This is a genomic window from Idiomarina sp. 28-8 (assembly GCF_000320945.2).
Classification (GTDB): domain Bacteria; phylum Pseudomonadota; class Gammaproteobacteria; order Enterobacterales; family Alteromonadaceae; genus Idiomarina; species Idiomarina loihiensis.
The window spans coordinates 536,191-590,828 of sequence record NZ_DF266789.1; the positions used below are offsets into that span (position 1 = coordinate 536,191).

General features: G+C 48.1%; 60 protein-coding genes and 1 pseudogene (1 of these 61 running past the window's edge). 33 read left to right on the forward strand and 28 right to left on the reverse strand.

The genetic code is table 11. From position 1 onward, the window contains the following. The 5 genes and pseudogenes from RJ32_RS14860 to RJ32_RS02710 all read right to left on the reverse strand — a co-directional run. Positions 1-196 (reverse strand): annotated as a pseudogene (locus tag RJ32_RS14860) (DUF1801 domain-containing protein); the annotation flags it as partial. A gap of 67 nt (positions 197-263) precedes the next feature. Further along, positions 264-467: a hypothetical protein gene (locus RJ32_RS14460; RefSeq protein WP_227016364.1), complete on the reverse strand. Its 204-nt coding sequence runs from the start codon at positions 465-467 to the stop codon at positions 264-266. A gap of 131 nt (positions 468-598) precedes the next feature. Beyond that, entirely contained in the window at positions 599-1,015 is a 417-nt protein-coding gene (locus tag RJ32_RS02700) for a GFA family protein (protein ID WP_034818878.1), read from the reverse strand. A 49-nt stretch (positions 1,016-1,064) separates the two neighbouring features. Then, a complete protein-coding gene (locus RJ32_RS02705) occupies positions 1,065-1,496 on the reverse strand; it encodes an acetyltransferase (RefSeq protein WP_034819122.1) in 432 nt (143 codons plus the stop codon). 110 nt (positions 1,497-1,606) lie between these two features. Continuing rightward, positions 1,607-2,257, reverse strand: a complete 651-nt coding sequence (locus RJ32_RS02710) for a putative quinol monooxygenase (protein ID WP_051018717.1) — start codon at positions 2,255-2,257, stop codon at positions 1,607-1,609. A 232-nt stretch (positions 2,258-2,489) separates the two neighbouring features. On the opposite strand from RJ32_RS02710, the gene RJ32_RS02715 reads away from it, so the two are divergent. Further along, positions 2,490-3,482 (forward strand): GlxA family transcriptional regulator, encoded by a 993-nt coding sequence (locus RJ32_RS02715; RefSeq protein WP_034818881.1) that lies wholly within the window; start codon positions 2,490-2,492, stop codon positions 3,480-3,482. 98 nt (positions 3,483-3,580) lie between these two features. Here RJ32_RS02715 and RJ32_RS02720 read toward each other — a convergent pair whose 3' ends face one another. Beyond that, positions 3,581-4,027: a hypothetical protein gene (locus RJ32_RS02720; protein ID WP_034818883.1), complete on the reverse strand. Its 447-nt coding sequence runs from the start codon at positions 4,025-4,027 to the stop codon at positions 3,581-3,583. Positions 4,028-4,350: 323 nt separating this feature from the next. On the opposite strand from RJ32_RS02720, the gene RJ32_RS02725 reads away from it, so the two are divergent. From RJ32_RS02725 to RJ32_RS02735, 3 genes are all read left to right on the forward strand, one after another. Then, positions 4,351-5,337: an integron integrase gene (locus RJ32_RS02725; protein ID WP_051018718.1), complete on the forward strand. Its 987-nt coding sequence runs from the start codon at positions 4,351-4,353 to the stop codon at positions 5,335-5,337. Between the two features lie 51 nt (positions 5,338-5,388). After that, positions 5,389-5,868, forward strand: coding sequence for a transcription elongation factor GreB (greB, locus tag RJ32_RS02730; protein WP_034818884.1), 480 nt, complete (start codon positions 5,389-5,391; stop codon positions 5,866-5,868). Between the two features lie 63 nt (positions 5,869-5,931). Next, a complete protein-coding gene (locus RJ32_RS02735; protein WP_034818885.1) occupies positions 5,932-8,262 on the forward strand; it encodes a Tex family protein in 2,331 nt (776 codons plus the stop codon). Between the two features lie 10 nt (positions 8,263-8,272). Here RJ32_RS02735 and RJ32_RS02740 read toward each other — a convergent pair whose 3' ends face one another. The 3 genes from RJ32_RS02740 to RJ32_RS02750 all read right to left on the reverse strand — a co-directional run bounded on the left by RJ32_RS02740 (position 8,273) and on the right by RJ32_RS02750 (position 10,693). Continuing rightward, entirely contained in the window at positions 8,273-9,052 is a 780-nt protein-coding gene (locus tag RJ32_RS02740) for a putative metalloprotease CJM1_0395 family protein (protein WP_011233542.1), read from the reverse strand. 69 nt (positions 9,053-9,121) lie between these two features. Next, positions 9,122-9,439: a hypothetical protein gene (locus RJ32_RS02745; protein ID WP_034818886.1), complete on the reverse strand. Its 318-nt coding sequence runs from the start codon at positions 9,437-9,439 to the stop codon at positions 9,122-9,124. A 114-nt stretch (positions 9,440-9,553) separates the two neighbouring features. Next, the gene (locus RJ32_RS02750) at positions 9,554-10,693 is read right to left on the reverse strand and encodes a fatty acid desaturase (protein WP_011233540.1); all 1,140 of its coding nucleotides are present in this window, start codon (positions 10,691-10,693) and stop codon (positions 9,554-9,556) included. A 153-nt stretch (positions 10,694-10,846) separates the two neighbouring features. Between RJ32_RS02750 and fabR the strand changes: the two genes are divergently transcribed. Together fabR and RJ32_RS02760 are read left to right on the forward strand one after the other, a co-directional pair. Beyond that, positions 10,847-11,467 (forward strand): HTH-type transcriptional repressor FabR, encoded by a 621-nt coding sequence (gene fabR, locus RJ32_RS02755; protein ID WP_011233539.1) that lies wholly within the window; start codon positions 10,847-10,849, stop codon positions 11,465-11,467. Between the two features lie 39 nt (positions 11,468-11,506). Next, complete coding sequence (locus RJ32_RS02760; protein WP_034818887.1) at positions 11,507-13,525, forward strand: S9 family peptidase; 2,019 nt, start codon at positions 11,507-11,509, stop codon at positions 13,523-13,525. A gap of 70 nt (positions 13,526-13,595) precedes the next feature. Here RJ32_RS02760 and RJ32_RS02765 read toward each other — a convergent pair whose 3' ends face one another. From RJ32_RS02765 to pckA, 3 genes are all read right to left on the reverse strand, one after another. Further along, positions 13,596-14,801 (reverse strand): ABC transporter permease, encoded by a 1,206-nt coding sequence (locus tag RJ32_RS02765; RefSeq protein ID WP_034818888.1) that lies wholly within the window; start codon positions 14,799-14,801, stop codon positions 13,596-13,598. Continuing rightward, positions 14,798-15,742: an ABC transporter ATP-binding protein gene (locus RJ32_RS02770; RefSeq protein WP_034818889.1), complete on the reverse strand. Its 945-nt coding sequence runs from the start codon at positions 15,740-15,742 to the stop codon at positions 14,798-14,800. The genes RJ32_RS02765 and RJ32_RS02770 overlap by 4 nt, the downstream gene beginning before the upstream one ends. 99 nt (positions 15,743-15,841) lie before the next feature. Beyond that, positions 15,842-17,443, reverse strand: coding sequence for a phosphoenolpyruvate carboxykinase (ATP) (pckA, locus tag RJ32_RS02775; protein WP_034818891.1), 1,602 nt, complete (start codon positions 17,441-17,443; stop codon positions 15,842-15,844). A 207-nt stretch (positions 17,444-17,650) separates the two neighbouring features. Here pckA and RJ32_RS02780 point away from each other — a divergent pair, with 207 nt between their 5' ends. Then, entirely contained in the window at positions 17,651-18,970 is a 1,320-nt protein-coding gene (locus RJ32_RS02780) for a sodium-dependent transporter (RefSeq protein ID WP_011233534.1), read from the forward strand. A 6-nt stretch (positions 18,971-18,976) separates the two neighbouring features. Here RJ32_RS02780 and coaD read toward each other — a convergent pair whose 3' ends face one another. Then, the gene (coaD, locus tag RJ32_RS02785; protein WP_011233533.1) at positions 18,977-19,477 is read right to left on the reverse strand and encodes a pantetheine-phosphate adenylyltransferase; all 501 of its coding nucleotides are present in this window, start codon (positions 19,475-19,477) and stop codon (positions 18,977-18,979) included. A gap of 177 nt (positions 19,478-19,654) precedes the next feature. Between coaD and RJ32_RS02790 the strand changes: the two genes are divergently transcribed. The 4 genes from RJ32_RS02790 to RJ32_RS02805 are packed head-to-tail and all read left to right on the forward strand — an operon-like array spanning position 19,655 to position 23,040. Beyond that, positions 19,655-20,845: a glycine C-acetyltransferase gene (locus RJ32_RS02790; protein WP_011233532.1), complete on the forward strand. Its 1,191-nt coding sequence runs from the start codon at positions 19,655-19,657 to the stop codon at positions 20,843-20,845. A gap of 10 nt (positions 20,846-20,855) precedes the next feature. Continuing rightward, positions 20,856-21,881, forward strand: a complete 1,026-nt coding sequence (tdh, locus tag RJ32_RS02795; protein WP_034818892.1) for an L-threonine 3-dehydrogenase — start codon at positions 20,856-20,858, stop codon at positions 21,879-21,881. A 7-nt stretch (positions 21,882-21,888) separates the two neighbouring features. Beyond that, positions 21,889-22,212: a thiosulfate sulfurtransferase GlpE gene (glpE, locus tag RJ32_RS02800; protein ID WP_034818893.1), complete on the forward strand. Its 324-nt coding sequence runs from the start codon at positions 21,889-21,891 to the stop codon at positions 22,210-22,212. A gap of 3 nt (positions 22,213-22,215) precedes the next feature. Further along, positions 22,216-23,040, forward strand: coding sequence for a rhomboid family intramembrane serine protease (locus RJ32_RS02805; protein WP_011233529.1), 825 nt, complete (start codon positions 22,216-22,218; stop codon positions 23,038-23,040). Here the strand turns inward: RJ32_RS02805 and RJ32_RS02810 are convergent. After that, entirely contained in the window at positions 23,034-23,432 is a 399-nt protein-coding gene (locus RJ32_RS02810) for a flagellar basal body-associated protein FliL (protein ID WP_011233528.1), read from the reverse strand. The two genes, RJ32_RS02805 and RJ32_RS02810, sit on opposite strands and share 7 nt — an antisense overlap. A gap of 78 nt (positions 23,433-23,510) precedes the next feature. Between RJ32_RS02810 and RJ32_RS02815 the strand changes: the two genes are divergently transcribed. Both RJ32_RS02815 and ubiA read left to right on the forward strand, forming a co-directional pair. Further along, entirely contained in the window at positions 23,511-24,092 is a 582-nt protein-coding gene (locus tag RJ32_RS02815; protein ID WP_034818895.1) for a chorismate lyase, read from the forward strand. A 1-nt stretch (position 24,093) separates the two neighbouring features. Continuing rightward, positions 24,094-24,945, forward strand: coding sequence for a 4-hydroxybenzoate octaprenyltransferase (gene ubiA / locus RJ32_RS02820; protein ID WP_011233526.1), 852 nt, complete (start codon positions 24,094-24,096; stop codon positions 24,943-24,945). On the opposite strand, the gene plsB is transcribed toward ubiA, so the two are convergent. Beyond that, a complete protein-coding gene (gene plsB / locus RJ32_RS02825) occupies positions 24,933-27,455 on the reverse strand; it encodes a glycerol-3-phosphate 1-O-acyltransferase PlsB (RefSeq protein WP_034818898.1) in 2,523 nt (840 codons plus the stop codon). The two genes, ubiA and plsB, sit on opposite strands and share 13 nt — an antisense overlap. Positions 27,456-27,586: 131 nt before the next feature. Here plsB and lexA point away from each other — a divergent pair, with 131 nt between their 5' ends. The 6 genes from lexA to RJ32_RS02855 all read left to right on the forward strand — a co-directional run bounded on the left by lexA (position 27,587) and on the right by RJ32_RS02855 (position 33,123). Continuing rightward, on the forward strand, positions 27,587-28,204 hold the full coding sequence (lexA, locus tag RJ32_RS02830; protein WP_011233524.1) for a transcriptional repressor LexA: 618 nt from the start codon (positions 27,587-27,589) through the stop codon (positions 28,202-28,204). After that, complete coding sequence (locus RJ32_RS02835; protein WP_011233523.1) at positions 28,201-28,638, forward strand: hypothetical protein; 438 nt, start codon at positions 28,201-28,203, stop codon at positions 28,636-28,638. The genes lexA and RJ32_RS02835 overlap by 4 nt, the downstream gene beginning before the upstream one ends. Positions 28,639-28,943: 305 nt before the next feature. Further along, positions 28,944-30,065 (forward strand): cytochrome c oxidase subunit II, encoded by a 1,122-nt coding sequence (coxB, locus tag RJ32_RS02840; protein ID WP_011233522.1) that lies wholly within the window; start codon positions 28,944-28,946, stop codon positions 30,063-30,065. A 10-nt stretch (positions 30,066-30,075) separates the two neighbouring features. Next, positions 30,076-31,662, forward strand: coding sequence for a cytochrome c oxidase subunit I (gene ctaD / locus RJ32_RS02845; RefSeq protein ID WP_034818900.1), 1,587 nt, complete (start codon positions 30,076-30,078; stop codon positions 31,660-31,662). A 6-nt stretch (positions 31,663-31,668) separates the two neighbouring features. Then, positions 31,669-32,235: a cytochrome c oxidase assembly protein gene (locus RJ32_RS02850; protein ID WP_034818902.1), complete on the forward strand. Its 567-nt coding sequence runs from the start codon at positions 31,669-31,671 to the stop codon at positions 32,233-32,235. 12 nt (positions 32,236-32,247) lie between these two features. After that, on the forward strand, positions 32,248-33,123 hold the full coding sequence (locus RJ32_RS02855) for a cytochrome c oxidase subunit 3 (protein ID WP_011233519.1): 876 nt from the start codon (positions 32,248-32,250) through the stop codon (positions 33,121-33,123). 13 nt (positions 33,124-33,136) lie between these two features. On the opposite strand, the gene RJ32_RS02860 is transcribed toward RJ32_RS02855, so the two are convergent. After that, a complete protein-coding gene (locus tag RJ32_RS02860) occupies positions 33,137-33,352 on the reverse strand; it encodes a DUF2909 domain-containing protein (RefSeq protein ID WP_034818905.1) in 216 nt (71 codons plus the stop codon). On the opposite strand from RJ32_RS02860, the gene RJ32_RS02865 reads away from it, so the two are divergent. From RJ32_RS02865 to RJ32_RS02885, 5 genes are read left to right on the forward strand one after another with little or no spacing between them, the layout of a single operon-like run. Next, a complete protein-coding gene (locus RJ32_RS02865; protein ID WP_034818907.1) occupies positions 33,330-34,085 on the forward strand; it encodes an SURF1 family protein in 756 nt (251 codons plus the stop codon). The two genes, RJ32_RS02860 and RJ32_RS02865, sit on opposite strands and share 23 nt — an antisense overlap. Continuing rightward, a complete protein-coding gene (locus RJ32_RS02870; protein WP_034818910.1) occupies positions 34,082-34,627 on the forward strand; it encodes a hypothetical protein in 546 nt (181 codons plus the stop codon). Before RJ32_RS02865 ends, RJ32_RS02870 begins: the two co-directional genes overlap by 4 nt. A 9-nt stretch (positions 34,628-34,636) precedes the next feature. Further along, complete coding sequence (locus RJ32_RS02875) at positions 34,637-35,626, forward strand: heme A synthase (RefSeq protein WP_034818911.1); 990 nt, start codon at positions 34,637-34,639, stop codon at positions 35,624-35,626. A gap of 13 nt (positions 35,627-35,639) precedes the next feature. Next, positions 35,640-36,536, forward strand: coding sequence for a heme o synthase (gene cyoE / locus RJ32_RS02880; RefSeq protein WP_011233515.1), 897 nt, complete (start codon positions 35,640-35,642; stop codon positions 36,534-36,536). Between the two features lie 12 nt (positions 36,537-36,548). Further along, positions 36,549-37,163, forward strand: coding sequence for an SCO family protein (locus RJ32_RS02885; RefSeq protein WP_034818912.1), 615 nt, complete (start codon positions 36,549-36,551; stop codon positions 37,161-37,163). Here the strand turns inward: RJ32_RS02885 and RJ32_RS02890 are convergent. Then, positions 37,160-38,245 (reverse strand): polysaccharide deacetylase family protein, encoded by a 1,086-nt coding sequence (locus RJ32_RS02890; RefSeq protein WP_051018719.1) that lies wholly within the window; start codon positions 38,243-38,245, stop codon positions 37,160-37,162. The two genes, RJ32_RS02885 and RJ32_RS02890, sit on opposite strands and share 4 nt — an antisense overlap. Positions 38,246-38,302: 57 nt before the next feature. Here RJ32_RS02890 and RJ32_RS02895 point away from each other — a divergent pair, with 57 nt between their 5' ends. Beyond that, positions 38,303-39,625 (forward strand): MATE family efflux transporter, encoded by a 1,323-nt coding sequence (locus tag RJ32_RS02895; RefSeq protein WP_034818915.1) that lies wholly within the window; start codon positions 38,303-38,305, stop codon positions 39,623-39,625. Here RJ32_RS02895 and RJ32_RS02900 read toward each other — a convergent pair. From RJ32_RS02900 to RJ32_RS02910, 3 genes are all read right to left on the reverse strand, one after another. After that, the gene (locus RJ32_RS02900; RefSeq protein ID WP_034818918.1) at positions 39,597-40,982 is read right to left on the reverse strand and encodes a DUF4397 domain-containing protein; all 1,386 of its coding nucleotides are present in this window, start codon (positions 40,980-40,982) and stop codon (positions 39,597-39,599) included. The two genes, RJ32_RS02895 and RJ32_RS02900, sit on opposite strands and share 29 nt — an antisense overlap. Before the next feature lie 115 nt (positions 40,983-41,097). Next, complete coding sequence (gene nfuA / locus RJ32_RS02905) at positions 41,098-41,676, reverse strand: Fe-S biogenesis protein NfuA (RefSeq protein ID WP_011233510.1); 579 nt, start codon at positions 41,674-41,676, stop codon at positions 41,098-41,100. A 71-nt stretch (positions 41,677-41,747) separates the two neighbouring features. Next, positions 41,748-42,437, reverse strand: a complete 690-nt coding sequence (locus tag RJ32_RS02910) for a ComF family protein (protein ID WP_034818921.1) — start codon at positions 42,435-42,437, stop codon at positions 41,748-41,750. A gap of 36 nt (positions 42,438-42,473) precedes the next feature. Here RJ32_RS02910 and bioH point away from each other — a divergent pair, with 36 nt between their 5' ends. Beyond that, the gene (gene bioH / locus RJ32_RS02915; protein ID WP_082815433.1) at positions 42,474-43,241 is read left to right on the forward strand and encodes a pimeloyl-ACP methyl ester esterase BioH; all 768 of its coding nucleotides are present in this window, start codon (positions 42,474-42,476) and stop codon (positions 43,239-43,241) included. 15 nt (positions 43,242-43,256) lie between these two features. On the opposite strand, the gene mutM is transcribed toward bioH, so the two are convergent. After that, on the reverse strand, positions 43,257-44,069 hold the full coding sequence (gene mutM / locus RJ32_RS02920; RefSeq protein ID WP_034818925.1) for a bifunctional DNA-formamidopyrimidine glycosylase/DNA-(apurinic or apyrimidinic site) lyase: 813 nt from the start codon (positions 44,067-44,069) through the stop codon (positions 43,257-43,259). 15 nt (positions 44,070-44,084) lie between these two features. Next, on the reverse strand, positions 44,085-44,591 hold the full coding sequence (locus tag RJ32_RS02925) for a hypothetical protein (protein WP_034818927.1): 507 nt from the start codon (positions 44,589-44,591) through the stop codon (positions 44,085-44,087). 118 nt (positions 44,592-44,709) lie between these two features. Between RJ32_RS02925 and RJ32_RS02930 the strand changes: the two genes are divergently transcribed. Beyond that, positions 44,710-45,327, forward strand: coding sequence for a 2OG-Fe(II) oxygenase (locus RJ32_RS02930; RefSeq protein WP_034818930.1), 618 nt, complete (start codon positions 44,710-44,712; stop codon positions 45,325-45,327). 63 nt (positions 45,328-45,390) lie between these two features. Here the strand turns inward: RJ32_RS02930 and rpmG are convergent, their stop codons facing one another. From rpmG to radC, 3 genes are all read right to left on the reverse strand, one after another. Continuing rightward, positions 45,391-45,546 carry a 50S ribosomal protein L33 gene (rpmG, locus tag RJ32_RS02935; protein WP_006953863.1) on the reverse strand — a complete coding sequence of 52 codons (156 nt, stop codon included), beginning with the start codon at positions 45,544-45,546 and terminating at the stop codon, positions 45,391-45,393. Between the two features lie 11 nt (positions 45,547-45,557). Further along, positions 45,558-45,794 (reverse strand): 50S ribosomal protein L28, encoded by a 237-nt coding sequence (gene rpmB / locus RJ32_RS02940; RefSeq protein WP_011233504.1) that lies wholly within the window; start codon positions 45,792-45,794, stop codon positions 45,558-45,560. 182 nt (positions 45,795-45,976) lie between these two features. After that, complete coding sequence (gene radC, locus RJ32_RS02945) at positions 45,977-46,651, reverse strand: DNA repair protein RadC (protein ID WP_011233503.1); 675 nt, start codon at positions 46,649-46,651, stop codon at positions 45,977-45,979. A gap of 110 nt (positions 46,652-46,761) precedes the next feature. Between radC and coaBC the strand changes: the two genes are divergently transcribed. Genes coaBC through slmA form a run of 3 tightly spaced genes read left to right on the forward strand, consistent with a single transcriptional unit; the run spans position 46,762 to position 49,095 of the window. Next, positions 46,762-47,982, forward strand: a complete 1,221-nt coding sequence (coaBC, locus tag RJ32_RS02950) for a bifunctional phosphopantothenoylcysteine decarboxylase/phosphopantothenate--cysteine ligase CoaBC (protein WP_034818934.1) — start codon at positions 46,762-46,764, stop codon at positions 47,980-47,982. 18 nt (positions 47,983-48,000) lie between these two features. After that, positions 48,001-48,456, forward strand: a complete 456-nt coding sequence (gene dut, locus RJ32_RS02955) for a dUTP diphosphatase (RefSeq protein ID WP_034818936.1) — start codon at positions 48,001-48,003, stop codon at positions 48,454-48,456. Between the two features lie 48 nt (positions 48,457-48,504). Further along, a complete protein-coding gene (slmA, locus tag RJ32_RS02960; RefSeq protein WP_011233500.1) occupies positions 48,505-49,095 on the forward strand; it encodes a nucleoid occlusion factor SlmA in 591 nt (196 codons plus the stop codon). A gap of 32 nt (positions 49,096-49,127) precedes the next feature. Here slmA and gpsA read toward each other — a convergent pair whose 3' ends face one another. The 3 genes from gpsA to RJ32_RS02975 are packed head-to-tail and all read right to left on the reverse strand — an operon-like array spanning position 49,128 to position 51,119. Further along, entirely contained in the window at positions 49,128-50,129 is a 1,002-nt protein-coding gene (gene gpsA, locus RJ32_RS02965; protein ID WP_034818938.1) for an NAD(P)H-dependent glycerol-3-phosphate dehydrogenase, read from the reverse strand. Positions 50,130-50,141: 12 nt separating this feature from the next. Continuing rightward, entirely contained in the window at positions 50,142-50,645 is a 504-nt protein-coding gene (gene secB, locus RJ32_RS02970; RefSeq protein ID WP_011233498.1) for a protein-export chaperone SecB, read from the reverse strand. Between the two features lie 42 nt (positions 50,646-50,687). Then, positions 50,688-51,119: a rhodanese-like domain-containing protein gene (locus RJ32_RS02975; RefSeq protein ID WP_011233497.1), complete on the reverse strand. Its 432-nt coding sequence runs from the start codon at positions 51,117-51,119 to the stop codon at positions 50,688-50,690. Positions 51,120-51,284: 165 nt separating this feature from the next. On the opposite strand from RJ32_RS02975, the gene gpmI reads away from it, so the two are divergent. The 3 genes in view from gpmI to RJ32_RS02990 are tightly spaced (at most 3 nt apart) and all read left to right on the forward strand, a layout consistent with a single transcriptional unit that may run on beyond the window. Further along, on the forward strand, positions 51,285-52,820 hold the full coding sequence (gene gpmI / locus RJ32_RS02980; protein ID WP_034818940.1) for a 2,3-bisphosphoglycerate-independent phosphoglycerate mutase: 1,536 nt from the start codon (positions 51,285-51,287) through the stop codon (positions 52,818-52,820). A 3-nt stretch (positions 52,821-52,823) separates the two neighbouring features. Further along, entirely contained in the window at positions 52,824-53,969 is a 1,146-nt protein-coding gene (locus RJ32_RS02985) for a murein hydrolase activator EnvC (RefSeq protein ID WP_034818942.1), read from the forward strand. After that, positions 53,969-54,638, forward strand: partial view of a divergent polysaccharide deacetylase family protein gene (locus tag RJ32_RS02990; protein ID WP_034818944.1) — the 5' portion only. 86 nt of this gene lie beyond the right edge of the window; the window shows 670 of its 756 coding nt (coding positions 1-670); it begins with the start codon at positions 53,969-53,971; its stop codon lies beyond the right edge, outside the window. Before RJ32_RS02985 ends, RJ32_RS02990 begins: the two co-directional genes overlap by 1 nt.

The window sequence follows — 54,638 nt, forward strand, 5'->3', positions numbered from 1 at the left end:
TCTTTGGCTTCCAATCCAAGCGAATCGCAGTGCCGCCTTTTACCAGGTAGCTGGCCTCGCCCCACTTAAGAGCTTCTTCAACTGTATCCAAATCGTTTTCTTCTGCGACGTCAAGAATGAGCTGACGAACGGCTATAAGCTGCTTCTTCGCCTTGTCAGGGTATGTCGAAAATTTATCCCTTATTTCAGGCTTCACGGAGCCTCCAGTTTCAATACACGTAACGCCGCGCACACGAGCGACTGGCCGCTAGTACAACACATTGTTAGGCAGTCTTACGACCTAGAATTGACCATTGCTGCCAAACACCTAAAGCAAAAAGCCCACCAATAGACAAACAGATACCTGAGCTAATTAACCAAAACGTTGGGCTATTTTCTGGGAACATTGGCATTAACCCTACAAAGAAAACACCACGCAGTAAGAATATTCCGGCAATAAGAATTAACGCTAACTTTGTAAAAGGCAAACGCTTAATGGCCCCCGCGCCCGATAAACCGTAAAACGCCTAAATTTAGCGCGGAAAGCCGCGCAGCGGGTTGATGTCGCAGCCAGCGCCTTTTGCCGGCGATAAGACTTGTTTGTTGGCACTCTTTGCTTCTACTTCTTAACTGCACGGCTTGGTTCATGCCCATTGTACCGAGGTAGTTCTGCATCAATATCATCCCAGTTTGCGCTAGAAGATACAAAATTGTGCGATATCGGCCTCTCCACAATATCAGTATCTAAAATGCCTAACCGTAAGCGTAATAGTTCTGGTGATTCGTCGTTACTGCTAAAAATTGGCGATGCACAGACGCTACAGAAATGCCGTTTCTTGCCAGGAGCAATTTCATAATAATTAATTTGCTCCTCGCCAGTTTTAATTAGGAGACCCGCTTTAGCTACAAAACCATTTGTCGCGTATGCAGTGCCACTGCTTTTTCTACACATTGAGCAATGGCAGTAAATAATTGAATCAATACCACCATGTACTTCTATTGTTACAGCACCGCACAAACAGCTACCCTGATACATTTTATTTCCTTATGTTAAATAGCCGCGCGTGCCAGGCCTTGTTAAATTTTTATAGCGCCATATGCAACAGCGGATATGGCTTACCCTGGCCATCGACTGGTGACCGATCTCTCACTTTAAAGCCAATATGCTGATAAAAACCCACCGCCTGTTCATTCTGCTCGTTTACATCGACCTTAGATGCTCCCAGCTCTTCGATAGCATGGGCCGCCAACATGGCACCAATGCCTTTCCCTCGTGCATCAGGTGAGATGAACAACATCTCAATATTACCGTCATGTACTCCACTGAATCCCTGAATTTCACCGTTACCGCTTTTAGCGCACCTTAAATCAACTGCGCCAAAATACTGCTCCAGAATTAACGGCTTTAACTCCTGTAGATCATCTTCAGCCAGAAAATCATGCGTTGCCCTGACCGACGCTTCCCAGATTTCTATCAGCTTAAGGTAATCTGCTTTTTCTACGATCTCAATATTCATCACTAAACCCGATTGAAAATTTAACACCATAATGTGGGGTGCGCGTTTAGCGCATCCCACACAATTAACTTGTTAGGCATATTGTAACTTAGCAAATTAGGGGTTAAAAATTATTTTTCTGCTTCTGCGATAACTTCAAAGTTGTGAATATTGGGTAGAACACCGTTTTCCCAGCCTCCCACAACAAGGTCGTCAGCTTGAGCGTTGAGTGCGGCAGCAACTTTGCCGGCAAAATGAGCTTCTCTGCCACTTTCATCAGTAAAGGTATCAAAAATGCCAAACGTGTTATCGTTTAATTTAAGTGCTGTCCATAACAACGTCTTTGGCTCTGTTTGCTCGATAACAGAAGCTGCCCCTGTTAATAACTCCTCTAGTGCTTGCTCTTTGCCTGCTTGTGCGTTAAGCACAATATAAGTCGCTTGAGTTGCGCTTAGCGAATTTTCACTCGGTTCTTTGTATGATAAGACAGCAGAATCAGTGATATTAGCGACAACGCCTTTATCCCAGCCTTGGGCAACTAAGATGTCTGCATTCTCATTTAATGCAGCAGCCACTTGCCCAACGAAATGCTCTTCTCTACCGGCTGCATTTGGGAAAAAATCAAAAATACCAAAACTACCGTCTGTTTTTTTAAGTGCATACCAATATAAGGTATTAGGCTCAGTTTGAGTGACGAGCTTTGCGCCTTCAGTCAGAAAATTAGCTAGGTTTTTGTCCTGCTCAGATTTAGCTGTAAATGGAATATAAGTTGCTTCTTTCATGGTTGGCTCCTGGTGTAGTGTGTTTTGAGCATGTGATAGTGATGCATTGGTTAAAATAAAAAGCGATGTTGCTAAATAAACTGTCGCGCTACGCATTAGGTTCGGTACTTTCATCTTTTTGTCCTCATGTTTGAATTGAAGCACAATTCTATGCCTTAAAATCACTTGACCCGCATAGGCAAAAAAGACACTATACGTGCAATATTTGCCAAACACAGATAAACCTTAATTTATGACGACAATTGTGATTCTAGCTATTGAAGGCGTACTACCATCAGCCCTAATGGGCATAAATGATATGATGGCATTAAGCGGTTTGAACTTTTTTCAAAAATCTGAAGATAGCGATTCTGGCAATGTAGACTGGAATCCAACCGTCAAATTGGCGAGCCATGATGGAAAGCCTATCACAGATGGACACGGACGAGCTTTTGAGGCTGACTCTGATCTTGGTTCCATTGATCACTGCGATGCTATTTTAGTACCTGGCTTCATCCCCAATGGAGAAGGCTGCCCACCACAAATTATGACCAACTCGAAGACGCAATCTTGGTTGCGCGCGCGCTACCAACAAGGCGCACTGGTATGCGGTTCATGCAGTGGCGTATTTGCGCTCGGTGAAGCAGGGGTTCTGAATGGTAAGCGATGCACCACCACATGGTGGTTACATGATGAATTAAAACAACGATTCCCTAGAGCAAGTGCAGAGTGGGCCAGCGAATTAATTGATGATAGAGGGATTATTACTGCGGGTGGCCCACTGTCTTGGGTAACGATTACACTCCATATAGTCAAAAAGCTAGCGGGTGCCGAAACCGCAAAAGTAGTCGCTGATTTTTCAGTGGTTGATGCAATACCTAAGTCTCAAAATTTGTATGTACCAGAAGGTTATCAAACTTCAAAAAACTCATTTTTAGCAAAAGCAGAATACGCCATTCGTAAGGCGCACTATCAAACGATGAATGCTAAAGACTTATCCAAAATCATGGCCGTTTCTGAGCGCACATTAAACCGGAGGCTAAAAGAGCTAACAGGTGAAACACCCAAAGCCTTTATTGATGGAGTTCGAATAAGCCATGCATGTACATTATTGGTCACTACCAACAAATCGGTAAAAGAGATCGCTTTCTCTCTAGGTTATTCAGACGATAGTGTATTTCGTCGCCTCTTCAAACAAAAAATGAAAATGACCCCTTCGAATTATCAGCAGCTAAGGAAGCAATAATTAAAACTAAGCTTTCTGCCTAACGCAAAGCACACGGGCGACGAGCCGCGCAGCGGGTTGGCGTCCCAGCGACCAACGGAAGCGAGTGATGCGTATTGTTAGGCATTTTTGCCACCTAAAACTGACCACTGCTGCCATGAACCAACAGCAAACAGGCCGCCAATAAACAAACATATACCAGAACTAATTAACCAAAACGTCAGACTGTTTTCTGGGAACATTGGCATTAAGCCGACGAAGGAAATGCCACGAAGTAAAAATATACCAGCAATGAGGATTAGCGCTAATTTTGTCAGAGGTAAACGTTTAATTGCGCCCGCGCCTGACAGGCCATAAAGCGCCCAAACCAAAAGCAACATGACAACGACAGAGGTTACAATTGTCGGATACCAAAGCCCTTGCTCTGCCATCAGAGCCATCTGTTCACCTGCACCGAAGAAACGATACCAATCGCCTCCGAATACAATACAGCCCAGATGAGCAAGTGCTGCAACGAAACAACATATCGCCGCAGTCAGAAGGTACTTATTACTAGCAGAATGCATCTTTCCTCCGTGAATGCCTAACATTTGTATATTGTGCGTGCGCACTTTGCGCGTTCATTAAATTGCTCCCTTTTTCTTTGCAACCCTTTAATAACTCGTTTTATTTTTCAAAAAAACCACCAAAAACAGACAAACTAATTCGAGCATGCTCATTTTTGATCTCACGAGTGCACAATATCCAACTTTACTTTTTTATTATGTAACTGACATTAAACGAGTTAAATACGCAATACAACAACAAACTATGCAATATTGCTGACAAAAGTGAGCCGCAAGTTAGGCTAAAGTTAATGGCTAATTTCAAAACTCAAGGATGAGAGTTTATGCCTAGCCCATTTATTGAACAAATACGCGCTGATATGCGTTTACGTGGTTACAGTTTAAGAACAGAGAAGTCCTACTTAGGCTGGATTCGTCAGTACATTTATTTTCATAAAAAACAGCACCCTAAAAAACTGGGCAGTAATGAAGTTCGAGAGTTTCTAAGTTGGCTAGCTAACGAACGCCATGTCGCCATAAATACTCAGAAAACGGCGCTTAATGCTTTGGTCTATCTCTATCATAAAGCTCTTGGCAAAAAACTCGGCGATTTAAACTTCAGTTTAGCAACCAAACAGCGACAGTTACCTGTTGTTTTATCGCCCAGCGAAGTCATCGATATTTTGAGCCAATTAACCGGACGTAATCGCTTAGTTATCGAGTTGCTTTACGGTAGCGGTCTTAGAATAAGTGAGGCACTAGGCTTACGAGTTCAGGATGTAAACCTAGAAAATCTTTCTCTTACTATTCGTGATGGAAAAGGTAAAAAAGACCGGCAAACGTTGTTGAGCGAACGCTTAGTTCCTCAGATTAAGGAGGCGATAAGTACAGCATTAAAGGTACAAGCTGATGATAACAAAAAAGGTGTCGGCCCATCCTTACCTAGTGCGCTTGATAGAAAATATCCCAACGCTTTTAAGCAACCCGGTTGGATGTTTGTCTTTCCATCAACTTCCTTGTGCGCACACCCTTACACCGGCGTTCTTTGTCGACATCATCTTCACAGTAGCGTCATTAGAAAGGCCCTTAAACCAGCAGTCGTTCAAGCAAAGGTTTATAAAAAGGTAAATTGTCATACCTTTCGTCACTCCTTCGCCACGCACTTGCTACAAGGCGGTTGCGATATTCGTACGGTTCATGAGCTGCTGGGCCATAACGATGTTAAAACCACTCAAATATATACGCATGTTATTGGTCAACATTACGCTGGTACGTCTAGCCCGCTAGACAATCTAACATTCCCCTCGCTGCCATTTCCTTCGGAGCAATAACCCAGTAAAATCATGAGTTATCTTTAAACGCAGGCAGTAACGAATAAGCGTATGAAAACCAATTTAATTACCCTTGGCGGTTATGAAAAGTTGCAGCAGGAGCTTGAACACCTTTGGCGGGTGGAGCGCCGCGAAACAGTGGAGAAGGTGTCGTGGGCGGCGAGCTTAGGCGATAGATCTGAGAACGCGGATTACAAATACAATAAGCAGAAGCTGCGTAAAATTGATGGCCGCATTCGTTACTTAACCAAGCGTCTAGAGCAGGTGAAGGTGGTGTATTACTCGCCACAACAAGACGGCAAGGTGTTTTTTGGTGCCTGGGTAGAAATTGAGGACGAGGAAGAGAATGTTCGCGCCTTTCAAATTGTCGGGCCAGATGAAATTTATGATCGCAAAGACGCGGTGTCTATTGATTCGCCTATGGCGCGTGCATTGCTGAAAAAGCAGGTGGACGACGAGGCGGAAGTTAACACGCCTCAGGGCAGTAAAGTCTGGTTTATTAATAAGATAAGTTACCAACAGCCCGCGTAGCCAATTCGTGATAGTATTCGTCCCCATTATTTGTCGTAAAGTTTCAAAACTAAGAGATGTACTATGAGCCAGATACCGCAATTACTTGCTAATGAACTGAAGGTTGATGAACGCCAGATTTCGTCTGTTATCCAGTTGCTGGATGAAGGCTCAACGGTGCCCTTTATTGCGCGCTACCGTAAGGAAGTGACCGGCGGCTTAGATGACACGCAATTGCGTCAGCTGCATCAGCGTCTTAACTACCTGCGCGAGCTGGATGACCGCCGCCAGGTGATACTCAAGTCCATTGACGAGCAAGGCAAACTGACCGACGAACTGACTCAGAGCATTAAAACCGCAGACTCGAAAACCGAGTTGGAAGATTTATACCTGCCCTACAAACCGAAGCGTCGCACCAAGGGGCAAATTGCCATTGAAGCAGGGCTTGAACCGCTGGCAGACATGCTGTGGAAAGAACCAACTCAGAACCCGGAGCTGGCCGCGGCAGAATACATTGACGCCGACAAAGGCTTTGCCGATACGAAAGCGGTACTCGACGGTGCCCGCGCTATTTTAATGGAGCGCTTTGCCGAGCAGGCGGAGTTACTAAAACGTTTGCGTTCGCACTTATGGCAGAACGCGCACCTAACCAGCACAGTTGCGGCGGGTAAAGAGAAAGAAGGCGCTAAGTTCCGCGACTATTTTGAGTTCTCTGAACTGTTTAAAACCATCCCTTCGCACCGCACGCTGGCTTTGTTGCGTGGCCGTAACGAAGGCTTTTTACAGCTTTCTATGGACGCTGCCCCGGGCAGTGAAGATAAAACCGCCGGCTCACATTGCGAAGTCATTGTGGCGGACTTCCTGAACTTTGAGCACAAAGGCCGCGCTGCCGACGACTGGTTGCGTCAGGTTATTCAATGGACCTGGCGGGTGAAATTGTCACTGCATATGGAAACAGAGCTAATGGCCCGTGTACGCGAGCGTGCTGAGGAAGCGGCCATTCAGGTATTTGCCAGCAACCTAAAAGACTTACTGATGGCGGCACCTGCCGGGGCTAAAACCACCATGGGCTTAGATCCGGGTGTTCGTACCGGTGTTAAGGTTGCGGTGGTAGACGAAACCGGTAAAGCGGTTGCCACTAACACCGTATTCCCGTTCCAGCCGCAGAACCAAATGGACAAAGCCATGCGTACGCTGGCTACCTTGTGCAAGCAGTACAAAGTGGAGCTTATCAGCATTGGTAACGGCACCCACTCGCGCGAGACCGACAAAATGGTCGGCGACATGCTGAAACAACACAGCGACATTAAAGCCACTAAGGTTATAGTGAACGAAGCCGGTGCTTCGGTTTACTCGGCGTCTGAACTGGCTGCGCAGGAATTCCCGAATATGGACGTGTCGCTACGTGGTGCAGTCTCTATTGCCCGCCGCTTGCAGGATCCGTTGGCAGAGCTGGTGAAGATTGAGCCTAAGTCTATTGGTGTAGGCCAATACCAGCACGACGTGAGTCAGTCACAACTGGCGCAAAGTCTGGATGCGGTGGTTGAAGACTGCGTAAACGCCGTGGGTGTAGATGCCAATATGGCTTCTGCCGCGTTGCTGCAGCGCGTATCCGGCTTATCGAAAACTTTGGCGAAGAACTTAGTTGAGCACCGCGATGCGCATGGTGCGTTCCGTAATCGTAAGCAATTGCTGGATGTTGCGCGCATGGGACCAAAAGCCTTTGAACAGGCAGCAGGCTTCTTACGCATTAGTAACGGCGAACAACCACTGGACGCCTCCTCGGTTCACCCCGAGGCTTATACTGTGGTTGAACGCATTGCCAAAACCAATTCAATTCCGGTACAGGAACTTATTGGTAATCAGCAATTGATTAAAACCTTGAACGCTAAAGACTACACCGATGAGCGCTTTGGTCTGCCAACGGTTACCGACATTTTGTCCGAACTGGAAAAACCCGGCCGCGACCCGCGTCCTGAATTCAAAATGGCAGAGTTTAAAGAAGGCGTTGAGAAAGTCAGTGATCTGAAGCCCGGCATGTTGCTGGAAGGTGTGGTAACTAACGTGGCGAACTTTGGTGCCTTTATTGATGTTGGCGTGCATCAGGACGGTCTGGTGCACATTTCAGCACTGGCGGACAAGTTCGTCAGCGACCCGCGCGAAGTGGTTAAAGCCGGCGACATTGTGAAGGTAAAAGTGCTGGAAGTGGACATTGAGCGTAAACGTATTGGCTTAACCATGCGCCTGAGCGATGAAGCCCCAGCCAATACCGCAGGCAGCGACAAGCCTAAAGCGAAAACCGGAAGCGGACCTAAGAAAAAACCTTCAGGCAATGGTGGTCGTGCGCCACAGCCACAAAACTCAGCAATGGGCAGTGCATTAGCAGACGCCTTTGCAAAAGCGAAGAAAGATTAAACAGGAATAGTTAAGCGGTAGCGCTGAATGAGTCCACGGAAGGACGAACGCGCTTATCGTAAAATGAAGAAATCATTTCGCCACGTTCGGACGATGAAAGCGTTTTTCTACCTTCTTCGGCAGGTGTTACAGCACCTGATGACGCGGATTGGCTACTAGAACCGCCTTTATTTTCACCTTCCAGACTTTTATTAAACGGCGCGTTAATACTGATATCGGGGTTTTGTTTCTCGCCTTCCTCACCGCTTTCGCTTGCCTCAACTTGCATTTGGGCTAATTCCGCCCGAGCCTGCGTGGCTTTATTAGCCGCTTCGGCAGCAATTGAACGGTCGGCAGCAGAAGGTTGTGCCGGCGCTAATGCCGCGCGACGTACCAACTGCATTTTTTGAATGGTCGCTTGCGGATCACCGTTAACCGGGCTGACATCTATTTGAACTTCGCCGCCCACAGCATAAGACTTACCGTCAGGCCCGCGTTCGTATTCATAGGAAGGCGAGCCAGCATGCTGGCCGCCAACTGCCGCGTGGGCTTGTTCGTGTACACGAACTTCCTGATCACGGCTTTTTAGCTCATCGACTTTTTCAACTTCTTCTTCACTGAGCTTCTGCTGATTCTTTTCAGCATTGTCAGTAACTTCTTTGCTAGCTTTGTCGGTGGCTTTTTTGCTGTCAGGCTTTCCATCAGCTTTCGCGTCAGGTTTTCTGTCGGCCTGGGTATCGGCTTTATTACTGGATTGATCAGATTTGGCAGGTTCATTCACCAGCGGTCGCTGCAAATTATCCCTGTTCATCGACTCCGCAGGTGGTGCCGACGTTACAGGAATAGGCGGTAACGCTGGTGAGATATTCATGTTAGAACATTAAGCGCTGGTATCAATCATTGTGCCCAACATCTCGTCGGCAGTTTCTACCGTACGGGTGTTTGACTCAAAGTTGGTCTGCCCTTGGTTCAATGAAACCAGAGAATCAGTTGTGTTGGCAGCCGTAACGCTTTGACTGGTTTCAGACGCAGTCTCTGTTGCGGCCTGAGCACCATTGGCATTAGCATTACCTTGCTGCTGAACATCATTACGACCCGATGTTGAAGCAGACGCAATTTCCTGACTCGCTTGTGATACCTGCTGGTTTGCACGTTGCATACCCTGCAGGCCTGAGTTCATTGCTACACCAATTTCCATCGTTTCCTCCCACACACTAGGGCGTGTTACTACGAATGTATTTGTCAGTATCGTTTATATTTTAAACATTTTCAAGTACTGACAAATGCCATTCGTCGCAATTTCAACCAATAATTACGCGTGCTGCTGAATTTGATTTAATAGCGCTTTCCAGGAGCGTTTTTGCATTTCCAGCGAAGCCTTCATTTCATCCACTTGACGCTTCAACGCATCAATATCGTGATGCACATGTTCTTTCAAGGCTTTAGCTTTAGTATCCAGAAGCTTTTTACGAGCCTGATAATAAGCCTTCAACTGCTGGCCCATCTGGTCATAATGCTCCTGAGCCCTTTCAAACAAAGATTCCGGCGCTGCCTGAGCTTTCAGCTGAGCTCGTTTTAACTGCATTTGCAGTTTCGCCCGCTCGACCTGATACGGCGAGCTGCGCTTTAAGTTTTTCGCCAGACCCAGCCATTTACTGGCTACGATCAGCCATTTAGTTGGGTCGAACTGCCACCAGCGAATACCGTTACGATAATCCGCGGCAAAAATGTGGTGGTAATTATGGTAACCCTCGCCAAACGTCAGAAACGCCAGCACGCCATTGTCGCGCGCAGTGTTTTTGTCGGTATAAGGCTGTTTACCCCAAATATGCGCCAGCGAGTTAATAAAGAAAGTGGTGTGGTGGTTTAGCACCAGGCGCAACACGCCAATAACCAACAATCCTGCCCACACGTCGCCCAGCATGAAACCGGCGGCAATTGGCCAGCCAAAGTTCACAAACAGAGTTAGCGGCAAGTAATACTTGTGCTGCCACATAACAATTGGGTCTTTCTGCAGGTCTTTAACGTTATCGTAGTCAGTATAACGGCTCGCCTGATATTCACGGATCATCCAGCCAATATGCGAGTACCAGAAGCCTCGCTTAGCTGAATACGGGTCTTTGTCGTTGTCATCAACGTGCTTGTGGTGCTCACGGTGGTCAGAAGACCAGTGAAGCGCACTGTTCTGCAGCGCAACCGCACCGCCAATGGCAAAAATAAAACGAATTACCGGGTTTGCATCGTATGTACGATGCGCCCACAGGCGATGATAGCCCGCAGTAATAGATAAGCCGGCGAAACACGCCGTGCCCAACATAACCCACCAAAACGCGGCACCAATGCCAACGCTGTATGCGTATAAAGGTACACCAACAATGGCGACAATAAAGGTAATAGAGAACACCAGGGTGTTTAACCAGATAATGGGGGGCTTTTCAGAAATCTTTTGCATGCATATAACCTAAAACATTCAAATAAAGGCAGGCGTCTAATAGCGTACACCTGTACGCTGAATTTACGTGTTTCGTGTTCAAATTACAAGCGGTAAAAGTGTAAAAAGCTGTGTTATCATTCTTAATATACACGCAAAGATGACTATACGACTATGGCCGGAATTCGCGCAAAGCAGAAAGAGAAAACCCGACAGGCGTTAATTAACGCGGCAATGAACCAATTAAGCGCCGAAAACGGTTTCTCGAGTTTGAGCCTGAGAGAGGTCGCGCGCGAAGCCGGAATTGCCCCCACGTCATTCTACAGACACTTTCGTGACATGGATGAGTTAGGACTCACTTTGGTCGACGAATGCGGCCTGGCTTTACGCCAACTATTACGCCAGGCGCGTCAGCGCATTGAATCCGGCGGCTCTATTATTCGGGTATCTATAGAAACTTTTATGCAATTTGTGGCAAACAATACTGCCACCTTCAGATTATTGCTGCAGGAGCGTTCCGGTCGTTCACGCAGTTTCCGTTTGGCGGTAGTGCGCGAAATAGATCACTTCAAGGCAGAACTGGAAGACTATTTAGTGAACGAACAGTCGTTTAGCCGAGAATTGGCCGAGTTACAGTCGGACACTATTGCCAAAATTGTATTCAGCGCCGGAGCCGACTGCTTTGACGTAGACGAAGAAGAACGCGAAATTATTACCGAAAAAACGATTCTGCAAGTTCGCTTAGTTGCCCGGGGCGCCGAAGCGACTCGCCGATTACTAAAACGAGAGTCATAAAAAAACAATCTTAATCAGAACAAGAGACTGGAGAACATTATGCTTTTACGTGCTGTAGGCGGTATGGCATTAGCGGTCTGGGCGGCAGATATTGATGCCCGCGAGATGACGCTAATGGAAACCGTAACCACCAAAGCCATTCGTTCGGCTCAACTGTCGCCGGATGGTCAATTCACTGCGGTTATCCGCTCAACACCCCGTACCCCGTACGAAGACGACGACGGCTCCAGCTACAGTGAGTTAGTGCTTATTAATGCTGAAGGCGAAGAAACGTCTTACCTGAGTAAAGACAAAAAGTTCGGCCGGGTCAGCTTTGGTCCGCAAAGCGAATACCTGTACTTTACCGCTAAAGAAGAAGGCGATGAGTATCAGGAGCTTTACCGCATGCCTGTGCACGGCGGCGGTATTCAGTCGGTGTTTGAATTTGACGGTAATATTGGCGGCTACGCGTTAAGCGATGACGGCGAGCAACTTGTCTTTTTGTCTTCAGGCGCGAAAGACAGCGATGAAGAAAAGCTTTCCAAAAAAGGTTTTAAAGCCGAAGTCTACGAAGAAGACTTAACCTATACGCAGGTTTACCACGTGTCACTGGGTGAGGAAGACGCCGAAGCTAAAGCAGTTACTGTCAACGACCAGCACGCGCTTTCGGTTAGCTTCCACCCGAATAACGAACAATTACTGGTTCGTACCGCACCAACTTCGCTTATCGATGACAATTACATGAGCAGCCAATATCAGCTTATTAGTCTGGACGGCGAAGTAGTCACTTCTTTTGACAGCGAGGGCAAGCTTGGTCGTGCAGAATTTTCACCGGACGGTCGTTATTTGGCCATGATCCGTGCTGCTGACTACAACGATCCTTCTGCTGGTTCTTTATTTGTTTACGACACTCGCGAGCAAGAACACCGCAACGTGTTGCCCGACTACAAAGGCTCTATCAAAGATTTTAGCTGGCGTACCGATGAAGAAATTATCTGGTTAGGCCACCGCGGTACCGAAACCGAAGTTCAGGCATTAACGCTTAAGTTTTTAGAAAGCCGCAGCCTGTTAGAGTTGGGTGAAGCCATTTTCACCAGTCTGGACGCTGAAGCCGGTAAATCAGAGTTTGTTTTAACAGGCCACCGCCCTAGCCACCCGAGCGAAGCGTTTAAGTACAGCAACGGCCGTCTGGAGCGTTTAACCGACTCTAACCCCTGGCTGAATGAAATTGATATGCCACGTCAGGAAACCGTGACCTATGAAGCGCGCGACGGGCTTAAGCTGGAAGGCATTGTGGTCTACCCGAAAGACTACGAAGAAGGTAAAACCTACCCAACCGTGATGGTAATTCACGGTGGCCCTGAATCGCATTACAGCAATGGCTGGTTAGACCGCTATGCATCCCCGGTTAAACATGCCGCAGCCAAGGGTTATGCCCTGTTCTTCCCTAACTACCGTGGCAGCACCGGTCGTGGTGTCGAGTTCTCTAAGCTGGGTCAGAATGACTACGCGGGTAAAGAGTTCGACGACATTGTTGATGCGAAAAAACACTTGGTTGATATTGGTTTAGCCGATGAGTCGAGCGTAGGTATTACCGGCGGGTCTTACGGTGGTTACGCTTCGGCCTGGGGCGCAACCGCACAGACCGAACACTTTGCAGCCAGCGTTATGTTTGTGGGTATCAGCGACAACTTATCTAAGTTTGGTACCACCGACATTGCCAAAGAAATGCACGCTGTTCATGCCCGCAGCTATCCGTGGGACAAGTGGGAATGGTACTTAGAGCGCAGCCCAATTTATCACGCAGAAAATGCCCGTACGCCTATTCTTATTATGCATGGTAAAGAAGACACCCGAGTACACCCTTCACAGTCTATGGAGCTTTACCGCTACCTGAAAACTCACGGCAAGGTACCGGTTCGTTTGGTGTTATACCCCGGCGAAGGCCATGGTAACCGCAAAGTGGCGGCACAGCTGGACTACAGCATGCGCTTTATGCGCTGGATGGATACCTTCCTGGTAGAAAAAGCAGAAGAGAAGCCATCGTTTGAGCTGCCGCACGCTGAACAGCTTAAGTAAAGCAGACTCCGAATAAAAAGCCGGGATACTTCATTTTGAAGCTCCCGGCTTTTTTGTCAGTGCAATTTTGTTATTTACCCGAAACTGCCCGCCAAATTTCCTTCCAGCCCGGTTCTTTTCCGTAATACTGAATCCCCATAGCGAACAAACGCCCCGCTACATTTCGCATCCAGTAGACAAAGGCCGCTAGTAACACCAGGCTCAGCAACCATTCCCATACCGCAACGTCAGTCTGCAGTAAGCGTGCGGGCATCATCGCAAAGGAGCTAATAGGCAGAATGCTCATCACCGTAGCTAAGGTCGAGTCAGGCGCACTTACCACACTAAAGCTGAGAAATATTGGCAACATAGGTACCAGCATCACCGTACTGCGGGAGGAGTGGTTAGGGTCATCGATGGTTGCGGAAAAGCCCGCTAGTAAGGCGTTAATTAGGACCGTGCCCAATAAAACAAAGATAAGACTCAACAGACCCGTGCCAACACCCCAGTCCAGACCTGAACTGCTCTTATCGGACAGTGCCGCAACCACCAGGCTTACGCCCAAAATCATTAAACCAATAAAGAGCATCGATTTCAGGCTGTGCAAGGTAATGCCGATAATTTTGCCATCCATCCACTGAGTCGGTGTCACGATAGTCAGCAACTGCTCAGTTACACGCTGTTGTTTCTCTGCCGTTATCGACATCATCATCAAACCGAAGCCGGTAAAAACGCCAACCATTATAACCACCAGTAACATGCTGGCTGAGCTGTCAGTAGCATCATCAATAGAAGCTTCTTCGCTCTCTTCAATAGAAAACGCTATATCCGGCTTTTCATCAATAACCGCTTTTTCTTCCGGAGCCAGTGGTAACTGCTGAATACGCAGATCCTGCAGTTGATCCTGTAATTCGCTACGCAATTCCTGTTGCCAGGTCTGAGACTTCTTAACCCAGACTTTTGCGGTTAATTCAGGTGTTATGACAATTAATGTATCTAGCTCTTCCGGTAATTGTGCTTTCCACTTTTCTACTTCCATGGTGCCAGCACTGCGAAGGTTTAAGTCTTTTGGGGCCTCAAACTCCCAAGACTGGGGTTTGCCTTCTTCATAGAAAATAGCTCCGTGATATTCATCTGACAAAAGTTGAGCTATTGCGCCCCAGCCAGTGCTCACGACAAAAATGGCGACCAAAATGACAATAGACAAAAGTTCCTGCTTCCATTTAAAAAAGCGCTTAAACTCCCACCACGAAATAGCTTTTAACTGCTTAAAGTAACCCGGACTCGTCTGTTTCATGACTGCGCCTCCTCGCTGCTTTTCTCATCACTCGCTTGCCGACGAATCGTATTCAGATACAAATCGTGTAATCCGGGCTGAATAGGCGCAAAGGCTTTAATCGGAACCTGCTGCGCCAGTTGTGGCCACAACTGATCTATACCGGCATCCGCCTCAAAAGTTATCTCCACTTGCTCGTCATTCACTTTACGCATGGACTCTATTTGCTCCACGCCCTGCCAGCTATCCAACGCAAGCTGAGCATTGGTTGTTACCCGGTAAACCGGCTCAGGCAGCAAGGTATTGCGAATTTCCTGCAAGCTGCCCTGAGCTACCGCCCGTCCTTTATTCATTAACAACATGGTGTCGGCTAAACGCTCAACCAGCTCCATTTGGTGTGCACTTAACACCACCGTTTTGCCGCGCTCGCGCAACTCGTTTAAAACCGTCAGCACGTGCTCCTGGTTTACCGGGTCTAAACCCGAAAAGGGTTCATCCAGAATCACCAGTTGAGGGTCGTGCAGCAGCGTGGCAATAAGTTGTACTTTTTGCTGGTTTCCCTTAGACATCTGACGCAAAGGCTCGTCTTTACGGTCAGTCAGTTCAAACCGCTCCAGCCAGCTATCAATATCGCTGCGTATATCGCTTAGCTTCAACCCGCGCAAACTGGCAATGTAATTCAGGTTATCCAGTATGGTTCGGTCCTGATACAAACCGCGGTCTTCAGGCAGGTAAGCAAAGTCGTGATAGGTCAGCTCAACACTCTCGCCGTTATTCTCAACGAGGATCTCACCCTCATCGGGCTGAGTGAGGCCAACCAGCATACGAACCAGGGACGACTTCCCGGCACCGTTAGGACCGAGTAACGCCTGAATCTTGCCGGGCTGAATATCGAGGGAGATAGCGTCTACCGCCGTTACGGTGCGGTAACGCTTAGTGACATTATTAACTGAAAGGCGCATGTTATTTTTCTGTTATTTGCTTAAGAAGCGCCTATCTTAGAAAGACAAAGGGCCCGTAACAAGTGTTACGAGCCCTTTAATTTGTTTCAAACTATGAATTTACAGCTGAGGGCCTGCGGCAACCAGCGCTTTACCGTTATCAGTATCAGTAAATTTCTCAAAGTTGGCAACAAAACGTTCGGCTAAGTCTTTCGCACGAACGTCCCACTCACCGTCATCTTCGTATGTTTTACGTGGGTCCAGAATGCTACTGTCCTCAACACCGGCCAGCTCAGTTGGCATAGCGAGGTTAAAGTGAGGCAACTGCACAAATTCAGCGTCTTCAATTGAACCATCTAAAATGGCATCAATAATAGCGCGCGTCGCTTTAATAGAAATGCGCTTGCCAGTGCCGTTCCATCCGGTGTTAACCAGGTAAGCTTCTGCGCCAGCCGCTTCCATACGCTTAACTAAAACTTCCGCGTACTGCGTTGGGTGCAGGCTTAAGAACGCCGCGCCAAAACAGCTTGAGAAGGTTGGCGTAGGCTCGGTGACACCGCGCTCAGTACCGGCTAATTTAGCAGTAAAACCGGACAAGAAATGATACTGCGCTTGCTCTTTAGTCAGCTTAGAAACCGGAGGCAATACGCCAAAGGCATCGGCTGTCAGGAAAATAACTTTCTTCGCGTGACCCGCTTTAGACACCGGCTTAACAATGTTGTCAATGTGGTAAATAGGGTAAGACACGCGAGTGTTTTCAGTTTTCGAGTTGTCGTCAAAATCAACGATTCCGTTGTCATCGACAGCAACGTTTTCTAATAGTGCGTCACGGCGAATCGCGTTGTATATGTCAGGTTCCGCTTCTTTCGACAAGTTGATGGTTTTTGCGTAGCAGCCACCTTCAAAGTTGAATACACCGTCGTCATCCCAACCGTGTTCGTCGTCACCAATAAGTGCGCGTTTCGGGTCAGTCGACAGGGTGGTTTTACCTGTGCCTGACAAGCCGAAGAAAACAGCCACGTCACCTTCTTTACCAACGTTAGCAGAGCAATGCATAGAAGCAATGCCTTTTAGCGGCAGGAAGTAGTTCATCATTGAGAACATACCTTTTTTCATTTCGCCGCCGTACCAGGTGCCGCCAATTAGCTGAATTTTTTCAGTTAAGTTAAACGCAACAAAGTTTTCTGAATTCAGTTCCTGTTCCTGCCACTTAGGATTAATGCACTTGGCACCATTCATAACAACGAAGTCTGGCTCAAAGTTTTCCAGCTCTGCTTCGCTTGGGCGAATGAACATGTTTTTTACGAAGTGCGCCTGCCATGCCACTTCGGTAATGAAGCGAACAGCAAGACGAGTGTCTTCGTTAGCACCGCAATAGGTATCCACTACAAACAAACGTTTGTGCGACAACTGCTCAGTGACCAAACCTTTCAGTTCATTCCAGGTTTCGGTCGACAGTGGTTTGTTGTCGTTTTTGCCTTGGTCAGCCCACCAGACGGTATCGCGAGTTGTGTCATCGCGGACAATGTATTTGTCTTTAGGGGAACGTCCGGTGAAAATTCCGGTATCGACAGCAACCGCACCCAGGTCCGTTACCGTTCCTTTTTCATAACCTTGCAGGTCGTCGCGAGTTTCCTCTTCGAATAGCAGGTCGTAGGACGGATTATGGACAATTTCTTCGACATCTGTGATGCCGTAGCGGCTCAGATCCAGATTAGGCATGACGTAAGGCTCCTGAGATTACGGTCGTTCGTTAACGTTAACAGCAGCAACACAGCGTAAAAAATCCTGTTTTACAGTTTGGTTACTGGCTAATTTTCAGGGCGCGAATATTAACCTGATTGTGTAAAAAAAGATAGAGCAAAATTTTGCCAGTTCGTTAGAATGCCCGCCTGACTTTTGTATGCAGCAGTGGGTTTCTGATCATTTATGCGTGACTCCTTTCACAGCCGAATTGGCTTTATATTAGCAGCCGCGGGCTCTGCCGTTGGCCTGGGAAATATTTGGGGCTTCCCTACTCAGGTTGCGAACCACGGCGGCGGCGCCTTCCTGCTGGTGTATCTTTGCGTAATCTTTATACTTGCCATACCCGCTTTATACAGCGAAATGCTGATAGGCCATAGTGCGCAGGCGAACCCGGTTCGCTCCTTAACGCAGCTGTCCGAAGGACGCGCCCGCCCTATTGGCCGCTTAATGGGTTACCTTAATGTGCTGGGCTCCTGCTTAATGCTCAGCTTTTATCATGTGGTGGCCGGCTGGATGCTAGTTCACGCTTTAGGCTTTCTGGCTCGTGGCTTTGGTATTGAAGTTGCTGCCGAATTTTTGCTGAACAGCTCACTAACCCGCGACTTAATTTTCACCGCTGTATTTTTACTCGCCACCGCTTACGTAGTGTTTCAGGGCGTGGAAAAGGGTATAGAGCGCTGGTCAAAGCGTCTGATGCCTACCTTAGTCGTTTTACTGGTAGCGCTTATTGCCTACATGCTGACCTTACCCGGCGCCGACGAAGGCCTGAAAAAATACCTTGTCCCCGACTTCAGCCTCATGACTGACACCAGCATTTTAGTGGCGGCTATGGGCCAGGCGTTCTTCTCGCTTTCCATTGGTTTGGGCGGCATGATGATATACGGCTCCTATCTAAAGCCCGGTGCTAACTTAGGTCGTTTAAGCTTGTCAGTGGCTGCACTGGATACTTTTATCGCTTTTCTGGCAGGGTTGTTAATTATTCCTGCTCTGTATGCAGGCATTCACCTGGGCGTTAATGTCGGCGAAGGCTCTAAACTCATTGGCGAAGGCCAGCTCATTTTTGCGGTACTGCCAGAGCTATTTAATAGCATGGGCATTGCCGGACCTTTTGTGGCTTTTGCATTTTTTATGTTGCTGAGTATTGCCGCTCTAACCTCGACCATTGCTCAGGCCGAAGTACCGGTGTCTTACTGCATAGAAGAACGCAAACTGAAACGACCAGTGGCAACCGCCCTGTCACTGAGCGTTATCGCGATGTTTTCATTGCTGTTGATTCTGTTCTTTGAGCCGCTGTTTGGCTGGGTTGTTACTGCGGTCACACAGTTCCAGCTGCCGCTGTCAGGGTTATTCTACTTGCTGGTGGTAGGCTGGTTATGGCACCGCAGCAATCACCTAAAAGCTATTGCTGCGGGTAGTGTCGGCTTAACCTTGTTACGCTGGCATATCCGTTATTTATGTCCGGTACTGATGAGCATCGTGTTTTATCACGTAGCCTTTGGTTAAGCGGGGTTAACTTTTACCCGGACGCTTACCGGAAAACTTCTGTTCCAGTGCTGACGCCACCCGGGCGTCAGTAAAACCGGATACGTCGCCGCCATGCAGCGCCACCTCTTTTACTAAAGAAGATGAAATAAACGAGTTTTCCTCTGCCGGCGTCAAAAACACGCTTTCCAGATTCGGCGCCAAACGTCGGTTCATATTGGCTAGCTGAAATTCGTATTCAAAATCAGACACCGCGCGTAACCCGCGAATAAGCACTGTTGCTTCGTACTCTTTGGCAAAGTTCACTAACAGCCCGGAAAAGCCAACGACAGTGACATTATCGAGGTTTTCAGTCACTTGCTGCGCCAGCAAAACCCGCTCTTCCAGACTAAACAGCGGCTTTTTACTGGGGCTTTCTGCAATACCCACAACAATTTCACTGAACAAGTTGGCGGCTCGTTCAATTAAGTCGGCATGGCCATTTGTAATAGGATCAAAGGTTCCCGGATAAATTGCTCGGCGGTGCATAGAGTCTCCTAAACCGTTATTTGTGCAAGCACTTTATTTGCACGCTTTTCATTTGCCCTAAAGAGTACACGCAAGTGCACACTAAACAAAAGCCCGATATTCAAATTAAGGATGCGAGTTGCGACTAACATCAGTAAACTAGAGGGTAACTTACGTTTTCAAATAGTGGAGTAAAAAATGAGCTCAGCCTTTTATCAGCAACTGGCCGACCAACTGGCCGAAACCAAAGCCGAAGGCTTGTACAAGAAAGAACGTATTATCAGTTCGGACCAAAGCTCTGAAATTACTGTGAATAACCGCAAGGTACTTAACTTCTGCGCTAACAACTATCTGGGTCTGGCAAACCACCCGGACTTAATAAAAGCCGCCAAGCAAGGTCTGGACGAACACGGTTTTGGTACGGCTTCAGTGCGTTTTATTTGTGGTACTCAGGATATTCACAAAACGCTGGAACAAAAACTGAGCGAGTTTTTAGGAACAGAAGACACCATTTTGTATTCGTCATGTTTTGACGCCAACGGCGGTTTGTTCGAAACCCTAATGGGCCCCGAAGACGCTATTATTAGTGACGAGCTCAACCACGCCAGCATTATTGACGGTATTCGCTTGAGTAAAGCGAAACGCTTCCGCTACAAAAACAACAATCTGGAAGACTTAGAGGCTCAACTTAAGCAAGCTGACGCAGACGGTGCGCGCCATAAATTAATTGCTACCGACGGTGTGTTCTCAATGGACGGCGTTATTGCCAACTTAAAAGGTATTTGCGACCTGGCCGACAAATACGACGCACTGGTCATGATGGATGACTGCCATGCCACCGGTTTCTTAGGCGAAAATGGTAAAGGCACACATGAATACTGCGACGTTATTGGCCGTGTTGATATTATCACCGGTACCTTAGGTAAAGCGCTGGGTGGTGCTTCTGGTGGTTACACTTCAGGTAAGAAAGAAGTTATTGACTGGTTACGCCAGCGTTCACGCCCTTACCTGTTCTCTAACTCAGTAGCACCTGCCATTGTGCAGGCATCTATTCGTGTACTGGATATGCTGGCAGAAGGCGGCAAGTTGCGCAGCCAACTGTGGGAAAACGCCAGCTACTTCCGTGAGCAAATGACGAACGCAGGCTTTACTTTGAGCGGCGCAGACCACGCCATTATTCCTGTTATGGTCGGCGACGCCAAACTCGCGTCAGAAATGTCAGATCGCCTGTTGGAAGAAGATATTTATGTGATCGGCTTTTCCTTCCCTGTCGTTCCTAAAGGCAAAGCTCGTATCCGCACGCAGATGTCTGCGGCACACACACGTGAACAACTGGATCGCACCATTGAAGCCTTTACCCGTATTGGTAAAGAGCTGGGTGTGATTTAAGGAGTAAAGAATGAAAGCTTTATCAAAACTGCACGCAAAACCCGGCATCTGGATGACCGACGTTGAGAAACCGGAGTGCGGCTACAACGATTTGCTGATTAAAATTAAGAAAACCGCCATTTGCGGTACCGATGTTCACATTTATAAATGGGACGACTGGTCGCAGAAAACCATTCCTGTTCCTATGGTGGTGGGTCACGAATATGTCGGTGAGGTTGCCGCTATGGGCGACGGTGTTCGCGGTTTTGAAATTGGCGACCGTGTTTCCGGAGAAGGCCACATTACCTGTGGTCACTGTCGTAACTGCCGCGCTGGCCGTCGTCACTTGTGCCGCAATACCTATGGTGTGGGTGTGAATCGTCCGGGTGCTTTTGCAGAATACCTGGCACTGCCAGCTGAAAACGCTTTTAAACTGCCAGATGACGTTACTGATGAAATGGCAGCCGTATTCGACCCATTTGGGAATGCTGTTCACACCGCCCTGGCTTTTGACCTGGTGGGCGAAGATGTGCTGATTACCGGTGCTGGCCCTATTGGTATTATGGCAGCAGCCGTTGCCCGGCATGTTGGCGCGCGCCACGTGGTTATTACCGACGTAAACGAATACCGCCTGGACTTAGCTCGTAAAATGGGTGTAACCCGCGCAGTGGACGTTAGCAAAGAAAAACTTTCTGACGTTATGAAAGAACTAGGCATGAAAGAAGGCTTCGATGTGGGTCTGGAAATGTCTGGTGTTCCGTCCGCGTTTTCACAAATGCTGGAAACCATGAACCACGGTGGCAAAATTGCCATGCTGGGCATTCCGCCGGAAAACATCGCTATAGACTGGAATCAGGTCATTTTTAAAGGCTTGGTCATTAAAGGCATTTACGGGCGCGAGATGTTTGAAACCTGGTACAAAATGGCCAGCTTGCTGCAGTCGGGTCTGGATATTTCTCCAATTTTGACTCACGAAATGCCTATTGATGATTTCGAGAAAGGCTTTGAAACCATGATTTCAGGCCAGTCCGGCAAAGTCATACTGAACTGGGATTAATGCGTAAATGAGCAATTATCAGCTAATGGAATTACCCATCGCCGTTGAGCATTGGCAAAATGGCGATGCGGTTTTTGTTGATATTCGTGACCCGCAGTCCTTTGCTGCGGGCCACATTCCAGGCGCTCAACACCTGGATAACAGCAACCTGCCGCAGTTCCTGAGTTCGGTTGATAAAAACCAAAAAGTAATTGTGGTTTGCTACCATGGCATTAGCAGTCAGGGTGCTGCTGATTACATAGCAGGCAACGGCTTCACTGATGTACACAGCATGGATGGCGGTTACACGGCCTGGTCCATGTCTTTTCCAGAACATACCGAAAGGGAGTAAACCATGCGACGATTGCTCAGCAGCCGCGACTCAGACTGGATGCACAAGCTGTATCAGTATTTACGTCAGCAAGGCATGCCAGTCAGCGTTACCGAACGCGGTGAGCAATTGGAATTGTGGTTACATCAGAGCAGTTATGAGGCTGCCGCTAAAACACTGATTCAACAGTTTAAAGATAACCCCGAACTTGCCGCTGAGCCCGTAAAGGAACAGCGAACTTCGGAACGAGGTTCATCATCACTGTCTTTTAGTTTGCTACAGCAAAGCGGTTGGCTAACCCGAATTGTCGCGGCTATGGCGTTGCTGGTGTTCGGGATGGTGCAAATGTACCCCGAAGCGGTGCTGGAAACACTGAGAATCAGCCAATATTTTTCGGCGCTTCCCTATGATCAACCCTGGCGCTTTATTACCCCGGTGCTGATGCACTTTACGCTGCTTCACCTGGTATTTAATATTTTCTGGTGGTGGTATCTGGGCGGTCGTATTGAACGTTCTCTGGGAATATCCTGGTTACTGGCTCTGCTGTTATTCTGCGGTATTACTGCAAACGTTATTCAGTACCTTTTCAATGGCCCTAACTTTGGTGGGCTGTCCGGTGTGGTCTATGGCTTGCTTGGCTTCTGCTGGATATACAGCTTCAACCGCCCCACGCCGCTTTATCTGCCACCGGGGCTCATTATCTTTATGCTGCTGTGGTTAGTAATTGGCTACACCGACATGCTGTGGGTTAATGTTGCTAACGAAGCCCATCTGGCCGGGCTGCTTTCTGGCTGTTTCGCAGGCTTGGTAGTGCGTTGGTTAAACCCTAAAATGCGGCAGCTTCACTGATAAATGTACTTGGTGAAAAGAACATCGCGGATAACCGGATTGCCGGTTTCCTGCTGCATCAGTTCTTTTGCTCTTTCTATACATTTTAAACGAAGTTGATCGCGTCCCGTCATGGTTCGCACCTGACGTTCGGTCGCGGTACTTAAAATTGTCACAAAGGCATTACGCAACAAAGGCGCATGGTGCTCTACCACACTAACGTAACTGGGATCCGGCACCATCACTTCAATAGCAACCCGAATAAAGCCCAAGCGGTAATCGTTGCCTTCTTTCAGGTAATTGGTGGTGATATCAGGCTCAAAACCGTAGTACGAAACGTCGTCTGCCGACGCTACCGTTACACTGCTGAACCAAAGAAAAATACTGGCGAATACTGTTATCAGAAGTTTCATAGCCCTACCCGGCCCGATTGTTGTTCAATTAAGTTCTCTCTGCTATCATAGCGACAGAGCTTAATAACGCCAACACAAATGACAACAGAGTTTTACGCTACCCCGGCTTTTCCAGTTAGCAAAGCGCTACAATGGACACCGCCTGAACAACTTGAATTAACCCCAACACAAGCCGACTGGCTGCTATACGAGGGTTCACTTACAGAACGCCTGAAGCAGATAGGTCAGCAGTTCTCCGTTAAGTTACTCGGTCAGCAGTTACTTGCCCCTAACACGGAAGAAAAGCAAAGGTTAAAAGGTAAAGACCAAGCCGTTATCCGTGAAGTTCTACTATACTGTAATGAAAAGCCTTGGGTTTTTGCGCGCAGTCTATTTTCTCCCAGCGCCGAAAACGCCAATACACTGAATTTACAACAACTGGGGAATCAGTCATTGGGCGAGTCTTTATTTGCCCGTAGCGATTTATACTGCGGAGACATAGAAGTGGCAAAAGTTGCTCTGGAACACCCGGTTGCTCGGCTTAATCAGCAGTGGTTTGGGATAAACCAGAGGCTGCTCAGCAGACGCCGAATATTTTCAACGGGCGGTGAGCAACTGTTAGTCAGTGAAGTATTTCTGCAGCCCTCGCCACTGTACTCTTCGCCGAATAACAAGAGTTAGTATGCAAAAGTTAGTCGCTTTTTGGCAGTTAATGCGTGCGGACAGACCCATTGGTACCTATCTACTTGCCTGGCCAACTATATGGGCACTCATGATAGCCGGAGCCGGCGAGCCGCCCCTGCGTATAGTTGTCATATTTTTGCTCGGTACTTTTGTCATGCGCTCTGCCGGTTGTGTTATTAACGACTTTGCCGACCGCAATTATGACGGTCACGTACGCCGCACCCGTCAGCGTCCTATCCCGGCGGGAAGAATATCGGCAACTGAAGCAATGATAGGCTTCATCGCGCTGTTAGCCATTGCCTTCGGGTTGGTTATGCAGCTGAACACTGAAACGGTCATGCTCAGCTTTTTCGCTGCCGGCGTAGCGGCACTTTACCCGTTTTGTAAACGCTGGACGCATTTGCCACAAATAGTGCTGGGCATCGCCTTTAGTTTCGGCATTCCCATGGCCTTTACCGCACTAGAGTCTGACCAATGGTTTATTGCTGGCTTACTATTTCTTGCCAATATTCTCTGGACGGTCGCCTACGATACCGAATACGCCATGGCGGACCGCGAAGACGACTTAAAGATAGGCCTGCAGAGCACGGCAATTTTGTTTGGCCGCTTCGACCGTCTGGCTATTGGCCTGTTGCAACTCGCGACTCTGGCCTTATTGGGCTGGATATTGCACTTAATTACCGTTGAACTTTGGGTGTGGCTGGCATTAGCGGCTATTTTTCTGTTGTTTGCTTACCAGCACTGGTTAATACGGCACAGAGAGCCCGGAAAGTGCTTCCAGGCTTTTCTGCATAACCATTATATTGGCATGGTATTCGCTATTGGCTTAGCCGTGCATTACTGGTTCTGATTACTCTCAGTCGGCTTTTGCTCTTCTTTGGGTGCTTCTTTTTGTTCATGTTCTGCCTGCTCTTTTAGCTGCTGAACAAACTGCTCAACCGACTGACGAATGGTTTGTAGCACAGGGCCGTCAATGAGCTCATCGACCTGATCGCTGAGCTCGCCCACCGGCTCGGCAGCAATTTGCTGGCCGTCGTCATTAATTTCTACCAGACCTTGCTGTTTTAAACTGGCAATCAGCGTCGACATAACTTTCTTATCGTAAAATTCCGGGGCGTCAATACCGTGAATTGAACTTAAGCGTTCGGCCAGGGTAATAGATTGCTTTTCGAGATCTGCCCGCATAATAGGCTGCGCCTGTTGCAGCAACTCAAGTACAATACAATAACGCTGCAAGGTTTCGCTGGCACTGTTGGCCAATAACCTCAGCCGATACCACTGCGCACTTTCCCGTTGCGCTATGGTGCAAACACCGTCTTCCAGAGTAATTAGCTTTTGTCGCGCCAACTCTTCAGCAAGAGCTTCCGTCCAGAGCGGTAAGTCTTCAACATTATGACTCAAATAGAGCTCGGCTTTTAACGACGGATAAATTGCCTGCGTCCGCGCCGCAATTTCGGCCACGCTGACTTTCTTCTTAGCCATGATAATTGACGCAACAATACCGGGAACGACCATCAAATGAAGAATGTTATTCCGGTAATACGTCATTGCTATGGCTGTCATGCGCTCCAGCGACACGACTTCACCCATGGTGTCGCTATCAACCGTAAATTTGTCGGTGCGCAGTGCCTGTTGCCAAAGCTCTTCCGGTGTCTCCTCCGGCACGCTCATCATATTGCTGTATGGCACTTCGCGCAGCACGCCCAGATAAACCTCCAGTTGAGCCAACAACTCTTCTTTCATCAGCGCGTGGTGCTCTGAACTCAGTAGCGCCAATGCGGTAAGGTTAACGCTGTTTGCCGCCGCTGAATCGTTAATGCCCTGCATAACTTGCTCGGCTAAACCACCTACCACCGGGTTCAACCAGCCCGGGCGTTCCGGTTCCTGTGCCCCTCGCGTGACCGACTCATGCCAGTTAGGCGCCACTTTGTCCAAATGGTGTTTTAAATTAATAGGCTGACCGAAAGTCACAAAGCCCTGGCCAAAATTGCGCAGCTTGGCCACGGTTTTCAGAATTTGAAAAACCGACTCTTTTTCTTTGTCCTTACCTTTAAGCTCTTTCAGGTAAGTAGCCACTTCCATAATATGCTCGTAACCAAGGTACACTGGCACCAGCGATACTGGGCGTTGCTGGTCACGCAACATGCCCTGCACTGTCATTGCCAGCATACCGGTTTTAGGCGGTAATAAGCGGCCGGTTCTGGAGCGGCCGCCTTCACTGAAGTATTCCACCGGGTAACCCTTTTGGAACAACCAGCACAAATATTCGCGAAAAACGGAGGAGTACAGTTTGTTACCCCGGAAGCTGCGGCGAATAAAGAACGCGCCGCCACGGCGGAAAATGCCACCGACAGGGAAAAAATTAAGGTTCACGCCAGCCGCAATATGCGGCGGCACAAGGCCTTCTTTATAAATAACGTAGCTAAGCAGCAAGTAGTCCATATGGCTTCGATGACAAGGCACATAGATAACTTCGTGTCCTTGTTGCGCCAGTCGTCGAATCGTATCCCCTCCTTTTACATGAATGCCGTTGTAAATCCGGTTCCACATCCAGGCCATAAAACGATCTAACACCCGGATAAGTGTTGAATTATAGTTGGCGGCTATTTCATCGATATAAGATAAAGCGCGCTTGCGGGCGGCTTCTTCACTGATTTTCTTACCTCTGGCTTCATCCGATACCGCTTTTTTTAGCGCCGGGGTATTAATGAGTGCTGACATCAACTCTTTGCGCTGACTCAGTTTAGGGCCGGCAACAGCATGGCGCATACGAACGAAATGAACTCGCGCTACCCGCGCCAATTTGTGCGCAATACGCATATCTGTTCCGTGGTCACGCGCCATAGTGCCCAGGCTCACCGAACGTGAGAAGCGCAGTAACACTTGTCGACCAGAAAAAAATACCAGCCAGAATTTACGCCAATGGCCCGGGTTATCTAAGTCACCGGTCATAGTATTACCGGCATGCGCTTCTTCTCCGGCCTGGCGGCCCCAGAATACGCCCGCAGGTATCAGTTGAACATCCAGCTCCGGCTGGTCTTTGTGCAGGGTTAATAACTGGTGAAATTCGGACACCGTTTGATCCGAGACCTCATTCGCCAATTCTTCCAGATACATGATTCGGTTATAGGTTTTACCATTAACCACAAGAGGGTCGACAGGGTCTGGCAAGCCACGCTTGTGCGCCGCCCGCTGTAAAATTGATAGATCCGCTTTAGAGGTTGAACGCATTACATAAACAATTGGCTTGCCAACAGTTGCTGAATGCTCTTCTTCAGTGCCATCCCAAATTTCCTGAAAGCGCGTTAACCAGCGTAACGGGTATTTAAAAATTGGGAAAAAGCGGCTTATTCCTTTCATATAGAGACCTCTGTTTTAAACAGAAATACAGGATACCAACTTCGTGTAAAAATGTCGTTCAAGAAATTACTTGCGAAATCAATTTACCTGTATATACTCACAGTATCACTGTACAAATAAACAGGTACATTATGCGCCCGTTAACACCAAGACAATCTGAAATTCTTGAGCTTATTAAGGATAATCTGCACGCAACCGGTATGCCGCCGACCCGTGCCGAAATTGCCCATAAGCTGGGTTTCCGCTCTGCCAACTCTGCGGAGGAGCACCTGAAAGCGCTGGCCCGTAAAGGCGTTATCGAAATACTCCCCGGCATGTCGCGCGGTATTCGCCTTGTCGGCGATGACTACGATATCGCCGATGGCCTGCCGTTAATCGGCCAGGTTGCAGCAGGTGAACCTTTATTGGCTGAACAACACGTTGAAGGCCATTACAAAATTGACGAATCACTGTTTCATCCAGCCGCCAGTTTCTTACTTAAAGTAAACGGTATGAGCATGAGAGACATTGGCATTTTAGACGGTGACTTACTGGCTGTACATAAAACCGAACAAGCACGTAACGGACAAATAGTCGTTGCACGAGTTGAAGACGAAGTCACTGTAAAGCGTTTTGAACAGCGCGGAAAAACTATTTTGCTTCATCCTGAAAATGAAGATTTCTCTACCATTACTGTCAACCTTGCCGAGCAAGTTTTTGCCATTGAAGGGCTTGCGGTGGGTGTGATCAGAAACGGAGCGACCTTATGAAAACTCAATATCAGCAAAAACTACATCACCCGGGTTTGTGGACTGCCGAAGCGCCGGTGTCGCCTTTCCCTGTAGACGCGAAACGCAGTCAGGATTCATTTGACGTCGATAGCCTGTCTCCGGTTGTACAGCGGGCTTTGCAACAAAAACCGAGCCAGTGGATAACAGTTATTGGTGGCGATAAAAACGTCATTCAGCAACTTATTGCCTGTGGCGTAGCTGAATCTCAAATCCGCTGGTTACGCAGTCATTCTGTCGAACGTTGTGAATGGGCGCTGGAACAGGCTTTACTAGCAGGTACCAGTAGTATGGTTATCGGTTATCTCGATTCGGTTTCCAGCCGTACCTGGCAGCGTGCAAAAATGGCCAGTAAATTAAGTGAAACACAATATTTCCTGTTTGATAAAAACACACTGACATCCCACCTGCACTAACCCCACCTTTGTTAGTGTGTTTTCTTCCCCAAGGCTGCTTTCGCAGCCTTTTTTTAACAGATCCGCTTATTTTTTGTTCGTTCGCGTGATTTGATCTGGATCTTTGGTTGTAAATTCGTTAATAAATGCAGTACCCGATTATAAAAATAATATAATAACGATAACTACAACAAAGAGTCAGTAGAGAAAGCGATTTCTGGGGAGAAGCTGTACCTTTTTCTGCTTACCTCTTTGTTCTTCTAATTCAGGCTAGCAAAACTTGCTTTGCTGTCTCATTGAAGAATAAGAGGAGAAGCCACGTGAAAATGAAGCCTTTGTGGGCACTATTGGCGCTAACGAGTCTACCGGCTGTTGCTCAGTCGCGTCTCAATATGACCCAAGGTGTCACTGAAGTGAGTAACCAAGTTTACGATCTCCATATGATTATCTTTTACATCTGCTGTGTCATTGGTGCGATTGTATTTGGTCTCATGTTCATTTCGATAATCCGCCATCGGAAGTCGAAAAACCCTAAACCTGCAAATTTCCACGAAAACGTCAAAGTAGAAATTGCCTGGACTATAGTGCCTCTACTTATTCTCGCAGGCATGGCTGTGCCGGCAACAACCACACTCATTGCCATGGAAGACACGGCAGATGCAGACGTGACGGTTCAGATAACTGGGTCGCAGTGGAAATGGCATTACAAATACTTTGAAAACGATGTTGAATACTTTAGTCGTTTAGCCACTCAGCAGGAGCAAATTAATAATCAGTTTGAAAAAGGCGAGAACTACTTGCTGGAGGTGGACCGTCCCCTGGTTATTCCGACTGACAGGAAGGTACGTTTTTTGGTTACATCGGACGATGTTATTCACAGCTGGTGGGTTCCTGACTTTGCCGTAAAAAAAGACGCTAACCCGGGCTTTATTAACGAAACCTGGACCAGGGTCGATGAACCGGGTATTTATCGGGGTCAGTGCGCAGAGCTTTGCGGTAAAGATCATGGTTTTATGCCCGTCGTTGTTATAGCTAAAGAACCAGCTGAATACGAAAAGTGGATTACTGAGAAAGAGGAAGAGCAACGCAAGGCACGGGAACGTGAACAAGAATTGCTTGCCATGGAAATGTCAGAAGACGAACTCATGGATCTCGGTGAAAAAATTTACAACAGTACCTGCTCTGCTTGTCACCAGGCTAACGGTCAAGGCGTTGACGGCACCTTCCCTGCACTTGCGGGTTCCGGTATCGCAGTGGATCCTGAAGCCAAAGATAAACACATCGACACCGTCGTTAACGGCGTTACCGGCACCGCAATGCAAGCCTTTGGAAGTCAACTTTCCATGCGCGAATTAGCCGCGGTTATCACCTATGAGCGTAATGCCTGGGGTAACGATACCGGAGACCTGATTCAGGCCGCCGATATTAACGAAGTCATGAATCAATAAGGAGACGGTGATGAGCACTGTAGTGGAAGAAACACATCACGATACACACCACGATCATAAGCCGTCTGGTATTGGTCGCTGGCTATTTACAACTAACCATAAAGATATTGGTTCAATGTACCTATGGCTAAGTTTCACCATGTTTTTGGTGGGCGGTGCTATGGCGATGGTCATCCGCGCCGAGCTGTTCCAACCTGGGCTGCAGCTTGTTGAGCCACAATTCTTTAATCAAATGACCACAGTACATGGTCTGGTTATGATTTTCGGCGCAGTTATGCCTGCTTTTACGGGTTTGGCTAACTGGATGATCCCCATGATGATTGGCGCACCAGATATGGCGCTGCCCCGGATGAATAACTGGAGTTTCTGGATTTTACCTTTTGCTTTCATGGTTTTATTGGGTTCTTTGTTTATGGAAGGTGGAGGCCCGGCATTTGGCTGGACAGCTTACGCACCGCTTTCAACAACTTACAGCTCGGATTCAACGGCATTGTTCGTATTTTCAGTACACATTATGGGTATTTCATCCATTATGAGCGCTATTAACGTCATCGTTACTATTATGAACATGCGCGCACCGGGCATGAATTACATGAAAATGCCATTGTTCGTCTGGACCTGGTTTATTACGGCTTTTCTGCTTATTGCCGTAATGCCAGTACTGGCGGGTGCCGTTACCATGTTGCTTACCGACAAATACTTCGGTACGAGTTTCTTTGACGCCGCTGGCGGTGGTGACCCAGTGATGTACCAGCATATATTCTGGTTCTTTGGGCATCCGGAAGTTTACATCATGATTTTACCGTCCTTCGGTATCATTTCAGCAATTATCCCGGCCTTTGCCCGCAAACGATTGTTCGGCTACTCCTCCATGGTATATGCCACGGCGGCCATTGCCTTACTGTCCTTCCTGGTCTGGGCTCACCATATGTTCACCACCGGTATGCCAGTGGCCGCAGAGCTCTTCTTTATGTACTGCACCATGCTCATAGCGGTTCCCACCGGGGTTAAAATATTTAACTGGGTGGCCACCATGTGGCGTGGCTCAATGACATTTGAGACTCCCATGCTGTTTGCTCTGGCGTTTGTCATCCTGTTTACCATCGGTGGTTTCTCCGGCTTAATGCTGGCTATTATTCCCGCTGACTTTCAGTATCACGATACCTACTTCGTCGTTGCCCACTTCCATTATGTTCTGGTAACAGGTGCCATTTTCTCCATTATGGCAGCAGCCTATTACTGGTTACCTAAATGGACTGGCCATATGTATGACACCACGCTGGCGAAAACGCACTTCTGGACATCGCTTATTTCCGTAAACGTGCTGTTCTTCCCAATGCACTTTGCAGGCTTAGCCGGTATGCCCCGCCGTATACCAGACTACGCAACACAGTTTGCAGACGTTAACCAAATAGCAAGTATTGGTGGCTTTGCCTTCGGTCTGTCGCAACTTATCTTCCTGTGGGTAGTAATAAAATGCGCCAGAGGTGGTGAAAAAGCGCCAGCTAAGCCCTGGGAAGGTGCAGAAGGTCTGGAATGGACAGTGCCGTCACCAGCGCCTTATCACACCTTCGAAAAACCACCAAAAGTGGAGTGATAAGTTATGTCTCAGCGTCCTGACAACAGCATTCTGGTTAAGCGACTGTTACTGACAGTCGCCGGGATGTTTGCTTTTGGCTTCGCGCTGGTACCACTTTACAACGCTTTTTGTGAAGTGACCGGCTTTAACGGCCGTACCAGCAATGAAGCGGCGGTCTACCAACAAAACGAAGTGGATGAGTCCCGGACCATCAGGGTGCAGTTTATAACCCGCAATGCCAAAGGTCTTCCATGGAAATTTGAACCTTCAATAAAACAAGTAGAGGTTCATCCAGGCGAGACCAGAGTTGTTAACTTCTTAGCTAGCAACCCAACTTCATCGAATATGATTACTCAGGCCATTCCGTCGGTTGCGCCGGCGGAAGCCTCTCTTTACCTGAATAAAGTCGAGTGTTTTTGTTTCAACCAGCAACCCCTGGCCGCCGGCGCTGAAACAGAAATGCCAATGCAGTTTTATCTGGACCCGGACATACCCGATCATATTACGACATTTACCCTGTCATACACGTTGTACGATATGACAGCCAATACGTCGGCTGAAGCAATTGCTCAGCTGTTAAAAACAGAATAAGGAAACGACGTTATGGCAGAACAACAAAGTTATTATGTTCCTGCTTCCAGTCCCTGGCCAATTGTTGGTGCAGTTGGGCTAGGCTTAATTGCCTGGGGCGCTGGACACACTGTTATTGATATGAGCAAAGAGCAGGATGGTTATGGCAGTACTGTATTGACCATTGGCTTAGTCGTTATAGCCGTCATGCTCTTTGGTTGGTTTCGTGACCAAATCAACGAATCCATGAGCGGTAAATACAGTAACCAACTCGGCGACTCCTACAAACAAGGTATGAGCTGGTTTATTTTCTCCGAAGTCATGTTCTTTGCTGCTTTTTTTGGTGCCCTTTTCTACGCTCGCGTTATTGCCGTTCAGTGGCTGGGAGGAGACAGTAACAATGCTATGACCAATGAGGTTCTGTGGCCAGAGTTTGTTGCGCAATGGCCGTTGGTAAAAACACCAGGCGGCACTGAAACCCAGGCTATGGGTTGGTATGGTCTGCCGGCTATCAACACGCTTATTTTGTTGGCCAGTTCAGTGACCTGTCACTTTGCTCACACAGGCCTGGAACAAAATAAACGTAAACAGCTAACCGCAATGCTGGGCGTTACCATTATTCTGGGTTGCATTTTCCTCTATCTGCAAGGCGCTGAGTATGTGCATGCCTACCAAGATTTAAATCTAACGCTTGATTCCGGTGTTTATGGCAACACCTTTTATATGCTCACCGGGTTCCACGGTATGCACGTAACCTTAGGAACCGTGATGCTTATCATCATGTTCCTGAGGGTTTTGAAGGGGCATTTTACACCAGATAACCACTTCGCTTTTCAGGCGACCAGCTGGTACTGGCACTTTGTTGATGTCGTTTGGTTATGCCTGTTCGTCGTGGTTTACATACTCTAAAAAAACGCCCCGTCTAATAGGGGCGCGGGTTTAAAGGTAAAAAGCCACTAACCGTCGCCGCTATCAGTATCACCAGAATAACAGCGGCTACTCCCACCCGTTTCCCCAGATAATGGGACATGGGTGGCTTGTTTGGGTCGTTCCGCAGCATACTGAACAGTGCGCGGAACAGATTCACCACCATATAAACCAGCAGTAGTACAATAATGATTTTAAAAAAGACCAACATACGTTTTCCTCTTATCGCTACCTTAGTTACTCTGCTGACAATTGCGCTGTTGGTCAAGTTAGGTTTTTGGCAACTAGAGCGCGCGGAAGAAAAACGTAAGCTATTTTCCGATTACGAACAGCAACAATCGAAAGGGGATGCAACGGCACTGTCTCAGCTAGGAACAATATCTTCTAAGTCTGATCGCTTTCTTTTTGCCAAAATGGAAGGCGAATTTGTTAAACAACCGGTCTTTTTTCTCGATAATAAAATGACCGATGGCATTGTCGGCTATCACGTTATTGCCTTGTTTCGCCCTGACGCCAAACCCAATAATTACATTCCTGTTAATATGGGCTGGGTACCTGCTCCTGCATCCCGGCAAGAACTGCCCGAAATAGATATTCCCGAGAGTAGACAGAATCTTACGGGCTACCTGTACTTTCCCTCGAACAACAAATTTGTCAGTAATACTTATGAAACCGAGTTAGCTGATGACCGAATACGAGTACAAGAGTTTCAGCCTAACGCCATTAGTAAGGAACTCGACATTCCGTTAACCGACTACACCTTTTTATTGAAATCACCAGACACCCTGGGTTGGCAACGTAACTGGAAACCCCAGGTAATGTCGCCGCAAAAACATCAGGGTTACGCTGTTCAGTGGTTTTCGCTGGCCATTGCGTGCTTGGTGATTTTTGTATTTGCTGTTATAAAACTGAATAAACAACCAAAAAAAGAGGAGACCCGATGAGCTCCCTGAATCGCTCTCGCCGTTCCATGATTATTGTTTTCCTTGCTTTTATAGTCCCCGTTTTGGCCGCGTGGCTTTTTTTGTCTCAAAACTGGTATGAGGCGGGAACCAATAAAGGCTTTTTATTGCAACCCACCATTACCTTAGAACAACAAGCCGAACAGCTACCAGAAGGTTGGCAAGTAGGATATATCGCCCCGCAGAACTGTGCAATCACCTGCGAAAATGCTTTATACGTTATGAACCAAATCGATGTCGCTATTGGCAAAGACACCGATAGGCTAACCCCTGTAGTGTTGCACCAAAGCGAAAGCCTTCAGGCTGGCTTTAATCATAGTGCCCCGCATATTACCCAGCTGGTAACGCCTGAACTGATCGAACAACTTTCAGCTCTGCCCGAAAACACCTTGTTTATTATCGACCCGATGCATAACGTCATGCTGTATTACCCCACCCATGAGGACAAAGAGCAAATGATAACGGAAGGTAAAAACGTGCTGGCGGATCTTCGCAAACTGCTTAAATTGTCCAGAATTGGGTAGGGAAATGACATGCGTTTACTGGTAAAAATTAGTGTTTTTTTTGCTTTTATCGTTATTGTTCTTGGCGCCTTTACCCGGCTCACTGAAGCAGGCCTGGGTTGTCCTGACTGGCCCGGCTGCTACGGTTTTTTGAAGGTACCATCGCAGGAGGAGCACATTCAGCAGGCGGAACTTAGGTTCCCGGATGCACCTGTGGAGCACGCCAAAGCCTGGAACGAAATGGTGCACCGCTACTTTGCTGGCACCCTGGGGTTATTAATATTGACCATTGCCATTATTTCCTGGGTTAAAAGCCGTCGCTACAGTCATTACCCGACTCCGGTTAAATTGCCCACTTTGCTTCTCGGGCTAGTAATATTTCAGGCGGCTCTGGGTATGTGGACAGTTACCATGAACCTCCAACCGCTCATAGTCATGGGGCATTTGCTGGGCGGCTTTTCGGTTATATCGCTGCTATATCTGCTCTCGCTGCGGCTGTCGTCATTTCGGCTGGCCGGTGGTGACCCGGAACTCAGGCGCTATCGGGGGCTGGCATTTTTTACGCTACTGGTGGTTATTGGTCAAATAGCCTTAGGTGGTTGGGTTGCTGCAAACTATGCCGCCGTAGCCTGCACTGAGCTACCTTTTTGCGAAGGTAACTGGACGGCGCAGCTAGACTTTGCCGGAGCCTTCAGCATACCCGAGGCTGACACCTATCAATACGGTGCTCATGACTACAACGACCGTATGACTATGCACGTAATGCACAGAGTGGGCGCTATTATTACTTTTTTAGTGATTTGTACTCTACTCTTTAAATGCTGGCGAAAAGCGAAGTCGCACTTTTTCCGGCGCTCATTAATTGTTATTGGCTTGTTATTATCTTTGCAAATTCTGCTGGGTATTAGTAACGTAGTCTTTCAATTACCGCTTTGGAATGCAGTGGCACATAATGCCGTAGGGGCTTTATTGTTGCTGTCGCTGGTCGCGTTGAACTACAACTTGTCCAGAAAAGCGTAGAGGAGTTGAAACTATGCAATCCGTTGCCACAAATAATATAACAAAAACGCGCAACGCTCATTGGCGGGACTACCTTGAACTGACCAAGCCCCGTGTCGTCGCCTTGCTGTTACTCACCGCCGTGGTTGGCATGTGTCTGGCCACTGAAGAACTGGTGTCGCTGAAAGTACTAGTGCCGGCGCTGACTGGTATTGGACTCATGTCTGCCGCTGCGGCCGCCATTAATCACCTGGTTGACCGCCATATTGACGCAAAAATGGCGCGCACACTTCGGCGTCCGCTGCCTCAGGGAAATTTGTCACCTGCAAAAGTCACCACGTTCGCTGCATCTATAGGTGTCATTGGTTTTGTGACCCTGTATGCCTGGGTTAATCCATTAACTGCCTGGTTAACCTTTGCCAGTATGGTGGGTTACGCTGTGGTTTATACCATGTTCTTAAAACGCGCAACGCCGCAGAACATTGTTATTGGTGGTTTAGCCGGTGCTGCACCACCGTTACTGGGCTGGACCTCGGTGACCAACGAAATTAACGCGCCAGCGGTACTGCTGGTGATGATCATTTTCACCTGGACCCCGCCCCACTTCTGGGCTCTGGCGGTACACCGCGCTAAAGATTATGCCCGCGCTAAAGTGCCAATGCTGCCGGTAACCCATGGTATTGAGTTCACCAAAACCTGTATTTTTCTGTACACCGTTTTGCTGACCGTGGTTTGCCTTATGCCGTTTTTAATTGGCATGACAGGAATGATTTATCTGGTCGGCGTCAGTGTGCTTAATGCTATTTTCTTGGCTTACGCCTGGAAGTTGAAATACTCGCCCAGCAAGAAAACAGCCTTTAACATGTTTGCCTTCTCTATCTGGCACCTCATGCTGCTGTTTGTGATTTTACTGGTCGATCATTACGTATAACTGGAGTAAGACATGAGTCGTATCGTTACGCTGCTGGCTGCGCTTATCGCCCTTGCTGCAGGGTTCGCAGTTTACAACTTTTGGCCCGAAGAAAAGCCGGAAGCTTTAATTTATGAGCCGCCTCGTGCGTTAAAATCATTTAAGTTAAACAGCACAGCCGACGGCGCTATTGAAAACGATGCACTGAAAGGTCAGTGGACCTTACTCTTTACCGGTTATACCTTCTGTCCTGATATCTGCCCAACCACCATGTCGGATCTCAAAGGGGTGCTACCTTCATTACAGGAAGAAGTGTCTAAACCGGTGAAAGTCTGGATGATTTCAGTTGACCCTCAGCGTGATGACATTGAACGTTTAACTCAATACGTTAACTATTTTGGTGACGACTTTGTTGGTGTGCGAGCCGAGCACAAAGAGCTGTTCCCTTTCGTACGTGATTTAGGCTTAATGTATTCCATTCCCGATGAAGGCGAGGAAAATTACTTGGTTAACCACAGCGCCGCTATTATTCTGGTTAACCCGAACGGGCACCGTAAAGCGATATTTAATGCCGACCACCAACGTGGGGAAATACCGGTAGTCGACATGGAACAACTGGCAAAAGATTTTGCCATTATCGCCAATTAGTCAGGCCAACTGCCTGACTCGTTCGGACGGATAAGTGCTACGGAATACCAATAGTAACGAGACTCTGATGCGCTGGGTGCCGTGCAATTGACGCGTGAGCGCCCAATGTTAATGTCCTTTTCAAGCGTCACACTAAACTGAGTATCGCTTTCCCATTCAGGTTTTAAGACTGAACCTCCGGCAAAGCATTGCAGCGCATCGGTACGCATATCGTTTAGTGTATCGCCCGCTTCCAGCGTTACGCTAATCGTTGGGCGCTTATTTTCATGTGCGACTAAAGGCTCTTCCGGTTGGTAAGCACTTACCGGCATGGCTTTCGAATTCAACTTGGCTTTCAGCGTATTTAAGTTCGCGTAGATACCAGACGCAGGAAAACGCGTAATAACAGTATCCTCACTCCACTTAGACCATGGGCCTGAATGCTGAGCAAAGGCCAGAAAGCCCCATTCATCCAGTAAAGCTCGCAACTCGTTGTTGTACTCACCGTAAGGATAGGCAAAATACTTCTGCTGTTCGCCTAAGTTCTCATCAATGGCTTCTTGTGCGGTAATAACATCGTAATGCATACGTTCGCGCCATTCTTCACCACTCTCACCTTCCTGCTTGCGAATAAGGTGTGCGTGAGTCTGCCCGTGGTTAGCAATAGTCGCCCCGTTCTGCTGAATTTCTTTAAGCTCTTCCCAGCCCATGTAATGGCCGCTGTGCTTACGCAAGAGCTCAGGGTTAACGAACACCGTATAGGGCATTTCAAACTCTTCCAGAACCTTTACAGCGTTTTCATAGACGTTTTGGTAGCCGTCGTCGAAGGTTATAACAACGGCTTTTTCGGGAAGCTCTTCGCCTTTTTCAATGGCATCACGAGCGTCAGTAATATCAATAACGTTAAAGTTGTGCTCCTGCAGGTATTGCAGATGCTCACGAAAAGTCTCCGGGTCAATAGAGGTAACAGCCGGAGTTGAGTCACTCACATGGTGATACTGCAGCAGCACCACACTGTCGGCGCTGCCTGCCTGAGCCAAGGGTGAGCACCCCAGCAATAACCCCGACGCGGCACTCAACGTCATTTTGTTCAACATCTTCATACTGACTCCTGATAAAGTATAAAAGCCGTTTTTAACCGAGTTTACTTAAGGATAGTTATGCACAAGCTGTTTGGATTTTCGCTGTCAGATCACAGCCGCGTTTTTGCGATTGCCCTGCCAATGATTATTTCCAATATTGCTGCGCCCCTTCTCGGTCTGGTCGATACTGCCATCATAGGTCATTTGCCGGACGCTATCTACTTGTCGGCTGTTGCCGTTGGTGCCATGGTGGTCAGTTTTATCTATCTGCTGGCGGTGTTTCTGCGCATGGCCACAACCGGTTACATAGCTCAGTCATACGGTGCCGATGACATACATGCTCAGCGCCAGCACTTTAATAACGGCATTATTATTGCGCTGGGTTTAGGTGTTTTAATAGCGGTTGCCAGCCCTTTAATTAATGACTTAGCCATGTGGGTTATCGCCCCCTCTGTCGAGCTCGAAGGCTACGCCCGCGATTACATCGAAATACGCCTATGGTCTGCACCGGCTTCGCTGATAACGCTGGTCGCTCTGGGGGTATTATTAGGCCGACAAAACAGCCGCAAAGCCATGCTTCTGGTGATAATCACCAACGCCGTGAATGTGGTGATGGATGTGATACTAATCCTCGGCTTTGGACTGAATGTAAAAGGTGCCGCCTGGGCGTCGCTTAGTGCTGAGTGGGTGACCGCTATTGTCGGCTTCTACTGGACCGCCCGCGCGCTGGGCTGGCACTTACGCCACTGGCAGCTGAAGTTTCAGCAGCTGCGTCAGTTTTTAGGCGTTAACGGTAATATTTTTATACGCAGTCTGATACTGCAGCTCTGTATGGCAACCATGACCGGCTACGCCACTCGCTACGGCAGTACCATGGTGGCGGTTAACGCCGTACTAATGCAATTTCTTATGTTGATATCGCTGGGCTTAGACGGCATTGCTTATTCTGTGGAAGCTTTAGCTGGCGAAGCTAAAGGTCAGAAGCGCTACGATAAAATCCGTTACTGGTGCAAAATTACTTTGCTCTGGTCATCACTCTTTGCTGTGGTTTATACGTTGGTTTTTGCCCTGGCCGGCAGTGCAATTATTCGCCTTATTACCGATATTCCTGAAATTATCCGGGTTGCCGAAAACTACCTGCCATGGATAGTGGTGTTGCCACTCATTGCTCACTGGAGCTATTGGTTTGACGGTGTTTTCATTGGTTTATCGTTCAGCCGTGGTATGCGTAATACGATGATATTAAGCGCTTTAATTGGCTTTCTGCCTTTATGGTGGGCGGGATTGCCGCTGGAGAACCACGGGTTGTGGTTAGCTCTCAGCGGCTTTTTATTCATGCGTGGTATTACCCAGGCAATTTGGCTTAAATACTTTAGTTCGCCAGGTCATCCATCAGGATAAGCTGTGGTGGCAAACCTCCGTCAGTTGCATCAACCGCAACTGCCGTATAGATGCCACCGCCTTCTAATGTCAGTAAAGGCGTCTGAATAGCAATGTCCTGCGTACCTGTTGCCGTTACAGTAACCACGTAGTCACCTGGTGTTAAAGCAACATTACCTGTGCTCACCAGACCTTCTGCGTCAAACGGAACATCGGTAAAGGCAGCGTCTGCGCCACTAATGTCGTCTGTTGCCGTTACGTAGATATCAACATTACCGGCACTGGGTGCAGCATGAACCAACTGTATTTTAGCTTCAGTCGCCACGCTGCGACGTTCTTCAGTCAACACTTGCAGACCAATAGTACTCAGTTCACCGACAGCATAAACTGAATAACTCATTGCGTTTTCTACTTCCAGAGGCAGGTCCTCAAGCACTACGGGAGAACCTCCGGCGGCAGCAACATCAACACTGTATTCAGCGGCTTCCAGGTTTAAGTAATCTGTCGCACTTAAAAATGCCAGATCTGCAATTTGAGGATCGGCGGCATCGTTTAATGTCACATCAACATTCGGTGCATCAGCTACGGCGTGCACGACGCGAACATCCGCACCAGCGTCTGCATCATTGATTAAGGTGGTTGTTTCACCGTCGCTCACTTGCAGAGTAACGGGTGAATTCGCAGAATTAGCAGCAACATTATTGGTTGCGGCAATAATATAATCACCACCGTCAGCCAGGCTCACGGTTCCTGAGTCGTAAATTACTGCATCGTCACCCGCACCGGTTAAACGAATGCGGTAGTCACCGGTTTCCACATCAACCTGACCACTGTCTTCGCCGTAAGCAAGCGTTAAAGTAGCTGAGGCACTGCTTAACTCAGCGTCCGGAGTTGTCAAATACACATCGACAGTCGGCGCACCATACGCAACATGTACCACCTGAATACGGCTTTCACCTGCCGCAACATCCGATACAGGGTTAGAAAGAACCAATGGCTCTAAAGACTCGTCACCCAGCTGACCGGCAGCAAAAACTTCGTAGCGAGTATCAGCAGCAAAAGTTAAGGACGCCGGACCAATAGCATCAACAGTACTTTCATCGGGTAAAATACCCTGAACCGTAATGTCATAGTCACCGGCATCAACTTCCAGAACGCCGGAAGATGTATGGTAAGGCACATTTTCTAATAATGCGGTTTCACCTGCTAAAACATTAACGTTGGGTGAATCGGCAGAGGTGTGGTGTACCCGTACAAAGCTTGATTCAGCTTCAGGAGGTGGTGTGTTAGTATCGTCATTGTCACTGTCGAACCAGTCACAACCTGTGATGAGAAAAAGCGATGTCGCTATGACACCCAGTTTTTTGATCCCTTGCATAATTTAAATCCTCGTATTGATTAGGCAAATATCGTTACGAGCATTATTTGTGCAAGGGATCACATTTTTATAACATTAAAAAATCGAAAGATACTAAGTTGTATAATCGAAAGGTCTAGTAGTAGGAGTGTTCTCCGGGCTCATGATCAGTGATATCACGCACGCCTTTCACTTCTTCCGGGAAACGCTCAAGCAACTCTTTTTCAATGCCGTTTTTCAGCGTTACGTCAATCATACTGCAACCATTACAGCCACCGCCGAATTGCAGAATAGCAACGCCGTCATCAGTAATTTCCGAAATCATTACCTGACCGCCATGGCTAGCCAATTGCGGGTTAATTTCAGCTTGTATAACGTACTCTACCCGCTCAATTAATGGGGCGTCATCGGCAACTTTACGCGCTTTGGCGTTAGGTGCTTTAAGGGTTAACTGAGAGCCCATTTCCTGCTCTTCAAAATCAATAGCGGCGTCTTCTAAAAAAGGCGCACTGCCTGAATCCACTACGGCGTCAAAACCATTAAACGGCAGACGCTCGTCGTCCGGCTCGACCGAATCTGGCGGGCAATAAGAAACACCACACTCTGCGTTTGCCATACCGGGGTTAACCACAAATACACGAATACACGTGCCATCGGGCTGATCGGCTAATAGCTTCTTAAAGTGGGACTGCGCTGCTTCTGAAATACGAATCATAAATACTGACCTCACGGCTTATACCTGAGTAAATTACTAGGGTATAGTGTAACCGAAACGCCCTGCAGTTTCTAGTCGTGCTGGTTATAGACAACCGCCCACGCATCCACCGCTCTAGCCCCTTTTTTGTAGAGCGCATCGGCTGCTGCCATCATAGTGGCGCCGGTACTCAGCACGTCGTCCACAACCGCTACCGTACAGCCACTAAAATCCTGTAAAGCGAGTTGGCTGCCCCGACTGTTCTCCCAGCGTAATGCCCTTGATGCCATATGCTGCATGGGCACGGCCCGTATTTTACGTAACCCGCCCGCAATGTAAGGTAACTCAAGAGCCACTGACACATGCCGCGCCAGTAACGCAGTCTGGTGGAAGCCTCTTTTACGCCAGGCTTGTTGCGTCATAGGTACCGCAACAACGCAGTCTGGCAGTGGCTCTTCGCGATAGCAAAGGCGTAAATGAGCCGCTAACTGGTTTGCCAGTAAAGGGGCCAGCTCGGCTTTATAGCGAAATTTAAACTGAGTAATAAGCTGTTGTACCTGCGGCTCCCAGCGCAATGCACCGTACCAGTAGCGGCACGGCTTCTGCTCCGCCACTAAATGCTGTTCAATATCGGACAAATGCTGACAACAACGCGGATACCAACGCGGCAGTGCTTCTTCGCAATAAGGGCAAAGGCTTGCAGCGGCCACCTTAGAATAACCGCAACTCCAGCATGTGCCCAACTCAAAAGCATTGGCGAAACGCTGTAAAAACGCTAGCATACCACCCCTTAATTAATAACTCGGACAGGTAGTATAGTGAGTCTTTCGGTAACGTGCTGTGGTACAGGAACCCCTATTGTTGTACTCCATGGCTGGGGAATGAATTCGAACATCTGGCAACCCGTGGTACCGGCATTAAGCGAGCACTTTCAGTTGTATTGCGTCGACCTGCCCGGTTTTGGCGACTCTGTCTGGTCATCAGAGAATGAGGTGTCACTGGAAAGTTTTATTGAACAAATTATGCCAGCCCTGCCGCCACGCTTTCATTTAATGGGGTGGTCTTTAGGCGGGTTAATTGCGACACAAATTGCGCTGACGCATTCTGACCGGGTTATGTCCCTAACCACCGTTGCATCGTCACCGCACTTTGTGGAAAACAGCGACTGGGCGGGCATTAAGCCGACCATTCTGGAGCAGTTTCAACAGCAACTGGACAGCAACTTTAAAAAGACCATTGAGCGTTTTTTAGCGATTCAGGCCATGGGCAGCGAGGACGCACGCGAACAGGTTAAGCAGGTAAAACAGCTGATATTTACCAAGCCAATGCCTGACCAGGATGTGCTGAAACAGTCCTTGGCCATATTACAAACCGCAGATTTGCGCCAGCAACTACCCGGCATTGAAGTGCCCTTTAACCGTTTTTACGGACGCCTGGACAGCCTGGTTCCGGAGCGCGCTATCGACGATATTTCCGCACTGGCGCCGGAGTCAAAAGCTGTGGTATTCACCAAAAGCGCACACGCCCCGTTTATTTCGGAACCGGAGCGCTTTGTCAGTGAATTGCTGAAGGTTGTTGAGAACTAAGAGTTAAAAACCAAACTAGCGCTGGCACTGGGTGCAGTACACGGTGCTGCGCTGACCCAGACGAATTTCTTTCAACCGGTTACTGCACACCATGCAAAGCTTACCGCCACGCCCGTAAACCTGAAGTTTTTGAGCGAAATAGCCCGGGTTACCGTCCACTTGAGTGAAATCTTTTAAGGTAGTGCCGCCCAGCTCTATAGCGCTTGCCAGGGTTTCTTTTATTATCGGCACCAGTTTCTGGTAGCGCACTTTACTGATTTTCCCGGCCGCTCGCTTTGGGTTTATACACGCCTTAAACAAAGCTTCGTTCGCGTAAATATTACCTACACCCACCACAACTTTGTTATCCATAAGAAAGGTTTTCACCGACTGCGAACGCCCGCGTGAGCGCTCAAATAAATAGTCGATATTAAACGCGTCGGTTAACGGTTCCGGACCAAGCTGGCTTAGCAGTTCATGCCCGCTTACATCACTCTCGCTGTATAACAAAGCGCCAAAACGGCGCGGATCATTTAAACGCAGGGTTTGCCCGTTATCGAACTCAATATCAATATGGTCATGTTTGTAGTGAGTTGTTTCGGCTGGAACCACACGCAGCTTACCCGACATACCCAAATGCAATATCAGGCAGCCATTATCTGTCTGTAAGAGCAAATATTTTGAGCGGCGGCTGACCGAACGCAGCACGTGTCCTTCGACCTGATGCACAGTTTCAGGGACCGGCCAGCGCAGGCGCTTATCGTGAACCTTAACCGACTTAATTGTGCGACCTTCAATGTGTGGAGAAATGCCTAAACGGCTGACTTCAACTTCGGGTAACTCTGGCATAAATCGATAACTTCCTTAATGACCCAGTAACTGACTGGCAGTAAATTCTATTACGCGATAATTCTGCTGCTGATTCGGCAAGCGGATCATCAACTCGGGGTCTGCGTATAACTCAACACGTGCTTCTTCGCCCCCGACAAAACCAAAATAAACTTCCGTTATCAAATTTTCAGCTGACTGTTCGGTTGGCGTCATGGTTAATGCCAACCAATTTTCAGCGACGCTGGCGGACGCTTTTTCCGATAAACGACATGGAGACTGACATTGCCATTGTCCATCATTTAACGCTAACTTCAGTTGGTCAATTTGTATTGCTCTCAAGTTTCCATCATTCGGTATTAAGCCAATGACTTCGCCCGATTCAGCCTCTTGCCCGATGCTGTCAGCCGCCTCTTCTTTAACCGGCGGAGCGACATACCAGAACACCACCATGATAATTAATATCACGTAAACCAGAACGTTGTTCCATGCTCTTCGGGTCATGGTCAGTCCAAATATTTTTCGCTTCTCATTCACTTTCATCGGCTTGCGCTCTTTGTGCTAAGGTTCGAATAATTCTCTTGTTGCCGTACTCCTTGTTACTAGAGACAGAATACCCTATATTCTCGCGCGACAACAAAATACGGAGCTTTATTGCGTTATGGTGCTATCTGATATTATCGACAAAGTTGCCGACCACGGCTACTGCATTATCGATAATTTCCTGCAGCCGCAGCGTTCGCAGGCTCTGTATCAATACGCTCAGCAATTACCAGCGCAATACTGGAACCTGGCCGGTATTGGCCGCCAGCAAAACCAGACCATTAATACCATGGTTCGTAACGACCGTATTTACTGGTTAACTCCGGAAGAACCGCGTCATAAAGACTACCTAAGCATTATGGATGAGTTACGCCACGAATTTAACCGCGAGCTCTTTCTTGGCCTGTTCGATTACGAATGCCACCTGGCACATTACCCTAAAGGCGCGTTTTATAAAAAACATCTGGATGCGTTTAAAGGCAGAAGCAACCGAGTGCTAACAACTGTGTTTTACCTGAACCCTGAATGGCAGGAGACCGACGGTGGGCAATTGGTTATTTATGGCGACAAGGGACAGGTGCTGGAAACCGTATTGCCTAAACAAGGGCGTTTAGTGGTGTTTTTAAGTGACCGCTTCGTGCATGAAGTACAACGTTCCGAGCGTGACCGCTTCAGTATTACCGGCTGGTTCCGTATTAATGCCAGCATCTCGGGCATTATTGACCCGCCACGATAAACTCAAACGCCACCCAATAAAAAACCCAGCCGAAGCTGGGTTTTTTGTAAGCTTTGAAACCAATTACTTGATTTTAGCTTCTTTGAAGATCACATGCTTACGAACCACTGGATCGAATTTTTTGATCTCCATTTTTTCTGGCATGGTGCGTTTGTTTTTGTCTGTGGTATAGAAGTAACCTGTACCAGCAGATGACACTAAACGAATCTTATCGCGCATAATTTAGTTCCTTAAACCTTAACACCACGGCCGCGGAGATCCGCTAATACCGTATCGATACCGTTTTTATCAATGATACGCATACCTTTAGTAGAAATGCGTAACTTAACCCAACGCTTCTCGCTTTCTACCCAAAAGCGGTGCGATTGAAGGTTCGGCAGGAAGCGACGTCTAGTCGCATTGCGTGCGTGCGAGCGGTTGTTACCGACTACCGGACGCTTACCTGTAACTTGGCATACTTGTGACATGTCTTTACTCCAAAATTGCTGCAAGCTCGCCTGTCGCCCAACGTGACCTTGCCTATAAATCCGAGGGCGCATTTTATACAGCAAACTGCCCTTCTAATCAAGCTTATACGACGGAAATTTGATCGTCATCGATCGTTCGGTGCGGATTTTACGTGATTTTTAACCAAACCGCCAGTACAAAACTACAACAATCCGCGCTCTGCAAAAGAAATTGGATCGCCGGCGCCCACGACGAAATGATCCAACAACGCTACATCAATTAAAGTCAGGGCTTTTTTAACTCGTTCGGTGACTCGCTGGTCAGCCTGGCTGGGTTCTGCAACGCCCGATGGATGATTATGTGCCAGAATAACCGCCGCCGCATTATACTGCATAACCAGCTTTATTACCTCACGTGGATACACTGGCGCGGCATTAATGGTGCCCTGAAACAGCTCTTCGTAACGTAACAGCCGGTGCTGGCTGTCCAGCAGTAAAATAGCAAAGACTTCGCGGCCCTGATGACGCAACTGTGAGGTTAAATAGTCTTTGACCATGGTAGGTTCGGTAAAGCCGTCTGAACGCTCCAGCTGCCATTTCAGGTAGCGTCGTGACAATTCCAGCACAACCCGCAACTGATTCACACGGGCCGGGCCTATGCCGTTGCAAGCCAATAGCTGCTCAGGAGTGGCTGTTAACAAAGCGCCTACACCGCCGAAGTCACTTAGTAAACGACGCGCAAAACTGACAACGTCCTGCCCGCCACTGCCGCTACCAAGTAAAATAGCTAATAATTCTGCGTCACTCAGGTATTCTGCCCCCTGGGTCTGCAGTTTTTCTCTCGGTCGTTCCGAAACGGGCCATTCCTTGACGCTCATTCTTTTCTCCTTAATTCTTACCTTAATTCTTAAGAGAGAAGTATAACGACCATCTACCCAGTCACGGGGTCTCATGTTATCTTTACACGACTTAACACTAAGGGGTTCGCATGGCACAGCTGCAGAACAAACACATACTTTTAGGTATTACCGGTGGCATTGCCGCCTATAAGGCACCTGACCTGGTGCGCCGTTTGCGTGAGCAGGGCGCAGAAGTTCGTGTGGTGCTGACTGCCGGTGCCAAAGCCTTCGTAACCCCACTTAGCTTACAAGCGGTGTCCGGCTTTACGGTCAGCGACGACCTGCTGGATCCCACAGCAGAAGCCGCTATGGGCCATATTGAACTGGCTCGCTGGGCGGATCTTATTCTTATTGCTCCGGCCACGGCTAACACCATTGCCCGTATTGCTCACGGCTTTGCCGATGACCTGTTGAGTACCCTGGTTTTAGCCAGTAAAGCGCCGCTCGCCATTGCTCCGGCAATGAATCAGCAAATGTGGGCGGCTACTGCGGTGCAGGAAAACATTGAAACGCTACTCAGCCGTGGTGTGCAAATGATAGGCCCGGAAAGTGGCGAACAGGCCTGTGGCGATGTCGGTTACGGCCGCATGAGTGACCCTACAGAGATTGTGCAGGCGTTAATAAAAAAAGCCCCTGAAGCCAAGCAAGACTGGCAGGGTAAAACCTTTGTGATTACCGCAGGCCCGACCCGTGAAGCCATCGACCCAGTGCGCTACATCAGTAATCACAGTTCCGGAAAAATGGGGTATGCCCTGGCTGAAGCTGCTGCACATGCAGGGGCTGAAGTCATTTTAGTATCCGGGCCAACGCAACTGCCCACGCCCGCCGGCGTTCAACGCGTTGACGTAGAAACCACAGAACAAATGCTAAACGCGGTACAGCAGCAACTGCCAAACTGCGATGTGTTTATTGGTTGTGCCGCTGTGTCAGACTATCGGGTTGCTGAGGTTGCCTCGCAGAAAATAAAAAAAGAACAGAACAACCAGCCGCCACAACTAAAGCTGGTGCAAAACCCGGACATTCTGCAGCAGGTCGCCAGCTCTGAAAAACCACCTTTTACCGTTGGGTTTGCGGCCGAAACTGAAAACCTAAAAGCCAACGCGCTGCGCAAGCTGGAGCGAAAGCAGCTACAGATGATTGTCGCTAACGACGTTAGTCAGGTTGGGCTGGGTTTTAACAGCGACAGCAATAACGCCATTATTTTGAGTAAGGACAGTGAGCAGTCACTTCCAACAATGAGCAAGCATGATATGGCTATTGCAATTATCGACGCGATAGCCAAACGTTATTTTAATACCACTGCCAATTAATAAGAAAGTGAGAACTCCATGACGCAAGTCGAAGTAAAAATTTTAGATGACCGCATTGGCCAGTCTATCCCGCTTCCTGAATACGCCACACAGGGCTCTGCCGGAATGGATCTGCGTGCCTGCCTGGACCAGCCATTAACCATTGAGCCAGGACAAACTCAGTTAATAGGCACCGGTATTGCCATGTACATTGGCGACCCGAATTATGCGGCCACTATTTTACCGCGTTCAGGGCTGGGCCATAAGCACGGCCTGGTGCTGGGTAACCTGGTCGGCCTTATCGACTCGGACTACCAGGGCGAGCTTAAAGTGTCCTGCTGGAACCGCAGTAATCAGGCTTACACCTTTGAGCCTGGAGACCGTATTGCGCAGCTAGTCATTTTACCGGTTGTGCAGGCGCAAATGTCGATTGTTGAAGAGTTCCACGAGACGGATCGTGGTGAAGGTGGTTTTGGTCATTCTGGTCGTTCGTAGTTACAGCAACTAATCATTCTGGCCTCTCAAATAAGGAAAGTTACTGTCATGGCAGAACAAAAACGTAACCGTCGTGAAGAAATTTTACAGGCTTTAGCGGCAATGCTGGAAACCAGTCCGGGTCAGCGCATTACTACAGCAAAACTGGCGGCTAATTTAGGCGTTTCAGAGGCGGCTTTATATCGTCACTTTCCGTCGAAAGCGCGGATGTTTGAAGGGCTTATCGAGTTTGTTGAAGACACCCTGCTAACCCGTATTAACATGATTATGGACGAGGAGAAAAACACCCTCTCCCGCTGTCACGCAATATTGCAGCTATTGCTGACGTTTGCCGAGCGCAACCCCGGTATTACCCGTGTTATGACAGGTGATGCATTAATGGGTGAACATGACCGTTTGCGTGGTCGTATGGAAGATTTGTTCAACCGTATAGAGAGTTCAATTAAGCAAATACTGCGCGAGAAAGCGATGCGCGAACAGCAGCGCTTTATTGTGGACGAAGCGGTATTAGCGAACTTATTACTGAGCTATGCCGATGGCAAAATCAGTCAGTTTGTACGGTCTAACTTTAAGCGTTTACCGACCGAGCATTTCTCGGCTCAGTGGCAGGTAATGGAGCAACAGCTAATCAGTGCGTGAATAAAGGCGTAAAACAGATCACTGTAAACAGATCACTCCGTTTTACGCTCGCGGCTTAATAAATCGATAGCGGCCTGTTGCGGTTCTTTGCCTTCGTAAAGGACCGCATATATCTGCTCACAGATGGGCATTTCCACTTCGTTGCGCGCTGCTAAAGCAACCACTTCACGGGTATTACGGTAGCCTTCAACCGACTGCCCGATACTCTTCAGCGCTTCATCAACTCCTTTACCCTGACCTAAAGCCATGCCAAAACGGCGATTACGCGACTGATTGTCGGTACAGGTAAGAATTAAATCGCCCAAACCTGCCATACCAGTAAAGGTTTCGCTTTTTGCGCCTAACTTCAGACCTAACCGGGTAAGTTCAGCCAAACCGCGGGTAATAAGCGCCGTGCGGGCGTTAGCACCAAAGCCAATACCGTCGGCCATACCAGCACCAATAGCTATGACATTTTTAACCACGCCACCTAGCTGCACACCAATAAAGTCGTTATTGGTGTAAACCCGGAAAGAACGGTCACAATGCAGAAGCCCGGAAAGCTCTTCGACAAAGGCCTGATCGGTTGACGACATAGAAATGGCAGTAGGTAAGCCTTTAGCCATTTCAATAGCGAAAGTAGGACCGGATAACACAGCTAGCGGATGCTCGTCGCCCAGAGTTTCTTCTGCGACTTCGTACAAAAGACGCCCACTGTCCGGCTCTAATCCTTTAGTTGCCCAGGCAACGCGGGCATGTTCCGCTAACAAAGGTTTTGCCTGCTTCAGCATAGACGAAAACGAATGACTGGGAACCACAACCACTACGTTTTTCACGTCTTTAAGGGCTTCGCCTAAGTCGGCAGTAACCTTTAATGATTCGGGAAACGGGCACGCCGGCAGGTACTCTTCGTTTTCATGAGCCGTTTGCATAACGGCAACTTTATCGGCATCCCGCCCCCATAAGGTAGTAGGAATACCTTTACGGGCAAAACAAATAGCAAGGGCGGTCCCGTAAGAGCCCGCCCCTAATACTGTCACCTGAGGTGTCTGCATTATTGTATCTGCTTACGCGTCTGCAGTTTGCTGACCCTGAGCCTGTTCAGCTTGCTGCTGCATGTGACGCTGGAAAATCGCATCAAAGTTAACAGGAGCCAGGTTCAACTGTGGGAAAGTCGCACGGTTAACAAGGTTTGAAACGCACTCACGAGCATAAGGGAACAAAATGTTCGGGCAGAAAGAACCCAGCATGTGTGCCAGCTGGCCGTCCTGAACTTCTTCACCAATAGTGAAAATACCCGCCTGATGTACTTCACAAAGGAAAGCAACGTCGTCTTCAACTTTGTTAGTTGCCGTCAGAGTCAGTACCACTTCGTAAACACCGTCTTCAATTTTTTCGTGTTTAACGTTCAGGTCTAATTTAAGGTCAGGCTTCCATTCTTTACGGAAAATAGCCGGAGAGCTTGGAGTTTCAAAAGAGATGTCTTTAGCGTAGATACGCTGAATAGCGAATTGTACTTGCTGCTGTTGGTTTTCAGCTGCTGCGCCGTTTGCTTGCTGTTCTTCAGCCATGATTTTACTTCCTATTCTTTTTTAAGTATTAGACGAATTTTATTATTTTTTCTGCGAAACCGGCAATTTGGCGCTGCGCCATGTGTTCATACCACCTTGCAGCACAGCAACTTGAGTAAAGCCTTCAGCCGTTAGCTGGCTAACTGCCGATTTTGCCGTCATTCCTGTTGCACAGACTATCACAATGGGGGCTTCTTTGAACTTTTCAATAGAGGAAAGTTCTTTTTGTTTAATTTTTTCCATCGGTAATGACACCGATCCGTGAATGTGTCCTTTCTTAAATTCATCCGGACTACGAATATCAACAAAAACGCCATCACCGCGGTTTACCCATACCGTGGCCTCTTGAGGTTCTAAATTTTTTGTCGGTGACATAGCCGATCGAATCGTGGTCACAATCAGTGCGACTAGCAGCACAACCCAGATACCACTCATCATCGGGTTGCTTTTGACAAATTCCATAATTTCTTGCATAAGACCTACCAGTATTCGTCGGTAACAGAAAAGAGTTGCGGGTCAAGAGTATACCTGTACAAATCGCAGTTTCCAGAAAAATCTTGGGTGGATGCGTAAGCTCTGGAAATCGAGTAGAATGTTGGCTAATTTCATCTGTGAAAACACCGAGCAATGAGGCCCATTATGACTCCTACGATAAAACCTTTGGTATTGTTGATTCTGGACGGCTGGGGTTACCGTGAAGATGCACCTGATAATGCGATAGCCAAAGCGAATACTCCGGTTATGGATCGTTTATGGGAAAAATACCCGCATTGTCTGGTCGATGGCTCCGGTGGCGCAGTTGGTTTACCTGACGGCCAAATGGGTAATTCCGAAGTGGGTCACGTTAATTTAGGCGCTGGCCGCATTGTTTATCAGGACTTTACCCGCATTAGCAAAGCCATTTCTGACCGCAGTTTTTTCAGTAACACGATACTTTGCGACGCCCTGAAAAAAGCCAAAGCTGCTAAGGGTGCAGTCCATATTATGGGGTTACTCTCCGCCGGTGGTGTTCACAGCCACGAAGACCACCTGGTCGCAATGATAGAAATGGCGGTTGAGCAAGGCGCAGAAGACGTTTACCTGCATGCTTTCTTAGATGGTCGTGATACACCACCGAAATCGGCACTGCCTTCCATTGAACGTTTTGAAGCCTTATTCGCACGTTTAGGCAAGGGTCGTTTCGCCACCTTAAGTGGCCGCTTCTTCGCCATGGACAGAGACAAGCGCTGGGAGCGCATTGAACAGTCTTACAAAGCGGTTTATCACGGTCTTTCAGGGGTAACATCTGCCAACGCAACAGACGCAGTAGAAAACGCTTACGAGCGCGGCGAAACCGATGAATTTGTCACGCCAGTTATTATTGGGCAACCAGCACCAGTTGCCGACGGTGATTCCGTATTTTTTATGAACTTCCGTGCTGACCGTGCCCGTGAAATGACTCAAGCCTTTGTCGACAAAGACTTCGACGGTTTTGACCGTGGCTCGCGCGCTGACATTAGCGAATTCGTTATGCTGACCCAATATGCCGATACCTTAAAAGCGCCCAGCGCCTTCCCACCCGAGCCTTTGAATAATGTACTGGGTGAATGGCTTGCTAAGCATGATAAAACTCAGCTGCGCATTTCCGAGACAGAAAAATACGCACACGTTACTTTCTTTTTTAGCGGCGGACGCGAGCAGGAATTTGAAGGCGAGAAACGTGTTCTTATTCCTTCACCTAAAGTTAAAACCTACGATTTACAGCCTGAGATGAGTTCAGAACAGCTTACCGACGAGTTGGTTGCAGCCATTGAGTCTCAGGCCTTTGATGTTGTGATTTGCAACTACCCGAACGGTGACATGGTTGGACATACTGGTAATTTTGATGCCGCCGTTAAAGCTTGTGAAGCCGTTGATCATAGTGTCGGACGAGTGGTTTCGGCATTAGAAGCTGTTGGTGGTGAATGTCTGATAACGGCAGACCATGGCAACGCAGAGCAAATGAGTGACGCCACTACCGGGCAGGCACATACCGCTCATACGAACGAACTTGTGCCTTTTATTTATGTGGGTCGACCGGCTAAAGCCCGAAATGGACGCCTGTCAGACGTTGCACCAACCATACTGCATTTAATTGGCATGGAGCAGCCGGACGAAATGACCGGTACGTCGCTAATGACGTTAGAACAGGATTAACTTATGCCAATAAGGCTGTTTTGGGCAGTGGCGCTGGGGCTGGTTGTTATCAGCCCCGGTTTAGCGCAGGACTATAGCGAGGATGATAAAGCCTCGACTCAAGCCGAAATTGCAGCGGTTAAAGAGGAACTGGCTAAGCGTTTGCAGGCTATAGAAGAGCGAAGCAGTGCACTAAACTCAACTGAACGACAACTGCGTGATCTGGAAATAAAAACCTCAGAAATAGCCGGCTCTTTGCGCCAGACCGACACTGAACTTCAAGAAATTACTGCAGAAATAGCTGACTCAGAACAACGCCGCGAAGAGCTTAAGCAAAAACAAAAGCAGCAGATGACACAACTGGAAGATCAGCTGGTTTCCGCTTATATGAACGGTAAACACGACTTTCTGAAAATGCTGTTAAACCAGCAAGACCCTGGCCAGTTTGAAAGAATGTTGAGCTATTACCAATACATGAATGCCGCCAGAGTTGAAGAGATTGAAGTTATTCGGCGCACTCAGGAAGAAATTGCCACGCTGACAGAACAACTTAAGCAGCAACAAAACCAGTTAGCGAGCTTACAGGCCGAACAACAAGAACAACGCGCGCAACTGGAGCAGCAGCAACACCGGCAGGAAGAGAAGTTAGCAGAGCTGCAACAGCAGCAACGTAAAGACCGGTCCCGGGTGACTCAGCTGGAGCAAAGCCGGGAGCAATTAGAGCAGGTATTAAGTGCCATTGAAACCGCGCTGGCTCAGCAAAAAGACGTTCGTCTGGTTGGCCTGCAGGCAGTCAAGAATCAACTTCGCTGGCCAAGTGACGGAGACGTGAAACGCTTGTTTGGACAACGCCGCGAAGGTCCGCTTGAATGGAAAGGTGTGCTCATTGAAGGACAAAACGGCCAACCGGTTCGCTCTATTGCTAACGGCCGCGTGGTATATGCAGACTGGCTGCGAGGCTTTGGTTTAGTCATCGTTATTGACCACGGTGAGAGTTATATGAGCTTATATGGCCACAACCAGACATTAACAAAAGCGGTTGGTGATAAAGTGCGTAAAGACGAAGAAATTGCACTGATGGGTCAGTCTGGTTCACGTAATAGTGCGGCACTTTACTTTGAAATTCGCCATCAGGGGCGTCCACAAAACCCAAGTAACTGGATACGCTGATGTTGAAGCTTGTACTTTCTTTGGGTTTACTGGTGTGCCTGATGGCGCCAGCTTATGCCTCTAAGATAGCCATTGTTATCGATGATATAGGCAATAATAGAAACGATTTAAAAGCAGCTCTGTTACCCGGCAATATCAGTTTCGCAGTGCTGCCCTATACCCCTTATGCCCGCGCTTTTGCTTTACGTGCCCATCATCAGAAAAAACAAATACTACTGCATATGCCAATGGAAGCCGTTGAAAATAACCGACCGGGTCCCGGCGTGGTTACGGCGGATATGAACAATGCGCAGATCAAACTGCAACTGGTTGATGCCCTGGACTCAATACCTTACGTTACTGGCGTGAATAATCATATGGGAAGCAAATTGACCCAACTACAAATGCCCATGCAAGCGGTGATGGAAACACTGGCGGCGCGCAAACTCTTTTTTATTGATAGCCGGACATCTGAGTTCAGCGTTGCAGAAAAAATGGCGGGAGAATTTGGTGTACGAACATCACATAGGCATGTGTTTCTTGATAACCAAGTTGATGAACCCTATTTACGGCAGCAATTTGAACAACTGCTGAGTATAGCCAAACATCAGGGACAGGCCATAGCTATTGGACATCCTTACCCAGAAACACTTAGCTTTTTGCAAAAGCAACTACCATTATTAAAAGAGC

Excerpts from the sequence above, each read along its gene's own strand:
- RJ32_RS02700 (WP_034818878.1), bottom strand. The coding sequence starts at position 1,015 with ATGTATCAGGGTAGCTGTTTGTGCGGTGCTGTAACAATAGAAGTACAT.
- RJ32_RS02705 (WP_034819122.1), bottom strand. The coding sequence starts at position 1,496 with ATGAATATTGAGATCGTAGAAAAAGCAGATTACCTTAAGCTGATAGAA.
- RJ32_RS02710 (WP_051018717.1), bottom strand. The coding sequence starts at position 2,257 with ATGAAAGAAGCAACTTATATTCCATTTACAGCTAAATCTGAGCAGGAC.
- RJ32_RS02715 (WP_034818881.1), top strand. The coding sequence starts at position 2,490 with ATGACGACAATTGTGATTCTAGCTATTGAAGGCGTACTACCATCAGCC.
- RJ32_RS02720 (WP_034818883.1), bottom strand. The coding sequence starts at position 4,027 with ATGCATTCTGCTAGTAATAAGTACCTTCTGACTGCGGCGATATGTTGT.
- RJ32_RS02725 (WP_051018718.1), top strand. The coding sequence starts at position 4,351 with ATGCCTAGCCCATTTATTGAACAAATACGCGCTGATATGCGTTTACGT.
- greB (WP_034818884.1), top strand. The coding sequence starts at position 5,389 with ATGAAAACCAATTTAATTACCCTTGGCGGTTATGAAAAGTTGCAGCAG.
- RJ32_RS02735 (WP_034818885.1), top strand. The coding sequence starts at position 5,932 with ATGAGCCAGATACCGCAATTACTTGCTAATGAACTGAAGGTTGATGAA.
- RJ32_RS02740 (WP_011233542.1), bottom strand. The coding sequence starts at position 9,052 with ATGAACAGGGATAATTTGCAGCGACCGCTGGTGAATGAACCTGCCAAA.
- RJ32_RS02745 (WP_034818886.1), bottom strand. The coding sequence starts at position 9,439 with ATGGAAATTGGTGTAGCAATGAACTCAGGCCTGCAGGGTATGCAACGT.
- RJ32_RS02750 (WP_011233540.1), bottom strand. The coding sequence starts at position 10,693 with ATGCAAAAGATTTCTGAAAAGCCCCCCATTATCTGGTTAAACACCCTG.
- fabR (WP_011233539.1), top strand. The coding sequence starts at position 10,847 with ATGGCCGGAATTCGCGCAAAGCAGAAAGAGAAAACCCGACAGGCGTTA.
- RJ32_RS02760 (WP_034818887.1), top strand. The coding sequence starts at position 11,507 with ATGCTTTTACGTGCTGTAGGCGGTATGGCATTAGCGGTCTGGGCGGCA.
- RJ32_RS02765 (WP_034818888.1), bottom strand. The coding sequence starts at position 14,801 with ATGAAACAGACGAGTCCGGGTTACTTTAAGCAGTTAAAAGCTATTTCG.
- RJ32_RS02770 (WP_034818889.1), bottom strand. The coding sequence starts at position 15,742 with ATGCGCCTTTCAGTTAATAATGTCACTAAGCGTTACCGCACCGTAACG.
- pckA (WP_034818891.1), bottom strand. The coding sequence starts at position 17,443 with ATGCCTAATCTGGATCTGAGCCGCTACGGCATCACAGATGTCGAAGAA.
- RJ32_RS02780 (WP_011233534.1), top strand. The coding sequence starts at position 17,651 with ATGCGTGACTCCTTTCACAGCCGAATTGGCTTTATATTAGCAGCCGCG.
- coaD (WP_011233533.1), bottom strand. The coding sequence starts at position 19,477 with ATGCACCGCCGAGCAATTTATCCGGGAACCTTTGATCCTATTACAAAT.
- RJ32_RS02790 (WP_011233532.1), top strand. The coding sequence starts at position 19,655 with ATGAGCTCAGCCTTTTATCAGCAACTGGCCGACCAACTGGCCGAAACC.
- tdh (WP_034818892.1), top strand. The coding sequence starts at position 20,856 with ATGAAAGCTTTATCAAAACTGCACGCAAAACCCGGCATCTGGATGACC.
- glpE (WP_034818893.1), top strand. The coding sequence starts at position 21,889 with ATGAGCAATTATCAGCTAATGGAATTACCCATCGCCGTTGAGCATTGG.
- RJ32_RS02805 (WP_011233529.1), top strand. The coding sequence starts at position 22,216 with ATGCGACGATTGCTCAGCAGCCGCGACTCAGACTGGATGCACAAGCTG.
- RJ32_RS02810 (WP_011233528.1), bottom strand. The coding sequence starts at position 23,432 with ATGAAACTTCTGATAACAGTATTCGCCAGTATTTTTCTTTGGTTCAGC.
- RJ32_RS02815 (WP_034818895.1), top strand. The coding sequence starts at position 23,511 with ATGACAACAGAGTTTTACGCTACCCCGGCTTTTCCAGTTAGCAAAGCG.
- ubiA (WP_011233526.1), top strand. The coding sequence starts at position 24,094 with ATGCAAAAGTTAGTCGCTTTTTGGCAGTTAATGCGTGCGGACAGACCC.
- plsB (WP_034818898.1), bottom strand. The coding sequence starts at position 27,455 with ATGAAAGGAATAAGCCGCTTTTTCCCAATTTTTAAATACCCGTTACGC.
- lexA (WP_011233524.1), top strand. The coding sequence starts at position 27,587 with ATGCGCCCGTTAACACCAAGACAATCTGAAATTCTTGAGCTTATTAAG.
- RJ32_RS02835 (WP_011233523.1), top strand. The coding sequence starts at position 28,201 with ATGAAAACTCAATATCAGCAAAAACTACATCACCCGGGTTTGTGGACT.
- coxB (WP_011233522.1), top strand. The coding sequence starts at position 28,944 with ATGAAGCCTTTGTGGGCACTATTGGCGCTAACGAGTCTACCGGCTGTT.
- ctaD (WP_034818900.1), top strand. The coding sequence starts at position 30,076 with ATGAGCACTGTAGTGGAAGAAACACATCACGATACACACCACGATCAT.
- RJ32_RS02850 (WP_034818902.1), top strand. The coding sequence starts at position 31,669 with ATGTCTCAGCGTCCTGACAACAGCATTCTGGTTAAGCGACTGTTACTG.
- RJ32_RS02855 (WP_011233519.1), top strand. The coding sequence starts at position 32,248 with ATGGCAGAACAACAAAGTTATTATGTTCCTGCTTCCAGTCCCTGGCCA.
- RJ32_RS02865 (WP_034818907.1), top strand. The coding sequence starts at position 33,330 with ATGATTTTAAAAAAGACCAACATACGTTTTCCTCTTATCGCTACCTTA.
- RJ32_RS02860 (WP_034818905.1), bottom strand. The coding sequence starts at position 33,352 with ATGTTGGTCTTTTTTAAAATCATTATTGTACTACTGCTGGTTTATATG.
- RJ32_RS02870 (WP_034818910.1), top strand. The coding sequence starts at position 34,082 with ATGAGCTCCCTGAATCGCTCTCGCCGTTCCATGATTATTGTTTTCCTT.
- RJ32_RS02875 (WP_034818911.1), top strand. The coding sequence starts at position 34,637 with ATGCGTTTACTGGTAAAAATTAGTGTTTTTTTTGCTTTTATCGTTATT.
- cyoE (WP_011233515.1), top strand. The coding sequence starts at position 35,640 with ATGCAATCCGTTGCCACAAATAATATAACAAAAACGCGCAACGCTCAT.
- RJ32_RS02885 (WP_034818912.1), top strand. The coding sequence starts at position 36,549 with ATGAGTCGTATCGTTACGCTGCTGGCTGCGCTTATCGCCCTTGCTGCA.
- RJ32_RS02890 (WP_051018719.1), bottom strand. The coding sequence starts at position 38,245 with ATGAAGATGTTGAACAAAATGACGTTGAGTGCCGCGTCGGGGTTATTG.
- RJ32_RS02895 (WP_034818915.1), top strand. The coding sequence starts at position 38,303 with ATGCACAAGCTGTTTGGATTTTCGCTGTCAGATCACAGCCGCGTTTTT.
- RJ32_RS02900 (WP_034818918.1), bottom strand. The coding sequence starts at position 40,982 with ATGCAAGGGATCAAAAAACTGGGTGTCATAGCGACATCGCTTTTTCTC.
- nfuA (WP_011233510.1), bottom strand. The coding sequence starts at position 41,676 with ATGATTCGTATTTCAGAAGCAGCGCAGTCCCACTTTAAGAAGCTATTA.
- RJ32_RS02910 (WP_034818921.1), bottom strand. The coding sequence starts at position 42,437 with ATGCTAGCGTTTTTACAGCGTTTCGCCAATGCTTTTGAGTTGGGCACA.
- mutM (WP_034818925.1), bottom strand. The coding sequence starts at position 44,069 with ATGCCAGAGTTACCCGAAGTTGAAGTCAGCCGTTTAGGCATTTCTCCA.
- RJ32_RS02925 (WP_034818927.1), bottom strand. The coding sequence starts at position 44,591 with ATGAAAGTGAATGAGAAGCGAAAAATATTTGGACTGACCATGACCCGA.
- RJ32_RS02930 (WP_034818930.1), top strand. The coding sequence starts at position 44,710 with ATGGTGCTATCTGATATTATCGACAAAGTTGCCGACCACGGCTACTGC.
- rpmG (WP_006953863.1), bottom strand. The coding sequence starts at position 45,546 with ATGCGCGATAAGATTCGTTTAGTGTCATCTGCTGGTACAGGTTACTTC.
- rpmB (WP_011233504.1), bottom strand. The coding sequence starts at position 45,794 with ATGTCACAAGTATGCCAAGTTACAGGTAAGCGTCCGGTAGTCGGTAAC.
- radC (WP_011233503.1), bottom strand. The coding sequence starts at position 46,651 with ATGAGCGTCAAGGAATGGCCCGTTTCGGAACGACCGAGAGAAAAACTG.
- coaBC (WP_034818934.1), top strand. The coding sequence starts at position 46,762 with ATGGCACAGCTGCAGAACAAACACATACTTTTAGGTATTACCGGTGGC.
- dut (WP_034818936.1), top strand. The coding sequence starts at position 48,001 with ATGACGCAAGTCGAAGTAAAAATTTTAGATGACCGCATTGGCCAGTCT.
- slmA (WP_011233500.1), top strand. The coding sequence starts at position 48,505 with ATGGCAGAACAAAAACGTAACCGTCGTGAAGAAATTTTACAGGCTTTA.
- gpsA (WP_034818938.1), bottom strand. The coding sequence starts at position 50,129 with ATGCAGACACCTCAGGTGACAGTATTAGGGGCGGGCTCTTACGGGACC.
- secB (WP_011233498.1), bottom strand. The coding sequence starts at position 50,645 with ATGGCTGAAGAACAGCAAGCAAACGGCGCAGCAGCTGAAAACCAACAG.
- RJ32_RS02975 (WP_011233497.1), bottom strand. The coding sequence starts at position 51,119 with ATGCAAGAAATTATGGAATTTGTCAAAAGCAACCCGATGATGAGTGGT.
- gpmI (WP_034818940.1), top strand. The coding sequence starts at position 51,285 with ATGACTCCTACGATAAAACCTTTGGTATTGTTGATTCTGGACGGCTGG.
- RJ32_RS02985 (WP_034818942.1), top strand. The coding sequence starts at position 52,824 with ATGCCAATAAGGCTGTTTTGGGCAGTGGCGCTGGGGCTGGTTGTTATC.